General features: G+C 74.8%; 60 protein-coding genes (1 of these 60 only partly in view). 35 read left to right on the forward strand and 25 right to left on the reverse strand.

What is annotated here, in order from left to right; genetic code table 11:
• Nucleotides 1–63 precede the first annotated feature (63 nt).
• Nucleotides 64–318, forward strand: a complete 255-nt coding sequence (locus ACFY0O_RS13280; protein ID WP_388946466.1) for a hypothetical protein — start codon at nucleotides 64–66, stop codon at nucleotides 316–318.
• A 174-nt stretch (nucleotides 319–492) separates the two neighbouring features.
• Nucleotides 493–2,181, forward strand: a complete 1,689-nt coding sequence (locus ACFY0O_RS13285; protein WP_388946468.1) for a DUF4153 domain-containing protein — start codon at nucleotides 493–495, stop codon at nucleotides 2,179–2,181.
• Between the two features lie 13 nt (nucleotides 2,182–2,194).
• On the opposite strand, the gene ACFY0O_RS13290 is transcribed toward ACFY0O_RS13285, so the two are convergent.
• Nucleotides 2,195–2,869 carry a maleylpyruvate isomerase family mycothiol-dependent enzyme gene (locus tag ACFY0O_RS13290; protein WP_388946470.1) on the reverse strand — a complete coding sequence of 225 codons (675 nt, stop codon included), beginning with the start codon at nucleotides 2,867–2,869 and terminating at the stop codon, nucleotides 2,195–2,197.
• 121 nt (nucleotides 2,870–2,990) lie between these two features.
• Here ACFY0O_RS13290 and ACFY0O_RS13295 point away from each other — a divergent pair, with 121 nt between their 5' ends.
• The 3 genes from ACFY0O_RS13295 to ACFY0O_RS13305 all read left to right on the forward strand — a co-directional run bounded on the left by ACFY0O_RS13295 (nucleotide 2,991) and on the right by ACFY0O_RS13305 (nucleotide 4,346).
• Nucleotides 2,991–3,311, forward strand: a complete 321-nt coding sequence (locus ACFY0O_RS13295; RefSeq protein ID WP_388946473.1) for a hypothetical protein — start codon at nucleotides 2,991–2,993, stop codon at nucleotides 3,309–3,311.
• Nucleotides 3,312–3,426: 115 nt separating this feature from the next.
• The gene (locus tag ACFY0O_RS13300; RefSeq protein ID WP_388946476.1) at nucleotides 3,427–3,978 is read left to right on the forward strand and encodes a hypothetical protein; all 552 of its coding nucleotides are present in this window, start codon (nucleotides 3,427–3,429) and stop codon (nucleotides 3,976–3,978) included.
• The gene (locus ACFY0O_RS13305; RefSeq protein ID WP_388946479.1) at nucleotides 3,975–4,346 is read left to right on the forward strand and encodes a peptidase inhibitor family I36 protein; all 372 of its coding nucleotides are present in this window, start codon (nucleotides 3,975–3,977) and stop codon (nucleotides 4,344–4,346) included. Before ACFY0O_RS13300 ends, ACFY0O_RS13305 begins: the two co-directional genes overlap by 4 nt.
• 54 nt (nucleotides 4,347–4,400) lie before the next feature.
• Here the strand turns inward: ACFY0O_RS13305 and ACFY0O_RS13310 are convergent, their stop codons facing one another.
• Nucleotides 4,401–5,972, reverse strand: coding sequence for a helix-turn-helix domain-containing protein (locus ACFY0O_RS13310; RefSeq protein WP_388946481.1), 1,572 nt, complete (start codon nucleotides 5,970–5,972; stop codon nucleotides 4,401–4,403).
• Between the two features lie 268 nt (nucleotides 5,973–6,240).
• Between ACFY0O_RS13310 and ACFY0O_RS13315 the strand changes: the two genes are divergently transcribed.
• On the forward strand, nucleotides 6,241–6,618 hold the full coding sequence (locus ACFY0O_RS13315; RefSeq protein WP_388946483.1) for a hypothetical protein: 378 nt from the start codon (nucleotides 6,241–6,243) through the stop codon (nucleotides 6,616–6,618).
• Between the two features lie 43 nt (nucleotides 6,619–6,661).
• Here the strand turns inward: ACFY0O_RS13315 and ACFY0O_RS13320 are convergent, their stop codons facing one another.
• A complete protein-coding gene (locus ACFY0O_RS13320; RefSeq protein ID WP_388946486.1) occupies nucleotides 6,662–7,543 on the reverse strand; it encodes a DUF4436 family protein in 882 nt (293 codons plus the stop codon).
• Between the two features lie 400 nt (nucleotides 7,544–7,943).
• Here ACFY0O_RS13320 and ACFY0O_RS13325 point away from each other — a divergent pair, with 400 nt between their 5' ends.
• Nucleotides 7,944–8,453 carry a hypothetical protein gene (locus tag ACFY0O_RS13325; RefSeq protein ID WP_388946489.1) on the forward strand — a complete coding sequence of 170 codons (510 nt, stop codon included), beginning with the start codon at nucleotides 7,944–7,946 and terminating at the stop codon, nucleotides 8,451–8,453.
• Nucleotides 8,454–8,528: 75 nt separating this feature from the next.
• On the opposite strand, the gene ACFY0O_RS13330 is transcribed toward ACFY0O_RS13325, so the two are convergent.
• Nucleotides 8,529–9,464, reverse strand: coding sequence for a LysR family transcriptional regulator (locus ACFY0O_RS13330; protein WP_388946490.1), 936 nt, complete (start codon nucleotides 9,462–9,464; stop codon nucleotides 8,529–8,531).
• Nucleotides 9,465–9,596: 132 nt separating this feature from the next.
• Here ACFY0O_RS13330 and ACFY0O_RS13335 point away from each other — a divergent pair, with 132 nt between their 5' ends.
• Complete coding sequence (locus ACFY0O_RS13335; protein WP_388946493.1) at nucleotides 9,597–10,877, forward strand: MFS transporter; 1,281 nt, start codon at nucleotides 9,597–9,599, stop codon at nucleotides 10,875–10,877.
• Here ACFY0O_RS13335 and ACFY0O_RS13340 read toward each other — a convergent pair.
• Nucleotides 10,866–12,410: an SDR family oxidoreductase gene (locus tag ACFY0O_RS13340; RefSeq protein WP_388946496.1), complete on the reverse strand. Its 1,545-nt coding sequence runs from the start codon at nucleotides 12,408–12,410 to the stop codon at nucleotides 10,866–10,868. The genes ACFY0O_RS13335 and ACFY0O_RS13340 overlap by 12 nt on opposite strands.
• Before the next feature lie 157 nt (nucleotides 12,411–12,567).
• Here ACFY0O_RS13340 and ACFY0O_RS13345 point away from each other — a divergent pair, with 157 nt between their 5' ends.
• On the forward strand, nucleotides 12,568–13,671 hold the full coding sequence (locus tag ACFY0O_RS13345) for a hypothetical protein (protein ID WP_388946499.1): 1,104 nt from the start codon (nucleotides 12,568–12,570) through the stop codon (nucleotides 13,669–13,671).
• A gap of 26 nt (nucleotides 13,672–13,697) precedes the next feature.
• On the opposite strand, the gene ACFY0O_RS13350 is transcribed toward ACFY0O_RS13345, so the two are convergent.
• Together ACFY0O_RS13350 and ACFY0O_RS13355 are read right to left on the reverse strand one after the other, a co-directional pair.
• Nucleotides 13,698–14,165, reverse strand: a complete 468-nt coding sequence (locus ACFY0O_RS13350) for a MarR family transcriptional regulator (RefSeq protein WP_388946502.1) — start codon at nucleotides 14,163–14,165, stop codon at nucleotides 13,698–13,700.
• A gap of 152 nt (nucleotides 14,166–14,317) precedes the next feature.
• A complete protein-coding gene (locus ACFY0O_RS13355; RefSeq protein WP_388946504.1) occupies nucleotides 14,318–14,668 on the reverse strand; it encodes a hypothetical protein in 351 nt (116 codons plus the stop codon).
• Nucleotides 14,669–14,848: 180 nt separating this feature from the next.
• Here ACFY0O_RS13355 and ACFY0O_RS13360 point away from each other — a divergent pair, with 180 nt between their 5' ends.
• Together ACFY0O_RS13360 and ACFY0O_RS13365 are read left to right on the forward strand one after the other, a co-directional pair.
• Nucleotides 14,849–15,532 carry a hypothetical protein gene (locus ACFY0O_RS13360; protein WP_388946506.1) on the forward strand — a complete coding sequence of 228 codons (684 nt, stop codon included), beginning with the start codon at nucleotides 14,849–14,851 and terminating at the stop codon, nucleotides 15,530–15,532.
• A gap of 74 nt (nucleotides 15,533–15,606) precedes the next feature.
• Complete coding sequence (locus ACFY0O_RS13365) at nucleotides 15,607–16,035, forward strand: ATP-binding protein (protein WP_388946509.1); 429 nt, start codon at nucleotides 15,607–15,609, stop codon at nucleotides 16,033–16,035.
• A 37-nt stretch (nucleotides 16,036–16,072) separates the two neighbouring features.
• Here ACFY0O_RS13365 and ACFY0O_RS13370 read toward each other — a convergent pair whose 3' ends face one another.
• On the reverse strand, nucleotides 16,073–17,023 hold the full coding sequence (locus ACFY0O_RS13370; protein WP_388946512.1) for a SigB/SigF/SigG family RNA polymerase sigma factor: 951 nt from the start codon (nucleotides 17,021–17,023) through the stop codon (nucleotides 16,073–16,075).
• 190 nt (nucleotides 17,024–17,213) lie between these two features.
• Between ACFY0O_RS13370 and ACFY0O_RS13375 the strand changes: the two genes are divergently transcribed.
• A complete protein-coding gene (locus ACFY0O_RS13375; RefSeq protein WP_388946722.1) occupies nucleotides 17,214–17,579 on the forward strand; it encodes a helix-turn-helix transcriptional regulator in 366 nt (121 codons plus the stop codon).
• Nucleotides 17,580–17,742: 163 nt separating this feature from the next.
• On the opposite strand, the gene ACFY0O_RS13380 is transcribed toward ACFY0O_RS13375, so the two are convergent.
• The gene (locus ACFY0O_RS13380; RefSeq protein WP_358893928.1) at nucleotides 17,743–17,985 is read right to left on the reverse strand and encodes a protealysin inhibitor emfourin; all 243 of its coding nucleotides are present in this window, start codon (nucleotides 17,983–17,985) and stop codon (nucleotides 17,743–17,745) included.
• 265 nt (nucleotides 17,986–18,250) lie between these two features.
• Between ACFY0O_RS13380 and ACFY0O_RS13385 the strand changes: the two genes are divergently transcribed.
• Nucleotides 18,251–19,342, forward strand: coding sequence for a mechanosensitive ion channel family protein (locus tag ACFY0O_RS13385; RefSeq protein ID WP_388946515.1), 1,092 nt, complete (start codon nucleotides 18,251–18,253; stop codon nucleotides 19,340–19,342).
• Between the two features lie 123 nt (nucleotides 19,343–19,465).
• Entirely contained in the window at nucleotides 19,466–19,753 is a 288-nt protein-coding gene (locus tag ACFY0O_RS13390; RefSeq protein ID WP_358893930.1) for a WhiB family transcriptional regulator, read from the forward strand.
• Between the two features lie 28 nt (nucleotides 19,754–19,781).
• Here the strand turns inward: ACFY0O_RS13390 and ACFY0O_RS13395 are convergent, their stop codons facing one another.
• Nucleotides 19,782–20,402, reverse strand: a complete 621-nt coding sequence (locus tag ACFY0O_RS13395) for a polysaccharide deacetylase family protein (protein WP_388946518.1) — start codon at nucleotides 20,400–20,402, stop codon at nucleotides 19,782–19,784.
• 294 nt (nucleotides 20,403–20,696) lie between these two features.
• Here ACFY0O_RS13395 and ACFY0O_RS13400 point away from each other — a divergent pair, with 294 nt between their 5' ends.
• Complete coding sequence (locus ACFY0O_RS13400) at nucleotides 20,697–21,944, forward strand: aromatic acid exporter family protein (RefSeq protein ID WP_388946521.1); 1,248 nt, start codon at nucleotides 20,697–20,699, stop codon at nucleotides 21,942–21,944.
• A 329-nt stretch (nucleotides 21,945–22,273) separates the two neighbouring features.
• Here the strand turns inward: ACFY0O_RS13400 and ACFY0O_RS13405 are convergent, their stop codons facing one another.
• The 4 genes from ACFY0O_RS13405 to ACFY0O_RS13420 form a co-directional block, all read right to left on the reverse strand.
• Nucleotides 22,274–22,744, reverse strand: coding sequence for a DUF3887 domain-containing protein (locus ACFY0O_RS13405; protein WP_388946524.1), 471 nt, complete (start codon nucleotides 22,742–22,744; stop codon nucleotides 22,274–22,276).
• Between the two features lie 131 nt (nucleotides 22,745–22,875).
• On the reverse strand, nucleotides 22,876–23,877 hold the full coding sequence (locus ACFY0O_RS13410; protein WP_388946526.1) for a HEAT repeat domain-containing protein: 1,002 nt from the start codon (nucleotides 23,875–23,877) through the stop codon (nucleotides 22,876–22,878).
• 21 nt (nucleotides 23,878–23,898) lie between these two features.
• Entirely contained in the window at nucleotides 23,899–24,564 is a 666-nt protein-coding gene (locus ACFY0O_RS13415; protein WP_388946529.1) for a HEAT repeat domain-containing protein, read from the reverse strand.
• Nucleotides 24,565–24,663: 99 nt separating this feature from the next.
• Entirely contained in the window at nucleotides 24,664–25,173 is a 510-nt protein-coding gene (locus ACFY0O_RS13420; RefSeq protein WP_388946532.1) for a hypothetical protein, read from the reverse strand.
• A 255-nt stretch (nucleotides 25,174–25,428) separates the two neighbouring features.
• On the opposite strand from ACFY0O_RS13420, the gene ACFY0O_RS13425 reads away from it, so the two are divergent.
• Nucleotides 25,429–26,142 carry a hypothetical protein gene (locus ACFY0O_RS13425; protein ID WP_388946535.1) on the forward strand — a complete coding sequence of 238 codons (714 nt, stop codon included), beginning with the start codon at nucleotides 25,429–25,431 and terminating at the stop codon, nucleotides 26,140–26,142.
• 47 nt (nucleotides 26,143–26,189) lie between these two features.
• Here ACFY0O_RS13425 and ACFY0O_RS13430 read toward each other — a convergent pair whose 3' ends face one another.
• Both ACFY0O_RS13430 and ACFY0O_RS13435 read right to left on the reverse strand, forming a co-directional pair.
• Nucleotides 26,190–27,437, reverse strand: coding sequence for an SUKH-4 family immunity protein (locus ACFY0O_RS13430; protein ID WP_388946537.1), 1,248 nt, complete (start codon nucleotides 27,435–27,437; stop codon nucleotides 26,190–26,192).
• A 101-nt stretch (nucleotides 27,438–27,538) separates the two neighbouring features.
• Nucleotides 27,539–28,522 (reverse strand): aldo/keto reductase, encoded by a 984-nt coding sequence (locus ACFY0O_RS13435; protein WP_388946540.1) that lies wholly within the window; start codon nucleotides 28,520–28,522, stop codon nucleotides 27,539–27,541.
• A 107-nt stretch (nucleotides 28,523–28,629) separates the two neighbouring features.
• On the opposite strand from ACFY0O_RS13435, the gene ACFY0O_RS13440 reads away from it, so the two are divergent.
• Nucleotides 28,630–29,193 (forward strand): TetR family transcriptional regulator, encoded by a 564-nt coding sequence (locus ACFY0O_RS13440; protein WP_388946543.1) that lies wholly within the window; start codon nucleotides 28,630–28,632, stop codon nucleotides 29,191–29,193.
• A gap of 304 nt (nucleotides 29,194–29,497) precedes the next feature.
• The gene (locus ACFY0O_RS13445) at nucleotides 29,498–30,016 is read left to right on the forward strand and encodes an MFS transporter (protein WP_388946546.1); all 519 of its coding nucleotides are present in this window, start codon (nucleotides 29,498–29,500) and stop codon (nucleotides 30,014–30,016) included.
• On the opposite strand, the gene ACFY0O_RS13450 is transcribed toward ACFY0O_RS13445, so the two are convergent.
• On the reverse strand, nucleotides 29,917–30,426 hold the full coding sequence (locus ACFY0O_RS13450; protein ID WP_388946549.1) for a hypothetical protein: 510 nt from the start codon (nucleotides 30,424–30,426) through the stop codon (nucleotides 29,917–29,919). The genes ACFY0O_RS13445 and ACFY0O_RS13450 overlap by 100 nt on opposite strands.
• Nucleotides 30,423–31,496, reverse strand: a complete 1,074-nt coding sequence (locus ACFY0O_RS13455) for a MerR family transcriptional regulator (RefSeq protein WP_388946723.1) — start codon at nucleotides 31,494–31,496, stop codon at nucleotides 30,423–30,425. The genes ACFY0O_RS13450 and ACFY0O_RS13455 overlap by 4 nt, the downstream gene beginning before the upstream one ends.
• 161 nt (nucleotides 31,497–31,657) lie before the next feature.
• Here ACFY0O_RS13455 and ACFY0O_RS13460 point away from each other — a divergent pair, with 161 nt between their 5' ends.
• On the forward strand, nucleotides 31,658–32,500 hold the full coding sequence (locus ACFY0O_RS13460; RefSeq protein ID WP_388946552.1) for an alpha/beta fold hydrolase: 843 nt from the start codon (nucleotides 31,658–31,660) through the stop codon (nucleotides 32,498–32,500).
• Nucleotides 32,501–32,509: 9 nt separating this feature from the next.
• On the forward strand, nucleotides 32,510–33,052 hold the full coding sequence (locus ACFY0O_RS13465) for a GNAT family N-acetyltransferase (RefSeq protein WP_388946555.1): 543 nt from the start codon (nucleotides 32,510–32,512) through the stop codon (nucleotides 33,050–33,052).
• A gap of 16 nt (nucleotides 33,053–33,068) precedes the next feature.
• Here ACFY0O_RS13465 and katG read toward each other — a convergent pair whose 3' ends face one another.
• Together katG and ACFY0O_RS13475 are read right to left on the reverse strand one after the other, a co-directional pair.
• Nucleotides 33,069–35,228 (reverse strand): catalase/peroxidase HPI, encoded by a 2,160-nt coding sequence (gene katG, locus ACFY0O_RS13470; RefSeq protein WP_388946725.1) that lies wholly within the window; start codon nucleotides 35,226–35,228, stop codon nucleotides 33,069–33,071.
• Nucleotides 35,229–35,514: 286 nt separating this feature from the next.
• Nucleotides 35,515–36,333: a DUF1206 domain-containing protein gene (locus ACFY0O_RS13475; RefSeq protein WP_388946557.1), complete on the reverse strand. Its 819-nt coding sequence runs from the start codon at nucleotides 36,331–36,333 to the stop codon at nucleotides 35,515–35,517.
• Nucleotides 36,334–36,518: 185 nt separating this feature from the next.
• Between ACFY0O_RS13475 and ACFY0O_RS13480 the strand changes: the two genes are divergently transcribed.
• From ACFY0O_RS13480 to ACFY0O_RS13495, 4 genes are all read left to right on the forward strand, one after another.
• Complete coding sequence (locus tag ACFY0O_RS13480; RefSeq protein WP_358893949.1) at nucleotides 36,519–36,731, forward strand: hypothetical protein; 213 nt, start codon at nucleotides 36,519–36,521, stop codon at nucleotides 36,729–36,731.
• Between the two features lie 220 nt (nucleotides 36,732–36,951).
• Nucleotides 36,952–37,605: a HemK2/MTQ2 family protein methyltransferase gene (locus ACFY0O_RS13485; protein ID WP_388946727.1), complete on the forward strand. Its 654-nt coding sequence runs from the start codon at nucleotides 36,952–36,954 to the stop codon at nucleotides 37,603–37,605.
• The gene (locus ACFY0O_RS13490) at nucleotides 37,589–37,903 is read left to right on the forward strand and encodes a CDGSH iron-sulfur domain-containing protein (protein ID WP_388946560.1); all 315 of its coding nucleotides are present in this window, start codon (nucleotides 37,589–37,591) and stop codon (nucleotides 37,901–37,903) included. The genes ACFY0O_RS13485 and ACFY0O_RS13490 overlap by 17 nt, the downstream gene beginning before the upstream one ends.
• Nucleotides 37,900–39,030 carry an iron-containing redox enzyme family protein gene (locus ACFY0O_RS13495; RefSeq protein WP_388946563.1) on the forward strand — a complete coding sequence of 377 codons (1,131 nt, stop codon included), beginning with the start codon at nucleotides 37,900–37,902 and terminating at the stop codon, nucleotides 39,028–39,030. Before ACFY0O_RS13490 ends, ACFY0O_RS13495 begins: the two co-directional genes overlap by 4 nt.
• Before the next feature lie 10 nt (nucleotides 39,031–39,040).
• On the opposite strand, the gene ACFY0O_RS13500 is transcribed toward ACFY0O_RS13495, so the two are convergent.
• Nucleotides 39,041–39,709: a DUF4232 domain-containing protein gene (locus tag ACFY0O_RS13500; protein ID WP_388946565.1), complete on the reverse strand. Its 669-nt coding sequence runs from the start codon at nucleotides 39,707–39,709 to the stop codon at nucleotides 39,041–39,043.
• 294 nt (nucleotides 39,710–40,003) lie between these two features.
• Between ACFY0O_RS13500 and ACFY0O_RS13505 the strand changes: the two genes are divergently transcribed.
• The 5 genes from ACFY0O_RS13505 (at nucleotide 40,004) to ACFY0O_RS13525 (ending at nucleotide 42,974) form a co-directional block, all read left to right on the forward strand.
• On the forward strand, nucleotides 40,004–40,531 hold the full coding sequence (locus ACFY0O_RS13505) for a DoxX family protein (RefSeq protein ID WP_388946568.1): 528 nt from the start codon (nucleotides 40,004–40,006) through the stop codon (nucleotides 40,529–40,531).
• 130 nt (nucleotides 40,532–40,661) lie between these two features.
• A complete protein-coding gene (locus ACFY0O_RS13510) occupies nucleotides 40,662–41,030 on the forward strand; it encodes a hypothetical protein (protein WP_388946571.1) in 369 nt (122 codons plus the stop codon).
• Between the two features lie 227 nt (nucleotides 41,031–41,257).
• Nucleotides 41,258–41,920 (forward strand): lysophospholipid acyltransferase family protein, encoded by a 663-nt coding sequence (locus ACFY0O_RS13515; RefSeq protein WP_388946729.1) that lies wholly within the window; start codon nucleotides 41,258–41,260, stop codon nucleotides 41,918–41,920.
• Between the two features lie 144 nt (nucleotides 41,921–42,064).
• A complete protein-coding gene (locus ACFY0O_RS13520) occupies nucleotides 42,065–42,439 on the forward strand; it encodes a hypothetical protein (RefSeq protein ID WP_358893956.1) in 375 nt (124 codons plus the stop codon).
• A 175-nt stretch (nucleotides 42,440–42,614) separates the two neighbouring features.
• Nucleotides 42,615–42,974, forward strand: coding sequence for a metalloregulator ArsR/SmtB family transcription factor (locus ACFY0O_RS13525; RefSeq protein WP_358894008.1), 360 nt, complete (start codon nucleotides 42,615–42,617; stop codon nucleotides 42,972–42,974).
• A 21-nt stretch (nucleotides 42,975–42,995) separates the two neighbouring features.
• On the opposite strand, the gene ACFY0O_RS13530 is transcribed toward ACFY0O_RS13525, so the two are convergent.
• Nucleotides 42,996–43,643, reverse strand: coding sequence for an NAD(P)-dependent oxidoreductase (locus ACFY0O_RS13530; RefSeq protein WP_388946574.1), 648 nt, complete (start codon nucleotides 43,641–43,643; stop codon nucleotides 42,996–42,998).
• Between the two features lie 116 nt (nucleotides 43,644–43,759).
• Between ACFY0O_RS13530 and ACFY0O_RS13535 the strand changes: the two genes are divergently transcribed.
• The 3 genes from ACFY0O_RS13535 to ACFY0O_RS13545 all read left to right on the forward strand — a co-directional run bounded on the left by ACFY0O_RS13535 (nucleotide 43,760) and on the right by ACFY0O_RS13545 (nucleotide 45,571).
• Nucleotides 43,760–44,548, forward strand: coding sequence for an SDR family NAD(P)-dependent oxidoreductase (locus ACFY0O_RS13535; protein WP_388946576.1), 789 nt, complete (start codon nucleotides 43,760–43,762; stop codon nucleotides 44,546–44,548).
• A 103-nt stretch (nucleotides 44,549–44,651) separates the two neighbouring features.
• On the forward strand, nucleotides 44,652–45,263 hold the full coding sequence (locus ACFY0O_RS13540; RefSeq protein WP_388946579.1) for a TetR/AcrR family transcriptional regulator: 612 nt from the start codon (nucleotides 44,652–44,654) through the stop codon (nucleotides 45,261–45,263).
• Between the two features lie 86 nt (nucleotides 45,264–45,349).
• Nucleotides 45,350–45,571 (forward strand): hypothetical protein, encoded by a 222-nt coding sequence (locus ACFY0O_RS13545; protein ID WP_388946582.1) that lies wholly within the window; start codon nucleotides 45,350–45,352, stop codon nucleotides 45,569–45,571.
• Between the two features lies 1 nt (nucleotide 45,572).
• Here the strand turns inward: ACFY0O_RS13545 and ACFY0O_RS13550 are convergent, their stop codons facing one another.
• Nucleotides 45,573–46,208, reverse strand: a complete 636-nt coding sequence (locus tag ACFY0O_RS13550) for a TetR/AcrR family transcriptional regulator (protein WP_388946585.1) — start codon at nucleotides 46,206–46,208, stop codon at nucleotides 45,573–45,575.
• Nucleotides 46,209–46,299: 91 nt separating this feature from the next.
• On the opposite strand from ACFY0O_RS13550, the gene ACFY0O_RS13555 reads away from it, so the two are divergent.
• Complete coding sequence (locus tag ACFY0O_RS13555) at nucleotides 46,300–47,826, forward strand: FAD-dependent monooxygenase (RefSeq protein WP_388946588.1); 1,527 nt, start codon at nucleotides 46,300–46,302, stop codon at nucleotides 47,824–47,826.
• A gap of 27 nt (nucleotides 47,827–47,853) precedes the next feature.
• Here ACFY0O_RS13555 and ACFY0O_RS13560 read toward each other — a convergent pair whose 3' ends face one another.
• Both ACFY0O_RS13560 and ACFY0O_RS13565 read right to left on the reverse strand, forming a co-directional pair.
• Complete coding sequence (locus ACFY0O_RS13560; RefSeq protein ID WP_388946591.1) at nucleotides 47,854–48,690, reverse strand: M15 family metallopeptidase; 837 nt, start codon at nucleotides 48,688–48,690, stop codon at nucleotides 47,854–47,856.
• A gap of 61 nt (nucleotides 48,691–48,751) precedes the next feature.
• Nucleotides 48,752–49,990: a glycosyltransferase gene (locus tag ACFY0O_RS13565; RefSeq protein ID WP_388946732.1), complete on the reverse strand. Its 1,239-nt coding sequence runs from the start codon at nucleotides 49,988–49,990 to the stop codon at nucleotides 48,752–48,754.
• A 186-nt stretch (nucleotides 49,991–50,176) separates the two neighbouring features.
• Here ACFY0O_RS13565 and ACFY0O_RS13570 point away from each other — a divergent pair, with 186 nt between their 5' ends.
• Together ACFY0O_RS13570 and ACFY0O_RS13575 are read left to right on the forward strand one after the other, a co-directional pair.
• Nucleotides 50,177–50,854, forward strand: coding sequence for a macro domain-containing protein (locus tag ACFY0O_RS13570; RefSeq protein ID WP_388946594.1), 678 nt, complete (start codon nucleotides 50,177–50,179; stop codon nucleotides 50,852–50,854).
• A gap of 73 nt (nucleotides 50,855–50,927) precedes the next feature.
• Nucleotides 50,928–51,145, forward strand: partial view of an ADP-ribosyltransferase domain-containing protein gene (locus tag ACFY0O_RS13575; protein WP_388946597.1) — the beginning only. Its footprint extends 1,414 nt past the window's final position; only the first 218 of its 1,632 coding nucleotides appear in the window; its start codon is at nucleotides 50,928–50,930; the stop codon falls past the right edge of the window.

A 51,145-nucleotide genomic window follows, 5' to 3' on the forward strand; every position in this document is an offset into this window, starting at 1 on the left:
GGCTGTTGGACCGGCCGACGCGCATACGGACCGCGCGTCGATCAACGGATCCTTAGGGGAGTCATGCGCATTCGTTCCGCCGTCACCGCTTCCGTCCTGGCCGCCGGTATCCTCCTGGGCGGGGCCGGGGCCGCCCTGGCCCACGATGGGGTCGACATCGACTACTTCTCCGGCGGCCACAAGGCCTACTCGTCGAACTGCTCCTCGTTCGCCGCGGTCCCGCACAACCTCCCCGCCTTCGCCGGCCCGGTCTACAGCTCGACCTGCGCCAAGGACGGCGAGAAGGAGTGGCTCAAGGGCAGCCACCTGGGCGCCTGACCCGGGATGACTCCGCACCGCGGGGGCGGCCCGACAGCGCTGTCGGTCCGCCCCCGCGGCGTTTCCACGCCCGGTCGCGCATTGTCACGATCATGCAACAAGGGTCAGTTGAATGTGTTCAAAACCCTGGAGCGCGGGCCTACTCTGTCCCCTCCGCACCAGGGGAGGGACTCCATGTCCGAGAACGCCGACAACAGGGCCGAGCAGGCGGGACAGCCCGAACAGCAGGACCCGTGGGGACCCGCCCAGGCTCCGCCCGCCCCACCCGCCCCCGGCCTGCCCGGGCACGACCCGGCCACCTGGCTGATCTACCAGCGGCAGCTCCAGTACCAACTCCGGCAGCGCAAGGCCATGGAGGCCGCCGCCGCGAAGGCGGAGAACTCCATGTGGCGCCGGATCCGGCCCGCCGAACCCGCCCCCGTCCGCACCTTCACCCTGGTGGCCGCGCTCGCCGCCGGTCTCGCCGCCGCCGCGTTCCTCGGAGACGGAGTCGGCCCCGGCCTGCTCCTCGCCGCGCTGCCCGCGATGGCCGCCGCGTACGTCGCGGCCCGGGCGGCGGGCCGCAAGGCGCGCCCCTGGACCGTGCTGTGGGCCGCCGGCTGCGTGGCCCTGCTCGCGGTGCCGGCCCTGCGCGACTCCGCCTGGCCGTCCACCCTCGCGGTCCTGGCCGCCGTACTGCTCGCCGCCCTGGCCCTGCACGGCAACCGCAGATGGCCCGGCGTCCTGCTGGCGCCCCTCGGCTTCCTCGACAGCGCCGTCGCCGGCGTCGGCTGGGCCTGGGCCGGCATCCGGGCGCGCGGCGGCGGGATGGGCCGGGAACGCTGGCTGCCCGTGGCCAAGGCGGCCGTGGTGGGGGCGGTCCTCCTCGTGGTGTTCGGGGCGCTGTTCGCCTCCGCCGACGCCGCGTTCGCCGGCCTGCTGGGCGATCTGGTCCCCGACGTCTCGGTGGGGGAGGGGCCGCTGCGGCTCCTGCTCTTCCTGGCCGGTACCGTCCTCGCCCTTGCCACCGCCCGGAGCGCGGCGGCCCCGCACCGCTGGGACCGGATGAAGTCCCGCCCCGGCGAGGCCCGTTCACGGCTGGAGTGGAGCCTGCCGCTGATCCTGCTGAACCTCCTCTTCGCCGGCTTCAACGCGGTCCAGCTGGCCGTGCTGTTCGGCGGCTACGACAAGGTCCTCGAGAGCACCGGGCTCTCCTACGCCGAGTACGCCCGCCAGGGGTTCTGGCAGCTGCTCTGGGCCACCGTCTTCGTCCTCGTGGTCATCGCCCTCGCCCTGCGCTGGGCGCCCCGCGGCATACCCGGCGACCGCCGCCTGGTCCGGGCGGTGCTGGGCACCCTGTGCCTGCTGACGCTGGTCGTGGTGGCCTCGGCCGTGCGCCGCATGGACCTGTACGTCGACGCGTACGGACTGACCAGGCTCCGGCTCTGCGTGGTCGCGGCGGAGCTGTGGCTGGGCCTGGTCATCGTGCTGCTGATGGCGGCCGGGGCGGTCGGCGGCCGCTGGCTGGCCCGCGCCGTGGCGGGCAGCGCGGCGGCCGCCGTCCTCGCCTTCGGGCTCCTCTCACCCGACGCGATCATCGCGGAGAGCAACGTCACCCGGTACCAGCAGGACGGAAAGATCGACCTCGCCTACCTCCGCGGCCTGTCGGCGGACGCCGCCCCCGCCCTGGACCGGCTGCCCGAACCCCGGCGCTCCTGCGCCCTGATGGGCATCCGGGACGACCTCCGCGAGGCCGGCGACCTCCCCTGGTACGCCACGAGCCTCGGCCAGTACCGGGCCCGGGAGATCCTGCGCGAACGGCCGGTGACCGTGGACCGCGCCGAGTGCGTCCGCCTCGGCGCGTACGGCAGCCGCCACGAGTAGACCCCCGCGCCCCTCACCCGCGCCCGGTGAACCGCCCGGCCTGCGCGCCGCGGAGGCGGCCGGGCGGCAGGCGGCGGCCGAAGGCGACCAGGACGAGGTCCTGCGCGGCCCCGTACACGGGGGTCCCCGCGCCGTAGGACCAGTCCACGTCCTCCGCGCACAGCCGCACCCCGCGCAGGTCGACGCCGAAGAACCGCAGTCCGCTGGGCCGGACGTCCTCGAGGAGCACGCGCAGCCGGTCCTCGGGGACCCGCCTGTCGATCCCCAGGGCGGCGGTGACGTCCAGCCCGTGCACCACGTCGTGCCCGAGCGCGGCCCGGAAGCCGCCGACCGGCGGCTTCCACGGATGACCGGCGTTGTCCCGCACGAACGCGCAGAGCTCACCGGCCGAATGGGCCGCCGCGTCCCTGCGGGCGACGCGGTCGGTCATCCGGTGCAGGTCCCCCCGCGCCCTGACCAGCTCGCCCAGCGTGGCGGGCAGCGACAGCCGGAACCCCATGGACATGTGCGCGACCACCTCACGGACCCGCCATCCCCCGCACAGGCTGGGCGCGTCCCAGGCCTTCGCCGGCAGGCCCTCGAAGAGATCGGCCAACTCCCTCCGCTCCGCCGCGATGGCGGCCCTGAGGCCGGCCACCCCTCGGGTCGACTCGCCCTGCCGGCCGGTGTGTTCGGTCTCCCTCGTCATGTGATCAAGTGTGCGGGCCGGGCGGCCGGGACTCCAATGGACGTTCCTGCTCCCGGCCAGTACCAGCGGTTATGGGGCGCCCGGCAGCCGGTGGGCGCGGTCGGCCGGGGAGAATGCCCGCATGGGAACGACGGAGCCGGACGACGCGGCCGCATACCTGATGGCCACCTCACCCGAGACCCTGGACCTCCTGTGCGCCACCGCGCGGGAGATGGCCGAACTGTGCGGCATCGGCACGGCCGAGGCGGTGGCACGGATCAACCACCAGTGGGAGGGGCTCGACCTGTCGGGTGAGGACGAGCTGATCCTGCACGAGGACGCGTACTACTGGGCGCTGAGGATCTACTACCGCGACGTCCTCGACTGGCGGCCGGAAGCCGACCGTTCGGCCTGGACGCCGCGCCCCGGCCCGCCCGCGGGGTCGAAGTCCTGGACGGTGTGACGGCCCCGCCGCCCCCTTCTCCTGCCGGAACGTTCCCCCGGGTGAAACGCACACCCGGACGGGTGAGCCCGCGCCCCCTGCCCTGTCGCACGGGGGCCGACGGCGGCTAGACAGCATGCCTGTGATCAAGGAACCGTCCCGCGCGGCGACGGCCGCGGCAGCGGCCGCGACGGCCTGCGCGGTGCTCGCGGGCTGCGCGGCCGGGGCCCCCGGGCGCCCCGCCGCCGACCCGGACGAGGTGATCAAGGCCGCCACCCGGCGCCTCACCGACGCCTGCCTGATCCGCCAGGGACTCGTCCCGCCCCGCGGCGACGGCCGACGGCAGCGCGGAACCGACGACGCGCGGGTCAGCGCGGCCCTCTTCGGCACGGGCCCGGCCGAACTGTCCCTCGCGCTGCCCACCGGCTACGTCGTGCGCGCCCACACCGACGGCTGCCTCGCCGCCGCCCAGCAGCGGCTCTACGGGGACCAGGCCGGCTGGTTCCGCGCCTCCGTGGTCGTCAACAACCTGCGCCCCGAGGCCGACCACACCCACCTGGACCTCGCCGAGGTCCGGGCCGGCCACCGCCGCGAGATCGCCGACTGGCAGCGGCTGCGCGCCCACGCCCTCACCGAAGCCGCGACCGTCCTCGACACCCCGCCACCGAAGGGAAACCCGCCCGCATGAAGCGCTTCACCACCTTCCTCGCCGCCGCCGTGTTCACGACCGGAGCGGTCCTGGCCACCTCGGCCGCCGCGGAGGCGGCCGACTGCCGCAGCGGCTACTTCTGCGTCTGGACGGACGCGAACTTCGACGGGATGAAGATCGAGCACAGCGGAGACGACCGGTGGTGGGAGGGCGACATGTTCAAGCACGACTCCTCCTGGGCCAACCACGGCGTCTCCGGCCCGGGCGTGCTCGACCACGTCAAGGTGTACGAGGGCCGCGAGCTGCTGGGCCCGGTGACGCTCTGTCTGGCACCCGGCCAGGAGGTGGGCTACAACGCGGGCGCGAACGACCGGGGCGGCTCCCACACCTGGAGCAAGGACTGCTGAGGCCTCCCGCGGCCGCCCTGAGCGCACCCCGCCGCCGGGGTGCGCGGGGCGGCGTCAGCGGAAGACCACCGCCGCCGCGGCCCACTGGGCCGTGGTGGTACCGGTGGCCGCGCAGGTCTGGGCCGCCGGGACCACCCGGTAGGCGGTGGTGAGCCGGTAGGACGAGAGCTGGAGCATGGGCAGCGCCGTCCACTCGGCGGTGAAGGCCGGCGCGGACCCGGTGTTGGTGCCGACCGCGCCCACCATCAGGTCCCCGGCGGCGCAGTCCAGCCGGGTCGAGCCGGTGCTGAAGGCCGTCCCGCCAGTCTCGCCGTGGGCCCCGGCGGTGCCCACCGCCGCGCGGATGCCGCGGAACTCGTCCACGGCGATGTGGTACTTGCTCGCGTGCGGGTAGGTGGCGTGCAGGGAGTCGGCCGTGCCGAGCGGGTGCGCGCCGAAGGCGGCCAGGACCAGGGTGCGGTGCCGGGCGGTGTCGGTCTCGTCGCCGACGATGTGGAACGCGTCCCCCTGTGTGTCGGTGACGGCGACCGGGCCGGGGCAGGAGCTGGTGAGCATGACGGTGACCACCAGCGCGTCCCCCTCCGTGACCGGGGACAGGACCGGCAGCACCACGTCGGAGCCGGAGAGGATCTCCTGCCCGGAGGTGACCCGGCCCACCCAGGAGGGCGGCTCGTCCGCCGTACGGGCCGCGCCCGCCGCCGGTGGCCGCAGGGACGGCCGCGGGTTCGCGGTGGGCGGCGGGCAGGGCTGCTCCTCCACCGGGTACCCGGCCTTGGCCCCGGCCGGGGCGCCGCCGCCCAGCGCCAGCACCGCTCCCGCCCCGATGCCGGCACCCAGCACGAGGGTCGCCACGTGGGCTGCGAGCCGCTGCCGCCCCGGCCACCACCGCGCCCACGACCGCCGCCCCGCCGCCCGCCCGGCGGAACCCCCCGTTCCAACGAATCCCTGCCCCCCGGTCCCACCCGTCCCGGCCCCACCACCGGCCTCCCCGGGCCCGGCCACCCCGGCCGGCCACCCCGCCCCGTCCGCATCACCCGGCCCGCTCGCCCCACTGGGCCAACCGGGCCCGGGCGCGCCGCCCGTCCCGTCCGCAGTGGTCGACCCCTCCGGACTCTCCGCGCCGGCCAGGCCGTTCAGACCGACCAACCCGCCCGCACCGGCCGGTCCGTTCGGATCGGCGGCACTGCCCGCACCGCCCGGACCGGCCAGCCCGACCGGCCCGCTCGCGGTGCCCGGTCCGCCAAGGCCGGCCAACGCGCCCAGGCCGGCCACGCCGCCCGCACCGCCCGCACCGCCCGGTGCCTCCGGTCGGCCCGCCTCCGGCGGCACCGCCTGCGGGCGGGTGCCCTCGCGGGCCAGGCGGAGCCTGGTCCAGGTCGCCTTCCAGTGCGGCAGTGCCGCCTCCGTCACGCCCAGCGCCCGCAGCAGCCCCGCCACCCGTTCCCACGGCGGCAGCCCCGGCCGGTCCGTCCGCAGCGCGTGCGCGATCGTGGAGCGGGGCAGTCCCGAGCGCCGCTGCAACTCCCGCAGCGACAGCCCCTCCACCGCCTTGAGCGCCCGCAGCTCCCCGATGAACTCGGCGACCGACTCCGGCCGCCCCGGCACCCGCTCTTCCCGCGTGGTCATGCGTCCCCCCGCTCCGTCCCCCTGGACCGGACCGTCCCGAGGTGTCCCACGGCGCCCGGCTGGCCGGATCCTACGAGGCTCCGGCCCGGCCCCGGAACGGCTCCACCGGCCAACTCCGCCGCGCCCGGCGGACCGGTCCCGTCCATGGCCGTCCGGGCTTGTCCCAGCACGTCGCAGCCCCTTGTCGGACACCGGCGCCGCTGCCGAAGGTTGGCCCCGTCGCCGGGCCCGGAGGACGGGCCCGGCAGTTTCCCGACAGGAGACAGTCATGAAGTTCGCTCTCGGTCGCCGCGGCGCCATGGCCGCGACGGTCGCGGCCCTCACCGCCGGCGCGCTGGCCACGGGGATCACCACCGCATCCGCCAGCAGCGGATGGACCCGTGCGAGCACCTCGCACGGAGTGGGCGTCTACTCGGACCACAACTCGTCGTCCGCCAAGGTCACCTCGGACCTCGCCCCCGGGGACTACGTCGACATCGTGTGCTGGAAGCGCGGCGAGAACATCAACAACCAGGGCAACGTCTGGTACTACGTCGACGCCGAGTACCGCGGCTGGTACGAGTACACGCACGGCTGGGTGTACGCGCCCTACCTGGACAACTCCAACTCCTGGCGCAGCGGCCTCGCCGAGTGCAACTTCGGCTGACCCGGCCCGTCCGGGCGGCGGCGGCACCGCCGCCCGGACGCCCTCAGTCCGCGGCCTTCTCGCGCAGTGAGGCGCGGACGCCCGCGACGACCACGGAGATCAGGCAGAGGGCGATCACGGTCTCGGCCCACAGGAAGGCGAACCAGTCCAGCACGCAGCCGATCGGCGGCGTGCCCGGGGCGGTGTTGCGGAAGGCCGCGAGGGCGAAGAGGGTGGCGGCCATCCAGGCGAGGGCGGGCCAGACCAGGCCCTCGCCCCGCGCCGTCAGGTACCAGGTGCCGATGATCACGGACGCCGCCAGCGCCCACATCACCACCATCATGAACACCGCGAAGACCAGCAGACTGCCCGACCGGGCCACGGCCAGCCCGAGGACGGCCTCCTGCCGGGCCGACAGGGGTTCGGTGCTGACCGAGAACAGCGGGTCGTTGTTGGAGAAGACCAGCCGCACCGGCACCTGCCTGCCGTTCATCACCGCCCAGAACTCGACGTCGGTCTCGTAGCTGTCGAACGGGTAGTCGCTGACCGAGCCGCCCGAGAGGGCGACCTTGACGTCCCGGGGCGTGAGCCGCTCGTGCGCCTTGAACGCCAGGTCGCCCAGGGTCGCCGCGGAGGTCTGCAGGCCCAGGTCGGCCACCGGCGCGGTGCCGTCCTCCTCGCCGAGGGCCCCGCGCGGGACGACCCGGACCCGGAGCACCAGCTCCCTGCCCGCGGCGTCGACGCGTTGGACGGCGGCCTCCACGTCCACCCGGTCGGCGGCGCCGGACCCGGCGGTGTGGACCGTCGCGCCCGCCTGCCGCTCCGAGAACTGCAGCCACGACCCGACGGCCACCGCCGCCACGATCAGGACCGCGATCGGAATCAGGACCGACAGCATCGACGTCCCGGAGCGGCGCGGGGGCGGGGGGTCCCAGGTGGACGTCATCGTGACTCCGGCGGCAGGAGGAGCGGAACAGGATCCTCCGGCCAGCGAAACCTTTCGGCGCCCCCGCCGCCACCCGGGTGGCCCGGCCGGCGATCCCATCGACCCTCCCATCGCGCCACCCGAGCCGGGCCGCCGCGCCGCGGGCGCGGAAGCCCCGCCCCGTCAGGGCGAACGATGCATGGGCCACACATCTGATCGGTTACTCCTGCGGCTCCAGTGACCCCGGCGCACCCGAGGTATCCGTACAAGAGCCGCGATCCGGCTGATTCCGCTCTTCTGGCCCCGCCGTGACTTCGCGACGATGGGTCCCGCGACTCCCAGGCCACCGCCGCGAGCGGTTCGGCCCCCGGCTGCCGAGACAAGAGGGGAAACACGCATGTCACCGCGCAGGATCCTGGCGATGACGGCCGCGACCGCGGCACTGATCGCGGGCCCGGTACTGAGCGCCCAGGCCTCCACCTCACCCCAGAACGCCTTCTCCCAGCAGGCCCGCGCCGCCGGGCTGAGCACCGCGCAGGCGGCCGAGCTCCAGCGGCGGGCCGACGCCGTCCTCGCGTCGGATCCGCAGGCCCGCCAGCTCTCCGCGAACAAGCTCGCCATCGCCGGCGGCGACCTCGTCCTCAGGGCCCCGGGCCAGACCGAGACCCGCGACCTCGCCGCCCCCGGCCAGGCGCTGGACTGCGCCAACGGCCACCTGTGCATCAGGGACGGCCAGGGCAGCAACTACGACTACTACTACTGCGGCTACTACGACTTCGGCGGGATCGGCGACGGCACCTTCAACAACAACCAGAGCTCGGGCACCCGGGCGCGCTTCTACAACCAGAACGGCACCGAGCGCTGGTCGAACGTGGCCAAGGACAGCGGCACGGCCTCCTGGACCCCGGTCTACCACATCCGCCCCTGCTGACCCGCCGAGCCGCCGCCCGGCGCCCCGCCCCCACCGGCGCGGGCCCGGGCGGCATCCGGCGTGCGCGCGGGCGCGTCAGCGCGGGATCACCCAGTCCGGCATCCAGGTCCCGGCGGTGTCCCGGCCGCCCGCCCCGGTGGCCAGGTGCGCGCGCAGCGCCGCCAGCCCCGGATGGGGGTTGCCGCGCCGCCACAGCAGGGCGTGCGGGTAGACCGGCGTCGGAGCGGTCACCGGGATACGGCGCAGACCGTGCCCGGCCGGCCACACGAGCCGGGTGCCCTCGCTCATGAACGTCGCCAGCGCCGGGGTGTCGGCGATGGTGTCGAGGAGCGCGTCGGAGCCGAAGTTGGGCCCGGTCGCCTCGATGGTGAGGCCGAACGCGGCCACCAGGTCGTCGTAGTAGGCGGTCCACTCGGTGCCGGGGACCACGCCGGGCATCCAGATCCGGTGCCCGGCCAGCTCGGCGACCGTCACCGACCTGGCCCCCGCCAGCGCGTGGCCCGGACCGGTGAGCAGCTGGAGCGGCTCGTCCAGCACCCGTACGGCCTCGACGTCCTCCGGAAGGGGGTGGCCGGGTGCGGCCACGGCGCGGAAGGACGCGTCGATGGCCCCGGAACGAACGGCGGCCACGGCGGCGTCGATCTCCCACAGCATCACCACGTCGAGCTCGATCTCGGGATGGGCGCGGTGGAACCCGCGCATCAGCCCCGTCGCCGCACCCCGCGAGTTGATCACGTCGACCCGCAGCGGACGGTGGGCCGTGCTGACGGACGCGACCGCCCGCTCGGCGGTGCGCAGCAGCTCCCGGGCGTGCGGGAGGAACGCCTGCCCGTCGATGGTGGGCTCGGCGCCGCGCGGCGTGCGGCTGAACAGCCGCACGCCGAGGGCGCGCTCCAGCGCGGCGATGCGCTTGGAGACGGCCTGCTGGGTGACCCCCAGCTCGGCGGCGGCCTCCTGGAACCGGCCCGCGTCGGCGGCGGCGACGAAGGTACGTACGGCGTCGAGGTCCATGCCCTCACCCTAGGTCCACAACGAGTGGTTGTGGGGGGTCGGCCTCCCGGTTGTTTGATCCCCGACCGCCAGCCCCGCTTTGATGCTCACGAACGCCGATCGGTTGTACGGGCAGAGGCAGGAGCGTCGGGTATGGGGAGTGGACGGCTGCGGGGACTCCCGGGTGGCCACCGGCTGGGGAGGTCGTTCGACTGGTTCTGGGGGGCGTACACGACCAGCGCGCTCGGCACCTGGCTCGCCTTCGGGGCCTTCCCCCTGATCGCCGTCCAGGTGCTGCACGCCGGGCCCGCCGAGGTGGCCGCGCTGTCCTCCGCCGGTGCCGCGGCGGGCGCGGCCGCGGCGGTGCCGCTCGGGCCGTGGGTGGAGTTCCGCCGCAAGCGGCCGGTGCTGATCGCCACGGACCTGGTGCGGTGCGCGGCGCTGCTGACGGTCCCGGCCGCGTTCGCGCTCGGCGCGCTCACCTTCTTCCAGCTGCTGCTGGTCTCCGTCGTCGTCGCGGCCGCCGACCTCACCTTCCGCGCCGCTTCCGGCGCCTACCTGAAGGGTCTGCTGCCGGCCGGGGACCTGCTCGCCGCCCACGCCCGGCTGGAGTCCGCCTCCTGGACGACCACGATGATCGGCCCGCCGCTGGGCGGCGCCCTGATCGGGCTGCTCGGCCCCGTGGTGACGGTGGCGGCCGACGCGGCGAGCCACCTGCTCTCGGCCCTGGGTATCCGCGCGGCGGGCCGGTACGAACCCCCGCCGCCCCGACGCCCGGAGAGCGGGCGCCCGCGGGCCGGCGACCTCCTCGAAGGCTGGCGGTGCGTCCTGGCCGACGCGGGCCTGCGCCCGTTGTTCCTGGGCACCGCCCTGTTCAACGGCCTGGTGATGGCCACCTCGCCGCTGCTGGCCGTCCTGATGCTCGGCCCGCTCGGCTTCGAGCCGTGGCAGTACGGCCTCGCGTTCGCCGTGCCCTCGGTCGGCGGGCTCGTCGGCTCCCGGCTGGCCCGCCCGCTCGTCTCCCGGTACGGGCAGCACCGGGTCCTGACGGTGTCCGGATCCCTGCGCGCCCTCTGGCCCGTCGGCCTGGCCTTCACCGGGCCGGGCACCCCGGGGCTGCTCCTGGTGATGGGCGTCGAGTTCGGGCTGATCCTGTGCTGCGGGGTCTTCAACCCGGTCTGCGCCACCTACCGCCTCGAACGCATCCCGGCCGACCGCGTCGCCCGCGCGCTCTCCGCCTGGTCCGTGACGACGAAGGCCGCCACCGCCCTCCTGACGGCCGCCTGGGGTGTCCTGGGCACCCTCCTCGGCCCCCGCCCGGCCCTCGCCCTGGCCGGAGTCCTCCTCCTGGCCACCCCCCTGCTGCTCCCGCGCCGGCCCGCACCGGCCGCGTACCCGGGGCCGCACGGAGCGGGCGCCGCGTCACGCGGGTGAAGCCGGCGCGGGGGGCTGCGCCGGGAGCTGTTCGGCGGCGTGGGCGATGTTGCGGGCCATTCCGCCGAAGACCACGGCGTGGAAGGGGCTGACCGACCACCAGTACAGGTGCCCGAGCAGGCCGCGCGGGTGGAAGAGGGCGCGCTGGCGGTAGCGGGAGCGGCCCGCGTGCTGCGGATCGGGTTCGGCGTACATCTCCAGCCAGGCCAGCCCCGGTACCCGCATCTCCGCCCGCAGCCGCAGCAGCCGTCCCGGTTCGATCTCCTCGACCCGCCAGAAGTCCAGGGCGTCACCCACCCGCAGCCGTCCGGCGTCGCGGCGGCCCCGGCGGATGCCGGCCCCGCCCGCCAGCCGGTCCAGCCAGCCGCGTACCGCCCAGGCCAGCGGGAAGGAGTACCAGCCGTTCTCCCCGCCGATGCCCTCCACCACCCGCCACAGGGCCCCCGGCGGGGCCGCCACCGGGGCGGTGCGGTGGTCGGTGTAGAGGCTGCCACCCGCCCAGTCCGGGTCGGTGGGCAGGGGGTCGCTGGGAGCGCCCGGCAGGGCGGCGTTGGACCAGCGGGTGTCCACCCGCGCCTCACGTACCCGCTGCAGGGCCAGGGTCAGGGCCCGGTCGAAGGACAGCGGTCCGCCCGGCGGATCCGGCACCCATCGGGCGATGTCGTGCTCCGCGCACACCACCTCGTGGCGCAGCGACTCGGCGAGCGGGCGGGCCAGCGCCCGGGGCACGGGGGTGACCAGGCCGATCCAGAGGCTCGACAGACCCGGGCTGAGCATGGGCACGCGCAGGATGCGCCGGTGGGGGAGCGCGGCGACCTCGGCGTAGCGGTGCATCATCTCCTCGTACGTCAGGACGTCGGGTCCGCCGATGTCGAAGGTCCGGCTGACCTCGGGCGGCATCGCGGCGCTCCCGACCAGGTAGCGCAGCACGTCGCGCACGGCGATGGGCTGCACCCGGGTGCCGACCCAGCTCGGCGTGATCATGACCGGCAGCCGTTCCGTCAGGTAGCGCAGCATCTCGAACGAGGCCGAACCGGAGCCGATCACCACGGCCGCCCGCAGTACCGTGCAGGGGACACCGGACGCCAGCAGCACGGCGCCCACCTCGGCCCGGGAACGCAGGTGCGGGGAGAGCGACTCGGGGGACGGCCCGGCCGGGGTGAGGCCGCCGAGGTAGACGATGCGCCGCACGCCGGCCAGCCGGGCCCGTTCGGCGAACAGCCGGGCGGCGGCCCGGTCGCGCTCCTCGAAGCCGGGGCCGCCGCCCAGGGCGTGCACCAGGTAGTAGGCGACGGCCACCCCGCGCAGGGCTCCGTCCAGCGAGTCCCCGTCGGTGACGTCGCCGCGCACCACCTCGACGCGGCCGGCCCAGGGATGGTCGCGCAGCCGCTCCGGGGAGCGGGCCAGCGCCCGGACCCGGTAGCCGGCGTCGAGGAGCTCGGGCACCAGTCGACCCCCGATGTAGCCGGTGGCGCCGGTGACCAGGCACAGCTCGCCGGCCGGCTCCGGACCCGTGGGCTCCGTACCCGTCATGGATTCGCTCCCGTCCCTCCGGCGGCGATGCGGCCACCGCCCCCCTCCGAGCCTGGACCCGGGCCGCCCCCGCCGCAACGCCGGTCCGCCGGGGGCGGCGTGACCTGGTGCGGAGGCCGGGGGTTACGGTGTGCCTTTTCAAGGGGGAGAGACAGCGATGTCACAGCACGCGGGGTGGGGACAGCACCACCCGGGCCCGCCCGTACCGCCGTGGGGGTGGGTGCCGCGGCCGCCGCAGCCGGGCGTGATCCCGCTCGCGCCGCTCGGGACGGGCGATGTGATCGGCGGGGCCTTCAAGGCGTTCCGCGGTTACTGGAAGCCCCTGGTCGGGATCATCCTGCTGGTCCAGGGCCTCGGGACCCTGCTGGTCGCCGCGGCGATCGGCATCACCGTCGCCGGGATCCGCCCCAGGCTCCACGCGGTGTTCGACGTCCCGGCGGGTGAGCCCGCGGCGCCGGACGACGTGGCGTCCCTGCTGCTGTATCTGGCGCCCGTGGGGGTGCTGCTGCTGCTCACCATGGCCCTGGTCGGCGGAGTGATCACGACACTGGCTCCCGCGGTGATCCAGGAGGCGGTGCTCGGCCGCCCCGCGACCTTCGGGGCGATGTGGCGGCGCAGCTGGTCCCGGCTGCCGTCCGTGCTGGGGGTCCTGGTGTGCGTGGGGCTGCTCGCGGGCGGGCCGATGCTGGTCCTGTACGCCGTCTTCCTCCCGTGGGCGGTCACGTCCGGGCATGCGGGGGTCACGGCGCTGCCGGCGTTCCTGATGGTCGCGTCCCTGGTCGCGATGCCCCTGGCGGTGTGGCTCACCTTCCGGTTCAGCCTGGCGCCGGCGGTCGCGGTGTGCGAGGGGCTCGGCCCGATCGCGGCGATGCGGCGCTCCTCCCACCTGGTCAGGGGCGGCTGGTGGCGTACGTTCGGCATCGCGCTGCTCGGCTACCTGCTCGGGATGGCGATCGGCTACGCGATCCAGCTGCCGTTCACCTTCCTCGGGATGTTCGCGCTCTTCCCCGCCATGCTGGCGTCGGGCGAGGCGGGGACCCCGGACTCGCTGCTCATCGGCATCGTCGTGTACGTGGTCTGCATCATGCTGGGCACGGCCGTCGCGGCGGTGGTCCAGCTCGGATACCCGCAGCTGGTCCTGTCCCTGCTCTACGTCGACCGGCGCATCCGCAAGGAGAACCTCGCCGAGGCCCTCCTCGCGTCCGTCGCCCCGGCCGCCTCGGCGGTCCCGGCCGGTCCGTACGCCGAGGGCCCGCGCTGAGCTCGTGAGCGCCCCGGCCGGCGCCCTCAGACGGCCGCCGCGCCGGCGTTGCGGATCAGCTGCCGGAGCACCTTCAGCGCGGTGACGTAGTCCGCGTCGTCGATCCCCTCGTGGAGGGCGGCGCGGATCGCCGGAGCGTTGCGGGCGAGGCGGACCCGGGCCTCCTCGCCCGCCTCGGTGAGCCACAGCCGCTCCTCGGCGTCCCGCCGCAGCCAGCCGCGCTCCACCAGGACCGCGGCCTCCGCGGCCAGGTCGTCCTCGGGCCGGATGTAGGAGGCCATCGCCTTCCGGAGCTCGGGCAGGGTCATCCCCGCGCCGTCGGGGGAGATGTCGTGGGCCGACAGGTTGCGCAGCAGCCAGAACTGCGGCTGGGTGTAGCCCTTCTCGGCCTGCCGGGCCCGGGTGAACGCGATGAGCGCCTCGTAGGCGACACCGGTCCAGTAGGCGGCGGGCTGGCCGGCGAGTTCGGCGTCGGACACCTGGCTGGTCGTCATGGAACGTCCCTTCCCTGCGGATCCGGACGGCGGGCCGTCCCGTCGTGCCGTGGTGCGTGCGGGAACGCTATGACCTCAAGTGCGGTTGAGGGCAAGGGTTCGATCTTCCCCCGACCCGGCCCCGGTCCGTCCTGGCCCGTCGGCCCCCGGGTTCACAGCCAGCGTCGGGCGGCCTCCACGCTGTCGCCCCCGCTGGTGTTGAACGCGATCGCGGCCTGCGGGGCGTGCCGGCGGATCAGGTTCAGCGTCTGCTCGAACAAAAGGAGCAGCTGCTCGGTCTTGCGGATCCCGCCGCCGACCACCACGACGTCCCAGGGCCGTTCGGCCAGTGCGGCGGTGAGCGTGGACTCGGCCGTGCCGTCGAAGGTGATCAGCGCCATGGCCGCGTCGATGCCGAGGGCGCCGAACCGGCCCAACTCCGCGTCGAGGGAAGCCCGGAGGGCCGCTGCGTCGACGCCGGGTATCGCGGCCGGGTCGTAACCGATGACGAGTGTGGAAGCCATGCGATCAGCCTAGCCCTGCGTCCCGGCCGTCCGGCCGGTGCCCGTCCCAGGGGGTGTCCGCCTAGCACATTCGACCCGATCGGGTGTGGACCTCCGTGATGCCCGCCCGGGGCACGGTCCGCGATGGCTACCGTGACGGGGACGGCCATGCCGCCCGGCGGCCGGGAAGGAGCGGGCCTGATGGGCACCGTGGTGGTGGGGTTCCGGCTCGGCTGGGACGCGAAGGGCCGGCAGGCGACGGTGGTGCTCACCCGGGCGGGCGTCCTGCACCACAGCATGGGCCTGCTCGGCCTGGCGGTGCGGCCCGCCCGGCCGCACGCCCCGGCGGGCCGGGATCCGCACCCGGTCCCGCGTCAGGCGGCCACCCTGCGCAGGCTGTACGCCGATCTGCGCCACCAGGGCTACACCCGGGAGCTGATCCCCCCGGCCTGCGTCCGGCTCGACACCGACGAGCACCCCCTCCACCCGCGCCCGTGGGGCGAGCACGCGCCGTCGGCCCATCCGGAGCTGATCGCCGAGTTCACCGGCGCGGCCCCCTCGGGGCCGGGGTCGCTGGAGGACGCGCTGAGCGCGTTCCACGCGGCGATCGGCCTGACCCCGCAGCCGGCGACCCCCGCCGCAGCCGCTCCTTCCGGCGTGCCTCCGGCCGTCCGCGAGGGCCTGCGCACCCTGGCCGCGGGCCGCCCGCTGGCGTCCCGCCCCGGACGCGGCGCCGGCTGGACCGTCACGGGGACGGTCGTCCGCCTGCGCGTGGGCCGGACCGGTGAGGACCTCACCCCCGGCGAAGTGGCCGAACTCCAGGCCGCCCTGACGGCCTGGCTGCGCCATCAGCGCCGCCCCGGGGCGGGCTCCGCGGCCAGGTGAATGCGGTCCGGCCCGGCGGGTAGGCGCGGACCGCGAGGAGCCCGAACCGGGGCTCCGAACGAGGGACGGTGAGGATGTCGGAACTGCGGGCTGTCGGCTGGGCGCACTCGTTCCCGGTGGCGAACGGGGCCCGGGCGGCCCGGGTGTGGGCGGCCGGGCACCTGGAGTCCCTCGACTGGGCCCGGGACGATCCCGACACGGTGTACTCCGTCCTGCTCGCCGTGTCCGAGCTGGTGACCAACGCCCACGTGCACGCCGCGAGCACCGCCCACCTGGTCCTCACCTGGGACGGCGGCTGCCTGCACGTCAGCGTGGCCGACGCCGACCCGCGGCTGCCGCAGCCCCGGGAGGCGGGCGAACGGGCCACGTCCGGGCGGGGCCTGGGCATCGTCGCCGCCCTCGCGGACACCTGGGACGTCCGCCCCGGCGAGAACCGCAAGACGGTCACCGCGTGCTTCCGGCCGCCCGGCGGCGGCCGGGCACGCCAGGGCGGCCCGCCGTGAGACGGGCCGCCCTGGTACGCCGGGAGGGGGTGCGGGTTCAGTCGTCGCGCAGCAGCTCCTCGCGCAGGGCTCCCAGGGTGCGCGTGAGCAGGCGGGAGACGTGCATCTGGGACATGCCGATCTCCTCGCCGATCTGCCGCTGCGTCATCTCCTCCCCGAAGCGCAGCTGCAGGATGCGCGTGGTGCGTTCGTCCAGCCCGGACAGGAGCGGCGCGAGGGAGTGCAGGTCCTCGACCGTCTCCAGGGCCTGGTCGGTGTCGCCGAACGTCTCGGCGAGGGAGTGGGTGGAGCGGGCGGCCGAGGGGGCCGGCTCCCGGCCGTCGGCGGAGCCCGCGGGCGCGTCGAGGGACTGGGCGGAGTAGCCGTTCGCCGCGACCAGGCCCTCGCGGACCTCCTCCTCGTCCAGATCCAGGTGCGCGGCGAGTTCGGCGGGGGTCGGCGCGCGGCCCGTGGCGGAGGTCAGGTCCTCGGTGGACCGGGCCAGCTGCGTGCGCAGCTCCTGGAGGCGCCGCGGGACCCGTACGGCCCACGTGGTGTCGCGGAAGTGACGCTTGATCTCGCCGGTGATGTACGGCAGGGCGAGGGTGGAGAACTGGGTGTTGCGGTCGAGCTCGTAGCGGTCGATGGCCTTGATCAGGCCGATGGTGCCGACCTGCACGATGTCCTCGTTCTCCGGACCGCCCGGGCGGTCGCGGAACGGACGGGCGGCGAAGTTCACCAGCGAGATGTTCATCTCGATCAGTGTGTTGCGCACGTACTGGTATTCGGGGGTGCCCTCTTCGAGGCTGCGCAGCCGTTCGAAGAACACCCGCGTCAGCTGGCGGGCGTCGCCCGGGTCAACCTCCCGGGGGCAGGGGACGTCGGGCAGGCCGTCGGGCACGGGGGTGTGCGCGGTGGCGTAGGCGGCGGCCGAGGGAGCTGTGGCGGTCTCGCCGACGGGGGCCGGTGTCGGCTGTGTCGTAGCCTCGGCAGTAGCCGTAAGGGTCATCGTCTTCGCTCCTTGGGCACGGGTGCTTGCGGTGCGTTCTCGAACGTTCCGATCAAACGGAAGTCGCGTTCCGCTCACGATGAACCCTGCCCGGCGAGGTGGACACACGTCAAGCGATACCGGAAATTCATTTCTGGATTTGCCTTTCTCCCGTAGTCCCCCCAAGAATGGCCGCGTGGAGAACGAGCACATGGAGCCCCGCCGCAACCGCTGGACGTTCCTGACCAACCACGCCCGGGTTCTGATCGCCATCGCGCGAGACCCGGGCGTCCGCCTGCGCGACATCGCCCTCGCCTGCGGCCTCACCGAACGCACCGTGCAGGCGATCGTGACGGACCTCCAGGCGGACGGATACCTCACCCGCAGCCGCGACGGCCGGCGCAACCGGTACGTCATCGCCCCCGGGGCGCGTTTCCGCCACCCCGCCGAGGCCGACCACGAGATCGCCGGTCTGCTCGCCTACCTCGCCGGCCCGATGACAGACCCGACGCTCCCGGGCTCCGCCCCGGCGGCGGCCGACGCCCCCGCCGGCGCGGAACCCCACGCGACGGCGTGACCTCCGGGCGGGCGGGCGGCCGGCCCAGGCCCCCCCCCCCCCCCCCCCCCCCCGGCCGGGGGGCCCCCCCCCCCCCCGGGCGCCCACCCCCCCCCCCCGGGGGGCCCCCGGGGGGGGGGGGCGCCCCCCCCGGCCCCCCCCCCCGCCACCGCCCGCCGTCCGGTCAGGCGCCCTCGTCGAGCACCCCGCGGATCAGCCGCCGCTGGTCCTCGGAGAGATAGGGGTCCTGGAGGTCGACCGTCCGGCCGTCCACGGTGATCCGGTAGTGGTAGCCGTCCGCGGTGGGCGCGACCGCCCGGTGCGCCAGTTCCTCCCACTTCGGCGCGTCCCGGAGGCCCGAGGTGTCGAGCTTGCGCTCCTGCTCGGCCCCGGTGAAGCCCCCGGAGCGGGTCACGGTGATCAGCATGGTCCCTTCCTTCCTGGTCCGGCAGCGCGCCGCCCCCGGGACCCGACCGGTCCCGCGCGGCGCGGGCGGGGCGTCGCCCGCCACACCGCGCGGCTGCCCCCGAAAGCGCCCCCCTCCCGGCGAACCGGCCCGGAACACCCCGGATCGGCCGGAAAGCGCTGTTCGGTGGCCGACGGGCGCGTACCGGTCGTCGGTTTGCCCGGGGAGCGGCAGGGCACGTGCGGACCCATCGCGCACCTTCCGCCCCCGACACCACCGAGGAGTCATGAACGGAGTTCTGAGACTGCTGACCGTCCTGGGCGGCTCCGTCCTGCTCACCTTCGCGGCCGGCCGGCTCGCCGACCTGCTGCTCAGGCGTGCGGACGCCCGCCACCCCGAGACCCCCCTGTGGAGCCTGCTGCGCCGCTGCGTACTGCCCCTGCGACTGCTGATGCTGGCCGCCCTGCTGCGTGGCTCCTACCGGCAGATCGAGTGGCACCCCCTGCGGACGCACGAGGCGGCCGTGGGCAGGACCCTCTCGCTGTTCACGATCGGCGCCGGCGCCTGGTGCGTGGTGCTCGTCACCTCGGCGGTGGTGGAGTCCTCGTACGCCCGCTATGCCGCCGGAACCCGCGACCCGTCGCGGCTGCGCCGCGTCCGCACCCAAACCACCCTCATCATGCGGATCGTCACGGCCCTCGTCGCACTCGTCGCCGCCGCCGCGATGCTGCTCACCTTTCCCGACTTCCGGGCCGTCGGGACCTCGGTGCTGGCCTCCGCCGGCATCATCGGGATCGTCGCCGGTGTGGCCGCCCAGTCCACTCTCGGCAACCTCTTCGCCGGGTTCCAGATCGCCTTCGGCGACCTGGTGCGCATCGGCGACACCGTCGTCGTCGACGGGGAGTGGGGCGTGGTCGAGGAGGTCACCCTCACCTTCCTGGCCGTACGCACCTGGGACGAGCGCCGCATCACCATGCCCGTCTCCTACTTCACGGGCAAACCGTTCGAGAACTGGTCCCGCGGCGGGATCCAGATGACCGGCACCGTGTTCCTGCACTGCGACCACAGCGCCCCCGTCCCCCTGATCCGCGAGCGGCTCAAGGAGATACTGGACGGCTGCGAGGCCTGGGACGGACGCGGCTGGAACCTCGCGGTCACCGACACCACGCCCACCACCGTCGTCCTGCGGGCCATCGTCACCGCCAAGGACCCCGACGACCTGTGGACCGTGCGCTGCACGGTGCGCGAGCAACTCATCGCCTGGATCGCCGAGAAGCACCCGTACGCCCTCCCGCGCGTCTCCACCTCCCCGGCCGTCCCCGCGCCGTACGAGCAGGCGGACTCCGCGCGGACGGCCGGGTTTCGCGGGACGCGATGAGGCCAGACGCGGGACAGCGGACGCGGGTCCCCTGACGCGGGACCCCGGACGCCGGAGTCCGGACCCCGGATTCCGGACGCGGGAACGAAACGCGGAAACCAGATGCGGGAAAGGAGTCGACCCATGTCGAACGTGTCACGGCTGCCGGGCCGGGCGGAGCACCACTGGACGTGGCAGGAACGTGCCGCCTGCCGCGACCTCGGCCCGGACCGGTTCTTCCACCCGGCCGGGGAGCGCGGCGAGGACCGCGCGGAACGCGACGAGGCGGCCAGGGAGATATGCGCCCTGTGCCCGGTGCAGGCGGAGTGCCTGCGCCACGCCCTGCGCGCGCAGGAGCCCTACGGCGTGTGGGGCGGCCTGACCGAGGAGGAGCGGCGCCCGCTGTACGCCGGGGCGGCGGCGGCCGGCTAGACGGGCAGGGTGGGTACCCCGGGCGGGGTCAGGGAGCGGAGGCGTTCCGGTAGGTCCGGCCCGGTTCCGGGCGGCGGGGGGCGAACAGCTGTGAGACCGTCACGGGCGTCAGGCCGCGCCTGCGCAGCCCGTCGATGACGGCCGGGACGGCGGGCACCGTCCCCGGGTAGATGTCGTGCAGCAGGATGATGCCGTCGCGCCGCGCGTCCTGGAGCACCCGGTCGGTGATCACCTGGGGGTCGTGGTCGCGGTAGTCCTTCGCGGTCACGCTCCACAGGATCTCCGCGAGCCCGAGGGAGCGGCAGACCTCGGCGACGCGCGCGTCGGTCCGGCCCTGGGGCGGACGCATCAGGGTGGGGGTCCGGCCGGTGAGCTCCCTGACCCGGTCCTGGACGAGGACCAGCTCGTGGCGGATCCGCTCCGGAGGGGCCGAGGGCAGCAGGACGTGCGTCCAGGTGTGGTTGCCCAGTTCGTGCCCCTCGGCGGCCTCCCTCCGTACGAGCTCGGGACGGGCTCCGATGTGCTTGCCGAGCAGGAAGAACGTCGCGTGGACCCCCTTCGCCCGCAGGACGTCCAGCAGCTTCGCCGTGTCCGGCCCCGGTCCCGCGTCGAAGGTCAGGGCGACGCACGCGGTCCTGCGGCAGTCCACGGGCGCCGGCTCGGCGGCCCGGGGCACCGGGGCGGGCGGTGCGGCGCCGCTGGCATCCAGCAGCAGGGCCGCGGCCAGAACGGCCGTCGACCGTACGAACCGTCCGGGACGGCGGTGCCCGGACCGCTGCCCGGACCGGGACCGGATCGGGCTCCACTGCGGGCTCCGCCGGCGGAATCGGTACGGGAATCGCTCACGGGATGTATCCGTACCCGCCCCGGCGGCTTCCGGCGGACGCCGTACGGGGGACGTTCCCCGCGTGATCATCGCCGCCGACGGGGAAGAGGCGAAGGTATGCCCGACCTCGCACGCCCCTTCCGTCGCTTCCATCCCTTCCGTTCCCTCCGTGGCGTCCCACGCCGCCTGGCCGCCAGACGGCGGGACCCCGTGGTGGTGCAGAGCGTGCGGTCCACCGGGGCCGCGGTCCTCTCGTACGTGGTCGCGCTGCGGCTCAGCAACGAGCCCGCGCCGCTGACGGCCCCGCTGACCGCCCTGCTCGTCGTCCAGGTCACCCTGTACTCCACCCTCACCACCGGGGTGCGCCGGGTGAACTCGGTCGTGGCCGGGGTGCTGGTGGCGATCGGCTTCAGCGTGCTCGTGGGCCTGACCTGGTGGAGCCTCGGGCTGGTCATCCTCGCCTCGCTGGTCGTCGGCCACCTCGTCAGGGTGGACGAGTTCATCCCCGAGGTGGCGATCAGCGCGATGCTCGTCCTCGGGGTCACCCGGGTGGCCGACACGGCCTGGGACCGGGTGCTGGAGACGCTGATCGGCGCGGTGGTCGGGCTGGCCTTCAACCTGCTGTTCGCCCCGCCCGTCTGGGTGGAGCCCGCCGGACGGGCGATCGACGACCTCGCCGCCCGCATGGCCGCGCTGATGACCGGCATGGCCGATGAACTCACCGGCCGCACCACCGTCGCCAAGGCCGCGACCCGGCTGCACGAGGCCCGCCGGCTCGACAACGACATCGCCGGTGTGGACGCCGCGCTGCGCCAGGCCGAGGACAGCCTGCGCATGAACCCCCGGGTACGGGAGGGGCTGATGTTCCGGCTGGTCCTGCGCACGGGCCTGGACACCCTGGAGATCTGCGCGGTCGTGCTGCGCGTCTCGGCCCGGGCGCTCACCGACCTCGCGAGGGCCCGCGCGGACGAGCCGCTGTTCTCCCCGCCGGTCACCCGCGCCCTGCAGGACCTGTTCGGGCACATGGCGCTCGCCGTGCACAGCTTCTCCCGGCTGATCACCGCCCAGGTGACGACCAACGCCGAGGCGCAGGAGGAGCGGCTCACCCGCGAGCTGGGCCTGGCGCGCGAGGCCCGCGACCGCCTGGCGGACCTGCTGCTGGAGCAGCTGCGGACCGAGCCCGGGCAGTGGCAGCTGCACGGCGCCCTGCTCGCCGACGTCGACCGGGTCCTGGACGAACTCGACGTGGACAAACGCTCCCAGCGCCTCATGGAGGAACTCGACCGCCACTCCCGCCTGCGCCGTGAGGGCGGCACCCGCATGCACCGCGCCCTGCGCCGGGCGCGCGGGGTCAGCGGTCGTTGAGGAGCGCGCAGGCGAAGTCCTCCTGGACCGTGCGCAGCCGGGCGAGCAGGGCCGGCTGGTGCCCTTGCTGGTCTGGGTGTTGATGGACACCGTCATCCGGACCACGGCGGCCCCTCGCCGGCGACCTGAACACCGCTGTTCGCCCTGCGGGACGCCGACAGCGGCGCCGGGGGGACCTGCCCCCCTTCGGCCTGCTCCACGACGACTACACCCCGAAGCCCGCCTTCGCCGCCTACCGGCGCCTCCTCGCCGAACTGGGCGAACGGCGTGATCCGGGCGCACCGGGTCGCGCGCCGGGCGGCCCGGTCCGGTCATCCGGGCGCCGGGGCCTACGGCAGGGGCACCCCGGCGCGCAGGAACCAGAGCCCGGTCAGCCGGCCGTCCGTGCCGAAGGTGACGCGGAACTCCCCGGGCTGCTTGGCCATCCGCAGCGGCACGCTCACCACCGTCCCCGCCGCCATCGCGGTCTGGCGGGGCTCCCCGTGCGAGACGTAGGGGCCGAACTCGGCCCGGTACGCGTCCCAGGACTGCCGCAGCGCCTCCGGGGTCACCTGCTGCCGCAGTCCCGTGCCGAACCGGGCCCAGACGGCGTCGAAGTCGCCGCGCACCACCTCGTCGAGGGTGTCGAGGGCCGGCCGGGTGTAGGAGTCCCGGGCGGGCGCCGTCACCTCCGCCGCGGCGGCCGCGGGGCGCACCGCCGCCGGGGCGGACCCGTCCGCCACGACGCACAACGCCGCCGCGGCGGCCACGGCGACGACCGCGCTCCGGACGGACGCGCTCCTGCGCGGGGTCATGGCCATGGCCTGCTCCTTCCACCGCACGGGCGGGCGCCGGACGCACCGCGACGCCCCCCTTCAGGCTAGGACGCCCCCGAACCGCCCGCACATCGGCCGCGGCCCCGCAATCCCGGCCCGGGCACGGGCAACCTCCCTCACGCGGCGCGCAGTTGCAGGAGGTACGCCGCCGTGCGCGCGACGGTGGGGTCCTCGTCCCGGGACAGGTCCGACAGGCCCCGCGCCGCGGCCTCCCCGGGGATGCCGGCCAGTGCCTGCACCAGCCGCAGCCGTGCGGCCGCTCGCTCCGGGCCGTGCCCGAGGCGGTCGAGGAGCCCGGCGGCGATCCGGTCCGCCCGTGCCGGATCACCGGCCAGCGCCTCCAGCGCGTCGGCGGCGTCCACGTCGTTCGCCCCCTCGACGACCATGTCGGCCAGTGCCGGGACCGCCCGCGCCACCCCCCGCGCCCCCAGCGCCAGGGCGGCGGCCCGGCGCACCCCGGCGTCCCCGTCCTCCAGCGCCCCCTCCAGCAGCGCGGTCGCCGCGGGCACGGGCAGCTCCGCGAGGGCCCGTACGGCGCGTCCCCGCACCTCCGCCGCCGACGACCGCAGCCCCTCCGCGAGCGGCCCGACCGCGGCGCCGCCGGCCCGGGCCAGCGCCCACCGCAGGGCGCCCGCGACATGGGGATCCGACTCGCCCAACGCGGCCTCCGCCAGGGCCTCCACCGGCGCCGGGCCCCCCTCGGCCACGCCCAGGGCGGCCCGCTGGCGCTCCCCGGGGCTGGGCGACCGCAGGGCCTGCAGGAGCGCGACGGCCCGCAGCACCTCGTCCCACCCGGCGGGCTCCGCGGCCCCGATCCGCTCCAGCCGCGTCAGCAGCCGGGTCTCGGCCGCGATCCGCTCGCGCAGCTGCCGGGCCAGGTCGCCGATGAGCCCGGCGGGGGTGAAATCCGGATCGTCCAGCGCCCGCGCGACCTCCCGCAGCCCGAGCCCGAGCGACCGCAGGCTCTCGATGTGGAAGATCCGCCGGACGTCCTCGCCGGAGTACTCCCGGTACCCCGCCCCGGAACGGCCGGACGGCCGCAGCAGGCCCAGCGACTCGTAGTGCCGCAGCATCCGGGCGCTGACCCCCGACCGCCGTGCCACCTCACCGATCAGCACCGCCCGCCCACTCCCTCTCCCTCAGCCCGTCCCGTCCTGCCCTCCGACCATGATCCGCCTCGCCTCCTCGACGGCCCACTCGAACCCCGCGTCGGGGTCGCACACCAGCCGCCGCGTGGCGATCGCGTGCTCCGCCACCGCCGGGAGGGGCTCCGCCGCCGCGGCGCGCAGGGCCGGCATCCCCTCCTCGCCCAGCGCGACGAACGCCCGGCTGAGACTCCGCCGCGTCTCGCGCCCGCCCCGCCCCAGCTGCGTCGCCAGCACGGCGGCCAGCTCCCGCGCCCCGCCCTCCGGCACGAGCACGACGGCCGCCCGCCAGGCACTGCGCGCCACCGTGTCGTCGGCGTCGGTCAGCAGGGCCAGGGTGATCGCCGGCCAGGCCCGCGGGTCCCCGATCTTGGACAGGGTGTGCAGGGCCTGGCTGCGCGCCTGGGCGCACTCCGCGCCCAGCTCCGCCACGAGCATCGGCACGACCACCGCGGCCGGCTGGCGGACCAGCGCCCAGGTCAGCATGTCCCGGACGAAGAACTCGGGCTCGACCGCGCACCGTGCGACGAGCGCGCCGGCGCAGCGGGGATCCGCGGCCGTCCCCACCTCCAGCGCCGCCCGCAGCCGCACCGACGCACTGCCGTGCCCGAGCCCCTCCAGGGCCCGCATCAGGGCCGCTTCCCTCTCCTGCGTGATCACTCGGGACCACCTCCTCGACGGACAGCGAAGACCTTGCCACCGTGTCAAGGTCAAGCCGGGAGGGGGTCGGGAGCGGAGGGATCCCGCGGGGACGGAGCCTCAGCAGCCGCCGCAGTTGTAGTACAGGACGTCCCAGTGGTTGCCCTCGTCCGCGTAGACGTTGCCGGAGCCCGACTGCCACTGGGGCGCGCCGTCGCCGCGCAGGCCGATGTAGGAGAAGGTGCCCTTGACGTAGTTGGTGAGGCAGGTGGCCTTGGCGTAGTCGAGCTTGTAGCCGTTCCAGTGGGAGTACGTGCCGCTCGCGTGGCCGGTCTCGGTGCCGCCGGTGATGTTGAGCGCGCAGCCGCTGGCGGCCTTGAGGGTCTGGGCGCCCTGGGCGGTGGCGAGGTTGAGCTGCTCGAAGGAGGTGCAGCTCGGGTTGGAGCGGTCCGAGCAGTTGCCCGAGGAGGACCAGGTGATCCCGGCCTGGCGGAACATCGACGTCGCCGTCGCATGGGTGATCTTGGTGGCGGCCTGGGCCTGGGAGGTGCCGGCCAGCACCCCGAAGCCGGGGGCGAAGAGGGCGCCGAGGACGAGGGCGAGGGCGGTGAGGACGGATCGGGTCTTCACTTCGTGAGCCTCCTGCTGGGGTGACCGTGTGAGGTGGGGCCGTGTCCGTGCGGGTGGGGCACCGCGATGGTGCCCCAGCCGTCCGCCGCGGCGCCAGAGGGCCTCCGCTTCGGCCGGTGTCGGCAGGTGTCCGTGCCCGATGAATCCTTTTCCCGGTACGACTGATCCACCCGCACGGGTGGACGTTCCCCGCGGTCCGGCCCCGCCCCCTGACGGCCCCTCTATAAACGGGAAGTTCCCCCGTTGCCTCCTCTGATGGGTCGTCACGCCATGCTCAACGCCGCCCTGCGGGCGCTCGCCGCCGCCTTCGTCCTCTCCGCCGCCGCCCTGGCGCCGCCCGCGGTGGCCGCCCCGGCGGCCGGCGACGACTCCAGCGCCCCCTGCGGGCCGGTCGTCGATTACCGGGCCTGGGACTGGTGGCGGACCACGACGGACACCGGGATCGCCCCGACGGTCGCCTCCAAGGCGGCGGATGAGCGCTGGCAGTGGCGCGACGACGTCAACACCCTGTGGCGCGGCGACACCAGGGAGACCGTCGACGAGATCTTCCGCACCGGCTTCACCCCGCGCGGCGACCAGCTCATCCCCCTCGCCGAGTACATCGTGAAGGGCGGCGGCCAGCTCAGCGCGCACCTCAGCACCAGCTGCGACCCGTCGGTGGCCAAGCGGTTCGCCACGTACGGCACGGAGAAGACCGGCTGGGTGTACGAGATCTACGCGCCCGGCGGCATCGACGTGAACGCGACGGCCCGGGTGAACGGCTACCAGTCGCCGTACCTGTGGAACAAGGAGATCGACTTCCCGGGCGGGGTGCGGGGCAACTACATCAAGGGTGCGTGCAAGTACCGCCTGACCGGCACGGACCCGGTCACCAACGACAAGACCTGGGAGCAGCTCGGCTGCAAGGACAACGCCGGTTTCGCCCCCTACAAGAACGACCGGAAGGCCGCCGCCGTCCTCACGCGCTGATACCCCGCAGTCGTCCCCCCCGGCCCGCCGGGGTGGCCGACGGGCCGTCAGTAGCCCCAGGGGCTGAGTTCGGTGACGGCCGCGAACAGGTGCTCCCACACGTCCGACGCCGGGGACCGCCCGTCCACCGCGAGCGGTTCCAGGGCGGCCACCTCGCGCAGGAAGTCGCGCCGGCCGTTCTCGCCGGGGTACGCGTTCCAGCAGGCGCCCATGAACCGGTAGACGGCCTCCAGCAGCCGGACGAACGTCTCGGTGTCCCGGGCGAACGGGAAGGGCCCCTCGCCGCTCCGCACCATCGACACCGCACCCGTCGCGGGGTGGACGAGGACCCGGCCCTCGTCGGCGTAGCCGAGGTCGAAGGTGCCCAGGTGCAGCAGGCCGTCCGCGTCGGGCTCCGCGCCCTGCGCCTCCTCCCGGGTCCAGGCCAGGCGGAAGGAGGCGACCCCGGCGGCGAACCACGCCGGCAGGCCGGCCGTCAGCGCCAGCTCCCGGGTGGGCGCGTGCGTCAGCGCGGCCGGGAGCCGGTCCGGCGTCAGCACCACCGTCCCGTCCGGGCCGAAGGCCTCCCGCATGCGGGCGGCGTCCAGGGGCTTCTCGGCGGCGGTCGGCCCGGCGAACCACGGGTCGGCCCCGCCCCAGGCGACGGCTCCCGCGGCTCCGGGTCCGTCCGCCGCCGCCGCGTTGTGCTCCAGGACCAACACCCCGCGCGGCTCGGAGAACAGGACGCGCCCGCCGCCCAGCGGTACGGGCTCCTCCCAGGCGCAGGGCTGGTGGAGGCCGCGGTCCTCGCCGTCGGGGTCGAAGAGGACGGGCCCGTCGGCGGGCGCGTCGTACGGCCGCTCGGTGAACTCGCCCTCGGCGGGGGCGGGGACCCGCTCGCCCGTGGCCGGGTCGCGCCAGTGCTCGGGGGTCCACTGCGACCACACCTTCAGCAGGAGCCGGCCGTCCGCCGCCTCGTGGACCTCGACGTCCGCGTCCCCGCTGAGGTTGGGCGCGGCCCGGTAGGCGCCGACGGGCCGCCACCAGGCCCACACCGTCCGCCACGGCATGCCCGGCTCGGCCGCGGCGACCAGGTCGGCATAGGCCTCGTGCCCCAGGACCTTCGCGCCGAAGTGCAGCCACGAGGCGAACTCCGCCGGCGGCACCTCGGCGCCGTCGAGGACCGCGACGGCCTGGGCGCAGGCCTCCCGGCCCGCCCCGCCACCCTCGGCGGGCAGTTCCCGCAGGGCCCCGGGGCCGGCGGCGAGCAGGCGGGCGGGGGAGGAGAACAGGAGGTCGAGAGCGTCGGGCGTCATGCGGACATGCTGCCACCCGCCACCGACAGCCCCGCCCCACGGTGGAGGGGCGGGCCGGGCGGCGGCGGAGTCGGGCCGGTGCGACGGGTGCCGGCGGCCCGTCAGCCGTTCAGGTTGTGCATGTACTCCGGGGCGTAGCGGTCGCCGGAGGCGACCCCGCGCGGGGCCACGGCCTCGATCGCGGCGATGTCCTCGTCCGTGATCGTCACCCCGGTGGCGGCGATGTTCTCCTCCAGGTAGCCGCGCCGCTTGGTACCCGGGATCGGCACCGCGCCCTGGCGGAGCACCCACGCCAGGGCCAGCTGGGACGGGGTGACCGACTTCGCCTCCGCGAGGCGGCGGACGGCGTCGACGACGGCCAGGTTGCGGGCGAAGTTCTCGCCCTGGAAGCGGGGGTCGGTGCGGCGGAAGTCGTCCTCGGCGAAGTCGTCGGGGCTGGTGATGGCGCCGGACAGGAAGCCGCGCCCGAGCGGGGAGTAGGCGACCAGGCCGATGCCGAGCTCGTCGAGGGCGGCCTGCACGCCGTTGTCCTCCAGGCCCCGTTCGAACAGCGAGTACTCGGTCTGCACGGCCGTCAGGGGGTGGACGGCGTGCGCGCGCCGGATGGTGGCCGCGGCGGCCTCGCTGATGCCGAGGTAGCGGACCTTGCCCGCGGTGACCAGCTCCGCCATGGCGCCGATGCTCTCCTCGACCGGGACGCCGGGGTCGATGCGGTGCAGGTAGTACAGGTCGATGTAGTCGGTGCCCAGGTGGCGCAGCGAACGCTCGGCGGCGCGGTGGATGTAGGCGCGGCCGCCGTTGTGGCCGCGGACGGTGCCGTCGTCGTCGATCTCGATACCGGTCTTGGTGGCGATGACCACCTGGTCGCGGCGGCCGGCCACGGCCTTGCCGACCAGCCGCTCGTTGCGGAAGGGGCCGTAGGTCTCGGCGGTGTCGAGGAGGGTGACGCCCAGGTCGAGGGCCCGGCCGATGGTGGCCAGTGATTCGGCCTCGTCGGTGGCGCCGTAGAAGGCGCTCATGCCCATGCAGCCGAGGCCTTCGACGCCGACCTGCAGACCCTGGGAGCCGAGTGCGCGCAGTTCCATGGTGTTCTCCTGGGAGGGAAGAGAAATAACTAACTGGTTACCTACACGGTGCACCAGGTGGGGTCGTCATGTCAATAACCAGATAGTTACTTGCTAGCCTGGGCCGCATGGCACGTGATTCCAGCGCAACGAAGGCCCGCATCCTGGCCGCGGCCTTCGACGAGTTCGCCGCGTACGGTATCGCCGGCGCCCGGGTCGACCGCATCGCCGACACGGCCGGGGCGAACAAGCGGATGATCTACGTGTACTACGGCAACAAGGAGCAGCTGTTCGACCAGGTGCTCCTCCAGGCCGTGGAGCAGGGCGCGGAATCCGTCCCCTTCGACGCCGAGGACCTCCCCCGTTACGCGGGCGCGATCTTCGACCACCTCACGGCCGATCCGCGGCTGATGCGGCTGCTGATGTGGAAGCGGCTCGAACGCCCGCAGGCCACCGCCCTCGAAGCGGAGTCCTACGCCCGCAAGACCGCCTCACTGGCCGCGGCCCAGCGCGAGGGCCACGTCGACCCCGCGCACGACCCGGCCGACCTGCTCACCCTGGTCCTCGGCCTGGCCCAGGCCTGGTTCACCACGGCGGGCGGCGACGCGGACGCGGCCCGCCACCGCACCGCCCACCGCGCGGCCGTGGTCGACGCGGTGGCCCGCCTGGTCGCGGTCCGCGACCCCGCCTGACCTGGAGGTCTCTCCGCACGGACGAGCGACCCCGCGGCCGTCCGGACGAGCGCGGAGCGGAGATCGACGAGGTGGTCCCCACCCTCCCCGGCTGAGACCCCCGCCGCGTGCGCCGGGCTCAATGACAGGCGGGCGCGGGCGCCCGTGGCAGCAGGGTCTTCCAGGGCATGGGGCGGGGCTGATGATCCCCGTGGCCACCACCGTGATCACGAACGTGTAAGAGGAACACGAGCGCGGCCGGGCCCTGGCCGTCTACGCCGGACTGGCGCAGGTCTTCTTCTCCCTCGGCCCCGTCGTGGGCGCCGTGCGCTGGACGCTCGCCCTTCCGCCGCGCAGCTACCCCTGGCAGGTCCCGGGGACGGTCCTGGCCGGCATCGGGATGGGCATGCCGGTGCCGGCCCTGAGCGCCGAACTGATGCGCGCGGTACCACGGCGGGACCGGGCCGACGCGTCGGTCCTGCGCCAGACGCTCCGTCAGCTGGGCGGGGCGGTGGGGCTGGCGCTGGCGGGCGCGCTGGTCCTGGCCGCGAACGACGACACGGCCGACGCGGAGGGCATCGTCACCGCAACGGCCACCCCGGCGGCCTTCGTCACGGCAGCCGCCTTCCTGACCACCGCCCTCCTCTCCGCGACCCTCCTCCTGCCCCCCGGCCCCGCACCCGCCCCGGCCCGGCCGCAGCGGAGACCGCTCGCTAGGGACGGTGTCAGGGGCCTCGGCGGGGGTCAGGCGGACGTTCCGGGGGCCGAGGTGCGGGGGGTGCGGTCCCGGTGGGCGATGGCTTCGGCGACCTCTTCGACCGCGCGGCGGACCAGGTTTCCGTAGGGGTCGTCGGAGAGGCTCGGGGCGCGGGTCCGGGCGGCCTCGATATGGCGGGCGGCGGCTTCGAAGGAGCCGAGGCGGCGGTAGTCGTCGGCGAGGTTGAGGTGCAGGGAGGGGTAGAAGCCGGCGATGCGCAGGCCGGGGTGGTGCTGGCGGGCGCGCTGCCCGGTGACGGCGTCGGCCGCGTCCAGCGCGCGGACGTCCCAGGCGAGGGCTTCGGCGGGGTCCGCGTGGAGGTCCGCCAGGTGGTGGGCGAGGGAGCAGCGGTGCAGGGGGTCACCCGTGGTGCCGAGCCGGGTCCAGAGGTCCAGCAGGGTGCGCCGGGCGGGGGCCGGGTCGCCGGTCCGGGCCTGGGTGATGGCCCTGGCGATGGCTTCCATGGTCGCGTCGGGCGCGGTGGCTTTGGTGGTCATCTGGTGCGGGGCCTCTTCGTCGTGGGGCGGGAGTGGCGGACGGGCATGGCGAGCGTGGTGAGGTCGCCGCGGTCGGCGGAGCGGATCGTGACCGGCTGGTCGGGGCCCCGCAGGTCGAGCATCAGCTCGGGGCCGATCGCCGTGCTCACGGCGGGGTGGAGCGTGGTCAGGTCGAAGTGGATCAGGAGGGGAGTACCCGTTGTCGTGGCGGGGAGAGCGGTGCCGGGCTGCCCGCCCTCCGCCGGGCGGACGTGCACCGCCCGGTCGGCGACGCGGAGCGTGACGCGCTCGCCCGGCTGCTCCTCCAGGGCGCGCAGGAACGGTTCCTTGGAGACCGTCGCGCGGCCGGTGACCGCTCCCAGCGAGGCGAGCGCCTGCCGGTGGTCGGGGAACTCCTCGGACAGCAGCCGGGCGTAGTGGTCCTCGCGGCCGCCCGTCCGGAACCAGACCCCGTGCGGCGCCGCTTCGAGGCGGACCAGTGCGCTGCGGCGGATGCCGGAGGCCGCCGCCCGCAGATCGTCGCCGCTCAGCGTGCCGGCCCAGGCCCGCCCCGGCGGCGTGGCCGGCACGAGGGTGCGGGTGGACAACCGGAACCGGTCGGTCGCGGTCAGGGTGAGCGACCCGGGGCCCGCTTCGAGGCGCAGGCCGCCGAGCACCGGCAGCCGCGTTTCGCGGGCGGTGGCGGTCAGCACCTGCTCGACCGCGTCGGCCAGCACGGGGCCCTTCAGCGCCCCGATCGGCAGCCCCGGCCCGCCGCCCAGCGAGGACACGACGGCCGTGGCCTTCCGCAGGGCCGCCGACGCGTCCCCGACGACCTTGGCCACATGCGCGTCGACCAGCCGGTACGCCTCCTCAGCCGACGCGGCCAGGACCGCCTCGACCCCCGCGAGGGGCATGGCGATCTCACGGAGCCGCCGCAGCGCGGTCGCCCGCGCCAGCTGGTCGGCGCCGTAGAAGCGGTAGCCCGACACGGGGTCGACCTCGGCGGGCGGCAGCAGTCCGGAGTCGGCGTAGAAGCGCAGCGCGCTGGAGGTCAGGCCGCAGCGCCGGGCGAAGAGGCCGATGGGCATCAGTTCGGTAGGGGACACCTCGTCATCATGGGGTTTCGACCAACCTGAAGGTCAACGTCAGCCCACGGCTGCGGCCGTCACGCCCGCCACCATGCCGACCAGACGCACCCCGGCCGGGGCCCCCTCGGTGGTCCCGGCAGGCCCATGGGAAGATGGCGCGCATGTCCGCGACCCCCGCGTCCGAGCAGGTCCGAGCCGCCCTGCGGGTCTCGGGGCGGCGCCTGTCCTACCTGGACTCCGGCGCCCCCGGCCCCCTCCTCCTCGCACTGCACGGGCATTTCGCCGAGGCCCGCACCTTCACCCCCCTGGCCCGGCGACTGGCCCCCCACTGGCGGGTGGTGGCCCTGGACCAACGCGGCCACGGTCGTTCCGACCGGCCGCCGGACTTCTCCCGCGAGGGCTACGTCGAGGACGCGGCGGCCCTGTTGCGCCACCTCGGCGGCCCCGGCCCGGCGGTCGTCCTCGGCCATTCCCTGGGCGGGGTCAACGCCTACCACCTTGCCTTCCGCCACCCCCGGCTGGTCCGCGCCCTGATCGTCGAGGACATCGGCGCGGAAGTCGACGGGGACCTGTCGTTCTGCCTCACCTGGCCGCACCGCGCCCCCACGCGGGCGGCGCTGCTGGAAGCCCTCGGCGGCTCGGCCCCCCACCTGACGGACGCGGTCCGCGAGTACGCGGACGGCTGGGGCCTCGCCTTCCGTCCCCAGGACATGGCGGCCTCGCAGCGCGGGCTCAACGGTGACCACTGGCGGGCCTGGCTCGGCAGCGACTGCCCGGCCCTGCTGCTCCGCGGCACCCGCAGCGCCGTCCTGTCGGCGGGCCACGCCCGGGCCATGGCGGCCGCCCGCCCGCGCACACGGCTCGTCGAACTCCCCACCGGACACACCGTCCACGCCACCGACCCCGAGCGGTTCGCCGCCGCCGTCCGGACCTTCCTCACCTTCCTCGACGGGCTGCCCCCGCAGACGCATAATCGTTTGCCCCCGGCCGGACCCGCCCGATAGGAAGCTCACATGCTGACGGGCGACAAGGTCGGGCTCAGGGCCCGCTTCGACGAGGACATCCCGGTCCTGCGGACCGAGCTCTACGACGACGTGGTCAACTCCTCGCGGTCCGAGGCCGGGCCGTGGCGGCCGATGACCCCCGGAACGCAGGACCCCAGGCTCGTCGTCGACGAGAACCAGGAGCGCAGCGTCTCGTTCTCCGTGGTGGAACTCGAGGGCGGCACGCTCATCGGCTCCGCCACGCTGTGGGGCATCGACAACCACAACCGCAACGCCCACATCGGACTCGGGCTGTTCCCGGCCGCCCGCGGCCAGGGCTACGGCACGGACGTGGTGGCGGTCCTGTGCCACTACGGGTTCACCGTCCGCGGCTTCCAGCGGCTGCAGATCGAAACCCTCGCGGACAACGCCGCCATGCTGCGCTCCGCCGAGCGCAACGGCTTCGTCCGCGAGGGCGTACTGCGCGACTCGGCCTGGGTGATGGGCCGGTTCCTGGACGAGGTGCTGCTCGGACTCCTCGTCCAGGACTGGAGGCGGGACCCGGGGCGCTGACACGCCCCCCGGCGGCTCAGGCCAGGTCGAACCGGTCGAGGGTCATGACCTTGTCCCACGCGGCCACGAAGTCCCGTACGAACTTCTCCCGCGCGTCCTCACTCGCGTACACCTCCGCCAGTGCCCGCAGCTGGGAGTTGGAGCCGAAGACGAGGTCCACGGCGGTGGCGGTCCACCTGACCTCCCCCGTGGACCGGTCCCGTCCCTCGTACTCGCCCTCCACCTCGGCGGACGCCCTCCACTCCGTCCCCATGTCCAGCAGGTTGACGAAGAAGTCGGGGGTCAGCGTCCCGGGCCGGTCCGTGAGGACGCCGTGCCGGGACCGCCGGAAGTTGGCGTCCAGGGCGCGCATGCCGCCCAGCAGCACCGTCATCTCCGGAGCCGTCAGCGTCAGCATCGAGGCCCGGTCCAGCAGCAGGGTCTCGGCCGCCGGCTTCTCCCCGGGCCGGAGGTAGTTGCGGAACCCGTCCGCGCTCGGCTCCAGCACCGCGAACGACTCCACGTCCGTCTGTTCCTGTGAGGCGTCCGTGCGCCCGGGCGCGAACGGCACCTTCACGTCGTGCCCGGCGTCCCGCGCCGCCTTCTCGACGGCCGCGCACCCGCCCAGGACGATCAGGTCGGCGAGCGAGATCCTGGTACGGCCGGAGCGCGAGCCGTTGAACTCCTCCCGGACCCGCTCCAGGGCCTCCAGCACCCGCGCCAGCTCCGGGGTGTCGTTCACCTCCCAGCCCCGCTGCGGAGCGAGCCGGATCCGTGCCCCGTTGGCTCCGCCGCGCTTGTCCGTGCCGCGGAAGCTCGCCGCCGACGCCCAGGCCGCGGCGACCAGCTCGGAGACGGACGGCCCGGACGCGAGGATCGTCTCCTTGAGCCCGGCGACCTCCTCGTCCGTGACCAGGTCGTGGTCGACCTCCGGGACCGGGTCCTGCCACAGCTGCGGCTCCGGGACCCAGGGGCCGAGGTAGCGCGTGACCGGTCCCATGTCACGGTGCAGCAGCTTGTACCAGGCCCGGGCGAACGCGTCGGCCAGCTCGTCGGGGTTCTCCCGGAAGCGGCGCGAGATCGGCTCGTACACCGGATCCAGCTTGAGCGCGAGGTCGGTCGTGAGCATCATCGGGGCGTGCCGCTTCGCCGGGTCGTGGGCGTCGGGCACGGTGCCCTCCGCGGACGCGTCCTTCGGCTTCCACTGGTGCGCCCCGGCCGGGCTGGACGTCAGCTCCCAGTCGTATCCGAACAGGTTGTCCAGGTAGCCGTTGTCCCACCGCGTCGGCTGGGTCGTCCACGCGCCCTCAAGGCCGCTGGTGAGGGTGTTCACGCCGCTGCCGGTACCGAAGGTGTTGTGCCAGCCGAGGCCCTGCTGCTCCAGCGGCGCCGCCTCGGGCTCCGGACCGATGTATTCGGCGGGGACCGCGCCGTGGCATTTTCCGAACGTGTGGCCGCCGACGATCAGCGCGACCGTTTCCTCGTCGTTCATCGCCATTCGGCCGAACGTCTCACGGATGTCCCGGGCCGCGGCCAGCGGATCCGGGTTTCCGTTGGGCCCTTCCGGATTCACGTAGATCAGGCCCATCTGCACCGCGCCGAAAGGCCCCGTGAGCTGTCTTTCACCGCTGTAGCGCTCGTCTCCGAGCCAGGTGTCCTCCGGCCCCCAGAAAATCTCCTCGGGCTCCCAGATGTCCTCCCGGCCGAAGCCGAATCCGAACGTCTTGAAGCCCATCGATTCCAGGGCGCAGTTACCCGTGAACACGAGAAGGTCCGCCCAGGAGATCTTCCGTCCGTACTTCCTCTTGACCGGCCACAGGAGCCGCCGGGCCTTGTCGAGGCTCGCATTGTCCGGCCAGCTGTTCAAAGGGGCGAACCGCTGGGCGCCGGAGCCGCCGCCGCCCCGCCCGTCGGCGATCCGGTACGTGCCCGCCGCGTGCCAGCTCATCCGGATGAACAGCGGACCGTAGTGTCCGTAGTCGGCGGGCCACCACTCCTGGGAGGTGGTCATCACCTCGAACACGTCCCTTTTCAGCGCGTCGACGTCGAGGGTCGCGAACTCCGCCGCGTAATCGAAGTCCTCGTCCATAGGACTGGCCAGGGGGGAATTCTGGTGGAGGACCTGGAGGTCCAGCTGATCCGGCCACCAGTCCCGGTTCGTGCGGGGAGGCGTCGCCGTGGGGGAGGGGGAGGGGATTACCGGGTTCTCGCTCTCGCTACCGGACACGTCCGTCCTTCTTTCCTGTCGCTGTCGCTGTCGCGTGTTCCAGCCGTATCGGCGTCCGTAATGGTCGCGCACCGCGGGCCGCGGAGCCGCGAGAACACGCATGGCATGACGGCGCACCACGGCCCGGTTTCCCCATACCGCTCAAAGAGCATTCGCGGACGGCGCGGCGCGGGGCGGAAATCCCATTCCCGTGGAAAAGGCCGGGACGCCCTCGCGCACCGGCCCCTCCGGCACCGCGCCTTCCGGCGCCGCGCCCTCACAGCCGGGGCCGGACGGCCATCGCCCAGGAGAACACCCCGAACAGCAGCAGCCCCGCCGCGACGGCGACCAGCAGCCAGGGGCCCGCCGGGGTCTGCGCGAACGAGCGGAGGGTGTCGTCCACCCCCTTGGCCTTGCCCGGGTCGTACGCGACGGCGGCGTGGACGAGGAACGCGCCGGCCGCCGTGAACACGGCTCCGCGCGCCACGCCGCCCACCACGCCGAGCACGTCCACGGCCCGCCGGGCACCCCGGGGGAGGCGGCTCATGTCCATCTGGTCACGGAAGGAGAGCCGGGCCGCGCCCACGACGATGACGATCCCTCCGACCGCGACCCCCAGCCCCGCCAGCCCCACGAGCCACGGCCCGGCCGGGATCCCCAGCACCCGGGCCGTGACGTCCCGGGACTGCTCGTCGCCCGACTGCCCACCGCCCTGCCCCGCGGCGAACGCCAGCGTGGAGAACGCCGTCACCATGTAGAAGCAGGCCCGGGCAGCCGCCGCCACCCGTTTCGCCGGCCCCCGCCCGCCCGGTCCGGCGGAACCGAAGACGGCCTCCGAGAGCCGCCAGAGCGCCATCGCCACCAGACCGGCCCCGACGGCCCACACCAGTACCCGCCCGAACGGGTGGCCGGCCAGCTCGGCGAGCGCCCCCGAGCGGTCGGCCGCCTTCGCGGGACTTCCGAACGCGATCCGCAGGGCCAGTACGCCCACCAGCACGTACAGCACCCCGCGTGTGACCAGCCCGCACCGGGCGGCCACCGCCACCGCCTCGCGCGTCTCACGTGCCCCGGCCCCACCCGTCGACGGCCCAGTCATGCTCCACCCCTTTCCTGGAGGTGCCCCCCCAGACCGCCCCTGCCCGCTGCCGTGCGCGCCATGCGCCGGGCCGGCGGCGTCCGGTGCACCCGGCAGGGGCCCGGCGCCACCCACCGTTTCACCCCCGGCGCCCCGGGTAACCGCGCGGTCACGGACCACGACGCCCCGACGAGGAGGCAACATCCATGGCCGGCATAGGCGGTTGCATCACCCTGTTCGTGGTGGGGGCCATCCTCACCTTCGCGAGCGACTGGCAGATGAAGGGCGTCAACCTCGACGTGGTGGGCCTGATCATGATGGCGGGCGGGCTGCTGGGGCTCGGCGTCTACAGCAGTGTCCTGCGCCGCCGCCGCGCCGCCGCCCTCCCGGTGGTCGACGAGACCCGGGAACGGCCCTGAACCGCCGCCGCCGTCGTCGTCCCGCACCCCCGTGCGACGGGCGTACCGGCCGGCGGGCGGGAAGTGCTCCGGCGAGGTGCAAAGCGGGCCATCGGGGGTAGGCGCGGCCCATGATCGGCCCACTTCGCCGCCCGACCCCCGGGGCTCCCGCCCCTGTGGTGGCCGGCCGCTGACCAGGAGACCCGCCGTGTCCAGTACCGCACTGACCTACCTCGACCCGATGCCGCGCCTGATCGCCCTGCCGGGCGTCTACCGGCCGCAGGCGGATACCCTGCTGCTGGCCGACGCCCTCGCGCGGGAGCCACTGGGCCCCGGCGCGCGGGTCGTGGAGATCGGCACCGGTACCGGGGCGCTCGCCCTGCGCGCGGCGGCCCGCGGCGCCCACGTCACCGCCGTCGACGTGGCGTGGCCCGCCGTCCTGGCCGCCCGCCTCAACGGCTGGCGCCAGCGCCTGAGACTGCGCGTCCTGCACGGCGACTTCGCCGACCGGACCCGCGGCCGCCGCTACGACCTGGTCCTGGCCAACCCGCCCTACGTCCCCGGCCCCGACTCCCGGCTGCCCACCAGCGGGGCCCGGCGCGCCTGGGAGGCCGGCCCGGAAGGCCGCGCCGTCATCGACCGCATCTGTACGGCCGCCCCCACACTGCTGCGTCCCGGCGGTGTCCTCCTGATGGTCCACTCGGGGATGTGCGGGGCGCAGAAGACCCTGGCCCTGCTGGCCGACCAGGGCCTGTCCGCCCGTGTCACCGAACGCGCCCGCATCCCCTGGGGGCCGGTGCTGCGCTCCCGCGCGGCGTGGCTGCGGCAGGAGGGGCTGGCCGGAGAGGGCGAGGAGCTGGAGGAACTGGTGGTGGTCCGTGCCCAGTACGCCTGAACCCCAGTACACCCGCCCGCCCGCGGCGGCCGGTCAGGGCCCCCGCCCACGGCGGGTCCGCGTCGAGCGCGGCGGCCCGGTCCTGGTCGAGGGGCCGGTCGAGATCACCCTGGACGACGGGACCACCGTCCGGTCGGACCGGTTCACGGTCGCCGTGTGCACCTGCCGGCGCAGCCGTACCTACCCCTGGTGCGACACCAGCCACCGGCCCCGCGAACGGGCCGCCCCCGCGTGCGGGCGGAGCGCGGAGCCGTGCGCGGCCGACGGCCGCGGACCCGAGGACGGGAGCGACCGATGACCGCACCCGCGCGCACCCCCGCCCGGACCGGCACGGCGCAGCCGGCCGCGTCCGGCCCCGCGCTGGTCGAGGGCCGGGGCCCGCTGTCCCGCGCCGTGGTGGCCGTCCTGCGCGGCGGCCCCCCCGCGGCCGCCGACGCCGCAGCCGTCCCCGGGAGCGACGGGGCCGACCGGAACGACCGGGCCGACTGGATCGACCTGGCCGCCCTGGCCGACCGGATCGACGGCACCGACCCGTGGGGGGAGGACCTCCACCTCGCCCTCTACCTGCTCTACGAACTGCACTACCGCGGCTTCGCCGGCGTGGACGACGCCCTCGAATGGGATCCGGCCCTGCTGGGCCTGCGCCGGGCCCTGGAGGACCGTTTCCTCGACGCCCTGCGGGCCGCGACGGCCGACGCCCCGGCCACGGTGGAGGAAGCCTTCGGTCCCCTCCTCGTCGAGCCCGTGGACCCCGGCGCGAGCCTCAGCCACCGCCTGGAGACCGAGGGGGAGCTCTGGCAGCTGCGCGAGTACGCGGCCCTGCGCTCCCTCTACCACCTGAAGGAGGCCGACCCGCACGCCTGGGTGATCCCGCGGCTGTACGGCAGGGCCAAGGCGGCCATGGTCGCCATCGAGTACGACGAGTTCGGCGCGGGCCACCCCGACCGCGTCCACGCCCGCCTCTTCGCCGACCTCATGGCCGACCTGGGCCTCGACACCACGTACGGCCACTACCTCGACCGGGCCCCCGCGCCCCTGCTCGCCACCGTCAACCTGATGTCCCTCCTGGGCCTGCACCGCGCCCTGCGCGGGGCCCTGGTCGGACACTTCGCGTGCGTGGAGGTCACCTCCTCGCCCGGCTCCCGCCGTCTGGCCCGGGCCATGCGCCGGTGCGGCGCGGGCCCGGCGGCCGAGCACTTCTACGCCGAACACGTGGAGGCCGACGCCGTGCACGAGCAGGTCGTACGCCACGAGGTCATCGGCGGCCTGCTCACCGACGAGCCGCAGCTGGAGCCCGACGTCGCCTTCGGCTGCGCGGCGACCCTCCTGCTGGAGGAGCGGCTCGCCGCGCACATCCGTGCCGCGTGGGACCAGGGGCGCTCGGCCCTGCGCCCCCCGACCGGCCCGGCGCCCGGTGCCGGCTGAGCGGGTCCCGTCACTTCACGGGGACGGCGTCCTTCGCCGCGGTGTGCCAGTTGGTGACGACCGGCCGGTCGACCGTGATGGTGCCGACCGGCAGCGAGGCCGGGTTGGGGTCGCTGTCGCCGACGGCGACGATGATGCTGTCCAGTTCCTTGCCGCCGTTTTCCTTGGTGGTCTTCGGGTTCACCCCGGCGTAGGCGGCGGTGCCGCCGCTCAGCTGGATCTGCCGGCCGGCGGCCTGCTCGGCGGGGCCGGCCTGCGTGCCGTCGGAGCCGAACGCCACCGTCGGCAGCGCGGCCGGGAGGTAGCAGGTGATCCCGGGCTTCGCCTTCGCCGTGATCAGGATGTACCCACCGCCCTGGCTCTCGGACTTGGCGCTCCAGGCGATGTCGTCGGCGCCGCAGGCCTGTCCGACCGGCTTGCGGCCGCCGGCGCCCGTGTCGGCGCCGCTGCCGGTCGCGCCCGCGGCCGTCCCCTTGCCCGTCGCGTCGCCGGCCTTGCCGCCGCCCGGCGTGCCGGCGGGCGTCGCCGCGCCGGACGGGGCGCCGGCCGGTGCGGCGGAGGAGCCCTGCGCGGCGCCGGTGCCCCCGGCCGCGTCGGAGTCCTGGCACGCCGTCAGCAGCAGGGCGCCGCCGACGAGGACTGCGGAGACGAGGAAGGCGTGGCGGCGGTTGCCGGACATGAGGAGCCCCTTGGAGATCGGTTTCGAGGCCGAGGCGGGTACGGCCGGTCGGCGCTTTCTTGATCACTATGGGGGAGTCACGGGCCGGGGACCGCCCGCGTGTTCGTCCCCGTACGCCGCTGTCACGAACCGGTGACATGACCACGTGTTTCCGGCCGGGCGGGACACCGCGTGGCTCGATCCGCCACCGGGGCTCGCCCGTTCGGCGGACGTATCCCTGGGTGCGGGGGCGCGGGCGCCCGGATGGGATACGGATGTTCCCGCTGCCCGCCCCCATCGCCCCAGGGAGACCCGATGAGCCGCATCAACCGGCGAGACCTCGCACTGCTGGCGCTCCGCGCCGGAACCGGAGCCGTCCTCATGGCGCACGGCACGCAGAAGCTGTTCGGCTGGTTCGGGGGAGGCGGTCTGGACAAGACCGCGGCCGCGATGGAGCACATGGGCTTCACCCCCGGCCGGCAGAGCGCCCTGGCCGCGGGACTCGGCGAGACGGGAGGCGGCGCCCTGCTCGTCCTGGGCCTGGCCACCCCGGCGGCGGGCGCGGCGGCGGCGGGCGCCATGGCTGGCGCCGTGTCCGTCCACGCCCCGGCGGGGTTCTTCGCCCAGGCCGGGGGATTCGAGTACCCGGCCTTCCTCGGATTCACCGCGGCCGCCATCGGGCTGGCCGGCGCGGGCCGCTACTCCCTGGACCACGCCACCGGCCACACCTTCGACCAGCGGTGGATGCTCTGGCTGGCGTTCGCCGGGAGCGCGGCCGCGGCGGCCGCGGTCGTCGCCAAACGGGCCCGGGGACAGCGGGACGACGACGGCGGATCCGCCTGACCGGCCCGGGCGGCGCCGCAGGTCTGGCGTGATCCTGTCGGGCCGGAAACCGGCTGTCCCGGTGTGCGGCCGGCGCGTAGGAATGGGCTGCCGTATCCCGTTGGCCGCTTTCGCCTCCCAGGAGCCCACCATGACCCGTTCGCGCACCACCGCCATGGCCCTCGCCGGCGCCGCCGCGATGTTCGCCCTCTCCACCGCGCCGGCCCAGGCGGCCCCCGGCGACGTGACGACCACCTGCGCGAACACCGCCACCCCGGCGGGCTACGTCGACGTCAGCTGGGGCTACAGCGCGAGCTGCGGTACCCAGAACTTCTCGCCGAACATCAAGCAGATCAAGCAGCTCACGGGCCTGCCCGTAGGCACGGTCGTCCAGGCCTGCGGCTCCACCTACTACCCGGCCGGCTGGGTCCAGACCAGCTCGTACTACTCCAGCTCCTGCGTGGCCTTCCCGAACTCGGGCTTCAACAACAACGCCTGGACCCTCAAGCGCGTCTCCTGACCCGCCCCCGCACGGGAGGGGCAGGCCGAAGACGCGCCGCAAAAGTCCGCGCGGCCGTCGTGGACCGGGAGTTCGACCCGGCTGAGCGGCCGGAAGCGCGTGCCCGGGGGAGTGGGGGCTTCCCTGGGTACTCCGGCGGGCGGGGGTGAGTAGGAGGGCTCAGGCGGTGCGGGGGTGGTGTCGGGCACCCTGGGGCGGTCGTCGCCGGCCTCGTGAACGGGAACACCATGCTCAGCCGCCTCGCCCACCTCGTGGTTCCCGCCCTGGCGCGGATCCGCGTCACCACCGCGTCCGACGCCCGGTTCCCGGCCGGCAGCGTCATCGTCGCCAACCACACCTCGCTCGCCGACCCGGCCGTGGTCCTCGCCGCCCTGCACCGCTGCGGCGTCGAGCCCGTCGTCCTGGCCGCCGCCGGGCTCTGGCGGGCCCCGGTCCTCGCGCGGCTGCTCGTCCGCGAGGGGCACATCCCGGTCCACCGGGGGGACCGGCGGGCCGCCGAAGCCCTGGACCACGCCGCGTCGGCCCTGGCGGCGGGCCGCTCGGTGCTGCTGTACGCCGAAGGGGGCATCCCCTCCCGCCGCGACGCCGCCGAAGCCGCGCCACTGCCCTTCCGCAGCGGGCTCGCCCGGCTCGTCGAGCGCACCGGGGCGGCCGTCGTCCCGGTGGGCCAGGCCGGGGCCCGCCGCGTCAGCTCCGGGGGCGCCGCCAAGCAGCTGGCCGGCGTCGTCACCGCGCCGCTGCGGCGGCCGCGGCTGCACGTCCACGTCGGGCCGCCGCTGGAGCTGACCGGTGACGTGGCCGCCCGGACGCTCCAGGCGCACGCCGCCGTCACCGACGCCTGGCGCACCGCGGCGGCCCGGCTGCGCGAGCCGGCCGCGGAGGCCGGGTGACGGGGCGGCGGGGAGTGGGCCGCGGAGCGGGGGCCGGATTGCGCCAATTCCGCGGATCCGGCCGTAAGGAGCCGCGCGATCGGTAGCGTCCCGATACGGAACACCCGTGCCGCGCCCGGCACAAGACACCGACGGAGGACAGCCATGGCGAATGTGGAAGTGTCGCTCAAGGAAGCGATGACCTCGATCGAGGGGGCCCTGGGGGTGGCGCTGGTCGACTACGCCAGCGGGATGGCCCTCGGCACGCTCGGCGGTGGCAAGGACCTGGACCTGATGGTGGCGGCCGCCGGGAACACCGATGTCATCCGGGCCAAGCTGCGGACCATGGAGATGCTCGGCATCCAGGACGAGATCGAGGACCTGCTCATCACCCTCGGCAGCCAGTACCACCTGATCCGGATCCGCCGCGGTCGGGCCGGCGGCGGTCTGTTCCTCTACCTGGTTCTGGACCGCGGCAGGTCGAACCTGGCCATGGCCCGGCACCAGCTGGCCCGGATCGAGTCCGATCTGGAGGTCTAGCCGCCGTGTCCGTCGGGCCCACGCATGCCCATGAGTTGAAGAAGTCTTCAACTCGGAACATGTGAAACCGGTCAACATCGGTTCCGCGTGGGCCGACCGGACGCGACGATGGTGGGAGGGCGTGGTCCCCGCCCGGGACGGACCCCGTTCGAGGAGGAACAGGAGCGTGGTGGGCATGCAGGTCCCGCTGTACCAGGCCAAGGCCGAGTTCTTCCGGATGCTCGGCCACCCGGTCCGCATCCGCGTGCTGGAGCTCCTCCAGGACGGCCCGATGCCCGTACGGGACCTGCTCGCCGAGATCGACGTCGAGGCCTCCAACCTCTCGCAGCAGCTCGGCGTCCTGCGCCGCTCGGGCATCGTCGTCTCCACGCGTGAGGGATCGACCGTCACCTACGCCCTCGCCGGCGGCGACGTAGCCGAACTCCTGCGCGCCGCGCGCCGGATCCTCACGGAGATGCTGGTCGGCCGCAACGCCCTGATCGCCGAGCTCAACGACCCCGAACAGGCCCCGGCCCCCGCTCCCGCCCGTACGTAGCCCCCTCCGCCGCCGGCCGGGTCAGCCGTCGGCGAGCGTCACCCGGCGGCGGAAGACCACCGGGTCACCGAGACGGGCGACGATCCAGGCCGCCACCGTGGCCCGGTTCGCGGTACCCGCCCGTGGCAGCGGAGCGTCGTAGCCGACCCGGGGTTCCGCCGAGGGCGGCCCGTCCTTCAGCAGGGGTACGCGCACCACGGTCCACGGCACCGGGGAGCCGGCCAGCAGCTCCTCCATCCGGGCCAGGTCCCGGTGGATCTCCCGGTACACCCGGTCCACCACCAGGCGCGTCACCACCCGCTGGGCCCACGGCAGATGGCCGCTCTCCAGGCCCGCCGAGGACATCGCCAGCACATGCCCCACCCCCTGGGCGGCGCAGGCGGCGACCACCTCCCGCGCGCCGGCGGAGAAGACGGTGGTGGGCCCCCGGCCGCCGCCCGTGCCGAGCGCCGAGACGAGCACGTCGTGCCCTTCGAACGCGCCGCGCAGGCTCCCGGGTTCCCGGACGTCGGCCGTCACCGCCCGCACCGCCCCGTGGGCGAACACGGGCAGCCGGCTCGGGTCGCGCACGACGGCCGTCACCGTGTGGCCCGCCGCCAGGGCGCCCTCGGCGACCAGCCGTCCGGTTCGCCCCGCCGCACCCACAACGGCGACCTTCATCGCTTCCATCCCGCTCCTCCTCGGTCCGTCGTGCTTCGCCTGTGGCAATTCAGTCAGACAGGCGGTATGACTGAAACTGAAGCCAAGTGAACCACACCGCACGGCACGAAGGAGAGAGGGTCGCCATGGAATCCCACCGCACCGCCCCCCACCCCGCCCGCTACCCCGACCTGGCCGGCCGGGTCGTCGTGATCACCGGCGGCAGCCGCGGCATCGGCGCGGAGACCGCCCGCGCCTTCGCCCGTCAGGGTGCCGCCGTGGCCGTCCTCGGCCGGGACGCGGCGGCCCTCGCCGCCGTGGCCGACGAGCTGCGCTCCCTGGGCGCCGAGGCCCGCGCCGTCACCGCCGACTGCACCGACGCCGCCGCGCTCGCCCGCGCGGCGGCCGCGATCGAGGACGCCCTGGGCCCGGCGGACGTCCTGGCGGCGTTCGCGGGCGGCGACGGCGCTCCGGTGCCCACCGTCCGGGAGACCGCGGAGCACTGGCGTTCGGTGGTGGACGCCAACCTCACGGCCACCTTCCTGACCGTCTCCGCCTTCCTGCCACGGCTGGTCGGGCGCGGCACCGGCTCGGTGGTCACCATGGCCTCGACGGCCGGCCGGCTGCCCGGCGGCGCCTCGGCCGCGTACGCCGCCGCCAAGGCGGGGGTGCTGATGTTCACCCGCCACCTCGCCCTGGAGGTCGCGGGCAGCGGCATCCGGGTCAACGCGCTGGCACCCGGCGCCGTCCGGACCGAGCGGACGGCCGCCCGCATGCCGGTGGACGTCCAGCGGACCGTCGCGGCCGCCCACCCCCTCGGCCGCCTCGGCGAACCGGCGGACATCGCCTCGGCCACGCTCTTCCTGGCCTCCTCCGCCTCCTCCTGGATCACCGGCCAGACCCTCGACGTCAGCGGCGGCCGCGTCATGCTCTGATCCCGCCGTCGGCGATACTGCCTGTTCACACAGGGCCCGCCGGCCGACCGCCCCTCCGGGAACGCCGAGCCGCCGGCGGGCGGACGAAGTGGAGGCGAGTGCGATGAGCCCCCGGGCCTACCGGATGGGACAGCGGCAGGCGGACGTGGAGGAGACGCGGGCGCGGATCGTGGCCGCCGCCCGAGGCCAGCTCGGCGAGACCGGCGCCCTCTCGCTGGACGCGGTGGCCCGCCGGGCGGACGTCGCGCGGGCCACCGTGTACTACCAGTTCGGCAACAAGACCGGCCTGCTGGAGGCGGTCTGTGACGCCCTGGCCGCCGAGGGCGGGATGGACCGGCTGGCCGAGGTGTTCACCCTCGCCGACCCGTGGGCGGCGGTGGACCGGTTCGTCGCGGTCCTCGGCGGGTTCTGGGCGGTGGACCGGGTGTGCACGCGGCGGCTGCGCGCGCTCGCCGCCCTGGACGAGGAGGTGGGCCGGGTGATCGCCGACCGGGACGCCCGCCGCCGCCAGGGCGCCGGAGTGCTCACCGCCCGCCTCACCGGGGTCCCCGAGGACGCGGCCGCCGTCCTCACCGTCCTCACCTCCTTCGAGACCTTCGACGCCCTCGCCGCCGAATCCGGCCCCGGCGCGGACCTGCGCACCGCCACGGCGGGGGTGACCCGCCTGGTCAGAGCCGCCCTCGGCGCCCCTCCGGGCCCCTCGGCGAAGGGCTGAGGCGCCGCCCGGCGCGGAGGCCGGCGCGGGGCCTGATGGAGCAACCTCGGCTGCGGACCGGCCGGGGCGGTGGTGGCATCGGTGGGATGAAGGACCCCTTCGCCTGCGAGGAACCGTCCCTGCTGGCGCGCACCGGCTCCGCGGACCGGGCCGCGGCCCGCCGCGCCGTCGCCGCCCGCGCCACCGACAGTGAGGACCTGCGGACCCTGCTCGACATGCTGGGCCTGGCCCCGTCCGACGACCCGCCCCTCGGGCGAGACCGCCGCAGGGCGCCCCCGTCGCGTCCGACCGGCCGCGCGGCCGGGTGAGTCAGGCCGGGAGGGCCGCGGCCAGGCCTGAGCCGAGGAGGCGGAAGGCCTGGTCGGCGGCGGCGACGGCCTCCGGGTAGACCTCGTCGGCGGGGCGGCCGGCCTGGACCTGCTCGCTGTTGCGGTCGGCGAGGACCCGCAGGGTGGTGACGACCTGCGCCGCGGCGAGCCGCGCGGTCAGCTCGTCCGCCCCGGACTCCTCCAGCGCCCGCGCCAGGGCGTCGATGCTGCGCCCCGCGTAGCGCATCAGCCGCTCGCTGAGGCTCGCCGTCGTGCTGAGCAGTCGGGCGAAGGCCACGGCCTCCGGGTCGGAGGTGAGCCCGGTGACCGGGTCGCGGCGCGCCAGGGCGTCGAGTTCGTGCGCGTGCAGGGCGTCGAGCGGGGCCGTGCCGGCCGGGCGGCCGCGGACCACGCGGGCCGACTCGTCCTCGTGGTCGGCGAACACGTGCAGGACCAGATCCTCCTTGGTCGGGAAGTACGTGAACAGCGTGCGCTTGGAAACCTCGGCCGCCTCGGCGATCTCCACGATCGACACCTCGTCGAACCCGCGGGTCAGGAACAGGTGCAGGGCCGCTTCGAAGATCGTCTGCCGGGTCTTCTGCTTCTTGCGCTCGCGCAGTCCGAGGGGCTCAGTCATGCGCACACGATAAAGCAGAAAGGGGTACCCAGGAGAAAGTTGCACCTGGTATAGTTCTCTACCAAGTGAAGGAAGCGTCCTGGGAGGCTCCATGAACACGCAGGTCACCGGTGTCATCGTCGTAGGGGCCGGCGGCGCCGGGCTCACGCTCGCCACCGAGCTCGCCCTCGCGGGCGTCCCCGCGGTCGTGCTGGACCGGATGCCCGGCCGCAACCTCCAGTCCCGCGCCGGGGCGGTCCAGCCCCGGACCGCGGAGCTGCTCGCGCTGCGCGGCCTGCTGGACGACGCCCTCGGGCGGTCCATCGACTACCGGCTGGTCGGCGGCCACTTCGCCGGACTTCCCGTCCCGCTGGACTACGCGGCGTGGGACACCCGCTACCCGCACCCCGTCCTGCTCCCGCAGGACCAGCTCGAAGCGGTCCTCGAGGACCGCCTCGCCGAGCTCGGCGGCCGGGTCCTCAGGCGGCACGAGCTGACCGGACTGCGCCAGGACGCCGACGGGGTCACGGTCACGGTGGCCACGCCCGACGGCGAGCGCTCCCTCCGGGGCCGCTTCCTCGTCGCCTGCGACGGCGCCCACAGCAGCGTGCGCAAGATCGTCGGGGCCGCGTTCCCCGGCCAGGCCGCCACCGTCCGCATGGCCACCGCCGATCTGGTGCTCACCGGCGAGATCGACGAAAGCACCACCGGACACATCAGCTCGCGGATCCACACCTCACCCGACGGCCACTTCGCCATGGTCACGCCCCTGGCCAACGGGCTCCACAAGCTCATCTTCAGCGGGCCGCGGACCGCGCTGGCCGAGCGCGACGCCCCCGTGACCGCCGAGGAGGTCCGCGAGGTGCTGCGCGCCACCCACGGCGGGTCCCTCGACGTGGCCGAGATCCGCTACTCCTCCCGGTTCAGCGACGCGAGCCGGCAGCTGGAGCAGTACCGCCACGGCCGGGTGTTCTTCGCCGGGGACTCCGCCCACATCCACTCCCCGGCCGGTGGCCAGGGGCTCAATCTGGGCGTCCAGGACGCGTTCAACCTGGGCTGGAAGCTCGCCGCGGTCCTGCGCGGCGAGGCGGCCGAGGAACTGCTGGACACCTACCAGACCGAGCGGCACCCGGTCGCGGCCCGGGTGCTCGCCCTCACCCGGGCCCAGGGCGTCGTCATGGGCCCGCAGCGCGAGGGCGGGCTGGGCGAGCTGCGCGACGTGCTCACCGACCTGCTCCGCGTGCCCGAGGCCAACCGCTACATGGCCGGCGTGATGGCCGGACTCGACCTCCGTCTCCCCTCTCCCGACGCCGCCGAACACCCGCTGCTGGGCCTGCGCATGCCCGACCTCGACCTCACCACGGACGAGGGCGAACAGGTCCGCTTCAGCGACCTGACGCGCGGCGGCCGCGGCGTCCTGCTGGAGCTGTCCGACACCGCGCTCGACGCCGCGGCCCCCTGGAAGGACCGGATCGTCCGGGTGCGGGCCCGGGCGGAGAAGGGCGGCATCGACGCCGAGGCGGTACTCGTCCGCCCCGATGGATACGTCTGCTGGGCCGGCGGCGCCGGTCTCGCCGACACGCTCACCCGCTGGTTCGGCCCGGCCGGGGCGATAGGCCCTTCGGGGGAGTCCGCGTGAGGACGCGGTTCGCGGCGGGCCCGCCCGTCAGGGGCGGTGCCCGGAGACCGACCGGCGCGCGACGGGGAAGTCGAAGTAGCTGTCGGGGAACGGCTCGGGCTTGTACGTGAAGTGCCACCACTCCTCGGGCAGGTTGACGAATCCCTGGGCGGCCAGCGCCGTCCGCAGCAGCAGGCGGTGCGCGCGCTGGGTCCCCTGGACGCGCGGATCGTCGGTGTGCGACAGCGTGTCGAAGCAGTCGAACCCCGTCCCCATGTCCACCGAGTTGTCGGGATACCGCTCCGCCTGGGGCGCGTAGCAGGGGACGGACTCCTGCCCCGGCGGCGGCGGGGGCGCGGGGAGCGCCGGAAGCGCCACGATCGTGAGGTCCATGGTGCTGCCGCGGCTGTGCCCGGACTTCTCCGCGATGTAGCCGTCCTCGAACAGGCGGGACTTGTCGACCCGCGGATAGAACTCCGCCTTCATCCGCTCGTCCGCGAGGTCCTTGGCCCACCGCACGAAGTGGTCGACGGCGCGCTGGGGCCGGTAGCAGTCGTACACCTTGAGCGAGTACCCCTGGCGCAGGAGCCGCGCCTGGGCCCGGTGCAGGGCCTCGGCCGCCGGCCGCGTCAGGATGCAGACCGGCTGCCGGTAGCCGTCGATGCGCTCGCCGACGAAGTTGTGCGCCGACGGGTAGCGCATCTCCTGGATGATCGTGGGGTCGACGGAGTCCAGCGCGACGAACTCCTGCGGGGCTTTGGGCTCCGGACCCGGGGCGACGGCACCGGCACCGGTCGCCGCGGTCGCCGCGGTCGCCGTCGTCACCGCGAAGAGGGTCGTGGCCGCCACGGCGAGGGCGAGCCGTGTCATGGTCGAGGTGCTCATCGGGTTCTCCTTGGGGCTGGGCCGCTACACGAAGGACAGGAAACCGCTGTAGCGGTCGAGGTCAGTACCGTGCCGCCACCCGTTCGAGCGCGGCGGCGACCCGGGCCACACCGTCCTCCGCCGCGAGCCGTCGGGCGATGTCCCGGGCGCGCTCCCCGTAGGAGGGATCGGTGACGGCCTGCCGGAGCGCGGAGCCGAGGGTGGCGGAGTCGAGCCGGCGCAGGGGCACGACCCCTGGGGCGGTGCCCAGTGCCACCAGGCGCGCCGCCCAGAAGTGGGCGTCGAACTGCACGGGGACGGGGACGGAGGGGACGCCCGCGCGCAGGGCCGCGCCGGTCGTGCCGGCTCCCGCGTGGTGGACGACGGCCGCCATGCGCGGGAAGAGCAGGGAGTGCGGGACCTCGCCGATGGTGATCAAGTCGTCCCGGCCCGCGGCCGACAGCCCCGCCCAGCCCCGCTGGATCACGCCGCGCAGGCCGGCCGCGCGCAGGGCGCCGACGACCCGGGCACTGACCCGCAGGGGGTCGGGGGTGGTGGCGCTCCCCAGGCCCACGTACACCGGGGCGGGACCCGAGTCGAGGAAGTCCACGAGTTCCGGAGGGAGTTCGCCGGTGGTTTCGTGCGGCCACCAGTAGCCGGCGACCTCCAGGCCGGGGCGCCAGTCGCGGGGCCTGGGCACCACCACTTCGCTGAAGCCGTGCCAGACGGGCCAGCCCTGCCGCTCGCGCGCGCGGCGGGCCGAGGGCAGCCGGGGCACGCGGAGGCCGTGCTCGGCGGCCAGCGTCCGCGCCGCCCGGGTGAAGACGTGGTCGACGGCCGCGGTGACGGCGTCACCGCCGAGCCGGTTGCCCAGCGGGCCCAGGGAGCGGGTGCCGAGCATCGGTGGCGGGAACGCGCGGGTTCCGTGCAGGGGTTGCAGGAAGAGGCCCATGCTGGGCCGGGACAGCCCCTGCGCGACGGCGTGGGCGAGCGGGGCGACCGTTCCGCCGGCCAGCACGACGTCCGCCCCGCGCGCCTCGCGCACCATCGCGGGGGTCATCGAGGGCGCGATCCTCCTCGCCAGCGCCACGGCGCGCAGCAGTTTCACCGCCCCGGTCCGGCTGCGGTGCAGCCCCCGCCCGCGCGCCGAGTGCAACTCGGCCTCCGGGTCGCCGGGAACGGCCCGGAAGCGCACTCCCGACCCGGCCACGAGCGGTTCGAAAAGGCCGTGGCTCAGCAGGGTGACCTCGTGTCCGGCCCGGACCAGTCCGGCTCCCAGACCCGTGTACGGTGCGACGTCCCCGCGCGACCCGGCCGTCATGATGGCGATCCTCACGCCCCCAGTGTGGCGGCCGCCGCCCGCCCGGCCCGTGCGGCATCACGCGGCCTTCACGGAATCCTCCGAACTGTGACGGCAGGTCATCGCCGCCTTCCCGCAGCCGCGTTGTCAGTGGCCGCCGTTAGCGTCGGAGGTATTGGAAGGGCCGTTTCCCGACAGGAGTGGACGATGACCGACAACCGTGTGCAGCCCGTGCTCAGGGTGGTACTGACCGACGTCAACGAGCGAGTGGTCCAGGCATGGCGGACGGCGTTCGCGGACACCCCCGGGATCGAGATCCGCCGGGGCTCGATCCTCGACGAGGACGTCGACGCCTGGGTCACCCCGACCAACTCCCGGGGCCGGATGGACGGCGGGGTCGACGCGGCCATCAGGCGGCACCTCGGAGCCGGCATCCAGCTGCGCGTGCAGCGGGCGATCCGGGACCGGTTCGCCGGGACGCTGCCCGTCGGCAGCGCGGTCTGCGTCCCGTCGGGGGCGGGCGTCCCCCGGTACCTGATATCGACGCCGACGATGGTGGAGTCCTCGCAGAACGTGAGGGACACGCTGAACGTGGCCCTGGCCTGCGCCGCCGCCTTCCAGGCCGTGCACCGGCAGAACCGGCTGGCGCCGGGCAGCATCCGGTCGGTGGCGCTGGTCGGGATGGGCGCGCAGACCGGCCGGGTCCCCGCCCGCGTCTGCGCCAACCTGATGTGGACCGGCTACACCCTCTTCCACGACCACTGGTTCCAGGACGACGACGAGCTGCGCGCCACGATCACCGCCCAGCTGGACGGGATCGAGGACGCGCCGGCCGCCGAGCGGGTGCGGATCGTGCCACCGAAAGGGCATTCCTTTCGCCGCTGACGGCGCCCACCCCGCCGGCGGGCACGCCGGCCCCCCGCACCCCACCAGCACGACGCCCGGGAGCCCTTCCCCCATGAGCAACGACACCGCCACCCCGCCCCAGCCCGACGCGGGCGACCCGCTGCGGCTGACCGAACTCTTCAAGGGCGGCGGTGAGCCCTGGCTCCCGCTGCTGAAGCCCGTCATCGAGGCGCAGCCGGACGCCGCCCGGTTCATCGGCCAGGGCCGCAGCCCGGAGGTCGTCCCGGTCCGCGAGCTGACCTTCCAGGCCCTCAAGCCCCACCCGCCGCA

The sequence above is a fragment of the Streptomyces sp. NPDC001594 genome (assembly GCF_042893675.1).
GTDB lineage: Bacteria > Actinomycetota > Actinomycetes > Streptomycetales > Streptomycetaceae > Streptomyces.

Excerpts from the sequence above, each read along its gene's own strand:
- ACFY0O_RS13500 (WP_388946565.1), bottom strand. The coding sequence starts at position 39,709 with ATGTCCGGCAACCGCCGCCACGCCTTCCTCGTCTCCGCAGTCCTCGTC.
- ACFY0O_RS13560 (WP_388946591.1), bottom strand. The coding sequence starts at position 48,690 with ATGAGCACCTCGACCATGACACGGCTCGCCCTCGCCGTGGCGGCCACG.
- ACFY0O_RS13370 (WP_388946512.1), bottom strand. The coding sequence starts at position 17,023 with ATGACCCTTACGGCTACTGCCGAGGCTACGACACAGCCGACACCGGCC.
- ACFY0O_RS13305 (WP_388946479.1), top strand. The coding sequence starts at position 3,975 with ATGAAGCGCTTCACCACCTTCCTCGCCGCCGCCGTGTTCACGACCGGA.
- ACFY0O_RS13335 (WP_388946493.1), top strand. The coding sequence starts at position 9,597 with ATGGGGAGTGGACGGCTGCGGGGACTCCCGGGTGGCCACCGGCTGGGG.
- ACFY0O_RS13565 (WP_388946732.1), bottom strand. The coding sequence starts at position 49,990 with ATGACGGCCGGGTCGCGCGGGGACGTCGCACCGTACACGGGTCTGGGA.
- ACFY0O_RS13325 (WP_388946489.1), top strand. The coding sequence starts at position 7,944 with ATGACGGCCGCGACCGCGGCACTGATCGCGGGCCCGGTACTGAGCGCC.
- ACFY0O_RS13510 (WP_388946571.1), top strand. The coding sequence starts at position 40,662 with ATGACCCGTTCGCGCACCACCGCCATGGCCCTCGCCGGCGCCGCCGCG.
- ACFY0O_RS13475 (WP_388946557.1), bottom strand. The coding sequence starts at position 36,333 with ATGACTGGGCCGTCGACGGGTGGGGCCGGGGCACGTGAGACGCGCGAG.
- ACFY0O_RS13545 (WP_388946582.1), top strand. The coding sequence starts at position 45,350 with ATGAAGGACCCCTTCGCCTGCGAGGAACCGTCCCTGCTGGCGCGCACC.
- ACFY0O_RS13525 (WP_358894008.1), top strand. The coding sequence starts at position 42,615 with ATGCAGGTCCCGCTGTACCAGGCCAAGGCCGAGTTCTTCCGGATGCTC.
- ACFY0O_RS13390 (WP_358893930.1), top strand. The coding sequence starts at position 19,466 with ATGTCGAACGTGTCACGGCTGCCGGGCCGGGCGGAGCACCACTGGACG.
- ACFY0O_RS13485 (WP_388946727.1), top strand. The coding sequence starts at position 36,952 with ATGCCGCGCCTGATCGCCCTGCCGGGCGTCTACCGGCCGCAGGCGGAT.
- ACFY0O_RS13355 (WP_388946504.1), bottom strand. The coding sequence starts at position 14,668 with ATGGCTTCCACACTCGTCATCGGTTACGACCCGGCCGCGATACCCGGC.
- ACFY0O_RS13530 (WP_388946574.1), bottom strand. The coding sequence starts at position 43,643 with ATGGAAGCGATGAAGGTCGCCGTTGTGGGTGCGGCGGGGCGAACCGGA.
- ACFY0O_RS13495 (WP_388946563.1), top strand. The coding sequence starts at position 37,900 with ATGACCGCACCCGCGCGCACCCCCGCCCGGACCGGCACGGCGCAGCCG.
- ACFY0O_RS13315 (WP_388946483.1), top strand. The coding sequence starts at position 6,241 with ATGAAGTTCGCTCTCGGTCGCCGCGGCGCCATGGCCGCGACGGTCGCG.
- ACFY0O_RS13285 (WP_388946468.1), top strand. The coding sequence starts at position 493 with ATGTCCGAGAACGCCGACAACAGGGCCGAGCAGGCGGGACAGCCCGAA.
- ACFY0O_RS13330 (WP_388946490.1), bottom strand. The coding sequence starts at position 9,464 with ATGGACCTCGACGCCGTACGTACCTTCGTCGCCGCCGCCGACGCGGGC.
- ACFY0O_RS13320 (WP_388946486.1), bottom strand. The coding sequence starts at position 7,543 with ATGACGTCCACCTGGGACCCCCCGCCCCCGCGCCGCTCCGGGACGTCG.
- ACFY0O_RS13345 (WP_388946499.1), top strand. The coding sequence starts at position 12,568 with ATGTCACAGCACGCGGGGTGGGGACAGCACCACCCGGGCCCGCCCGTA.
- ACFY0O_RS13300 (WP_388946476.1), top strand. The coding sequence starts at position 3,427 with ATGCCTGTGATCAAGGAACCGTCCCGCGCGGCGACGGCCGCGGCAGCG.
- ACFY0O_RS13340 (WP_388946496.1), bottom strand. The coding sequence starts at position 12,410 with ATGACGGGTACGGAGCCCACGGGTCCGGAGCCGGCCGGCGAGCTGTGC.
- ACFY0O_RS13460 (WP_388946552.1), top strand. The coding sequence starts at position 31,658 with ATGTCCGCGACCCCCGCGTCCGAGCAGGTCCGAGCCGCCCTGCGGGTC.
- ACFY0O_RS13450 (WP_388946549.1), bottom strand. The coding sequence starts at position 30,426 with ATGACCACCAAAGCCACCGCGCCCGACGCGACCATGGAAGCCATCGCC.
- ACFY0O_RS13540 (WP_388946579.1), top strand. The coding sequence starts at position 44,652 with ATGAGCCCCCGGGCCTACCGGATGGGACAGCGGCAGGCGGACGTGGAG.
- ACFY0O_RS13515 (WP_388946729.1), top strand. The coding sequence starts at position 41,258 with ATGCTCAGCCGCCTCGCCCACCTCGTGGTTCCCGCCCTGGCGCGGATC.
- ACFY0O_RS13405 (WP_388946524.1), bottom strand. The coding sequence starts at position 22,744 with ATGGCCATGACCCCGCGCAGGAGCGCGTCCGTCCGGAGCGCGGTCGTC.
- ACFY0O_RS13480 (WP_358893949.1), top strand. The coding sequence starts at position 36,519 with ATGGCCGGCATAGGCGGTTGCATCACCCTGTTCGTGGTGGGGGCCATC.
- ACFY0O_RS13505 (WP_388946568.1), top strand. The coding sequence starts at position 40,004 with ATGAGCCGCATCAACCGGCGAGACCTCGCACTGCTGGCGCTCCGCGCC.
- ACFY0O_RS13425 (WP_388946535.1), top strand. The coding sequence starts at position 25,429 with ATGGGTCGTCACGCCATGCTCAACGCCGCCCTGCGGGCGCTCGCCGCC.
- ACFY0O_RS13430 (WP_388946537.1), bottom strand. The coding sequence starts at position 27,437 with ATGACGCCCGACGCTCTCGACCTCCTGTTCTCCTCCCCCGCCCGCCTG.
- ACFY0O_RS13380 (WP_358893928.1), bottom strand. The coding sequence starts at position 17,985 with ATGCTGATCACCGTGACCCGCTCCGGGGGCTTCACCGGGGCCGAGCAG.
- ACFY0O_RS13375 (WP_388946722.1), top strand. The coding sequence starts at position 17,214 with ATGGAGCCCCGCCGCAACCGCTGGACGTTCCTGACCAACCACGCCCGG.
- ACFY0O_RS13440 (WP_388946543.1), top strand. The coding sequence starts at position 28,630 with ATGGCACGTGATTCCAGCGCAACGAAGGCCCGCATCCTGGCCGCGGCC.
- ACFY0O_RS13455 (WP_388946723.1), bottom strand. The coding sequence starts at position 31,496 with ATGCCCATCGGCCTCTTCGCCCGGCGCTGCGGCCTGACCTCCAGCGCG.
- ACFY0O_RS13400 (WP_388946521.1), top strand. The coding sequence starts at position 20,697 with ATGCCCGACCTCGCACGCCCCTTCCGTCGCTTCCATCCCTTCCGTTCC.
- ACFY0O_RS13465 (WP_388946555.1), top strand. The coding sequence starts at position 32,510 with ATGCTGACGGGCGACAAGGTCGGGCTCAGGGCCCGCTTCGACGAGGAC.
- ACFY0O_RS13555 (WP_388946588.1), top strand. The coding sequence starts at position 46,300 with ATGAACACGCAGGTCACCGGTGTCATCGTCGTAGGGGCCGGCGGCGCC.
- ACFY0O_RS13520 (WP_358893956.1), top strand. The coding sequence starts at position 42,065 with ATGGCGAATGTGGAAGTGTCGCTCAAGGAAGCGATGACCTCGATCGAG.
- ACFY0O_RS13280 (WP_388946466.1), top strand. The coding sequence starts at position 64 with ATGCGCATTCGTTCCGCCGTCACCGCTTCCGTCCTGGCCGCCGGTATC.
- ACFY0O_RS13550 (WP_388946585.1), bottom strand. The coding sequence starts at position 46,208 with ATGACTGAGCCCCTCGGACTGCGCGAGCGCAAGAAGCAGAAGACCCGG.
- ACFY0O_RS13570 (WP_388946594.1), top strand. The coding sequence starts at position 50,177 with ATGACCGACAACCGTGTGCAGCCCGTGCTCAGGGTGGTACTGACCGAC.
- ACFY0O_RS13310 (WP_388946481.1), bottom strand. The coding sequence starts at position 5,972 with ATGACCACGCGGGAAGAGCGGGTGCCGGGGCGGCCGGAGTCGGTCGCC.
- ACFY0O_RS13385 (WP_388946515.1), top strand. The coding sequence starts at position 18,251 with ATGAACGGAGTTCTGAGACTGCTGACCGTCCTGGGCGGCTCCGTCCTG.
- ACFY0O_RS13290 (WP_388946470.1), bottom strand. The coding sequence starts at position 2,869 with ATGACGAGGGAGACCGAACACACCGGCCGGCAGGGCGAGTCGACCCGA.
- ACFY0O_RS13295 (WP_388946473.1), top strand. The coding sequence starts at position 2,991 with ATGGGAACGACGGAGCCGGACGACGCGGCCGCATACCTGATGGCCACC.
- ACFY0O_RS13535 (WP_388946576.1), top strand. The coding sequence starts at position 43,760 with ATGGAATCCCACCGCACCGCCCCCCACCCCGCCCGCTACCCCGACCTG.
- ACFY0O_RS13365 (WP_388946509.1), top strand. The coding sequence starts at position 15,607 with ATGTCGGAACTGCGGGCTGTCGGCTGGGCGCACTCGTTCCCGGTGGCG.
- ACFY0O_RS13350 (WP_388946502.1), bottom strand. The coding sequence starts at position 14,165 with ATGACGACCAGCCAGGTGTCCGACGCCGAACTCGCCGGCCAGCCCGCC.
- ACFY0O_RS13360 (WP_388946506.1), top strand. The coding sequence starts at position 14,849 with ATGGGCACCGTGGTGGTGGGGTTCCGGCTCGGCTGGGACGCGAAGGGC.
- ACFY0O_RS13435 (WP_388946540.1), bottom strand. The coding sequence starts at position 28,522 with ATGGAACTGCGCGCACTCGGCTCCCAGGGTCTGCAGGTCGGCGTCGAA.